49 protein-coding genes, 1 tRNA gene, 2 rRNA genes, 1 pseudogene and 1 riboswitch (1 of these 54 running past the window's edge) are annotated in these 57,671 nt (G+C 42.8%); of the genes and pseudogenes, 17 read left to right on the top strand and 36 right to left on the bottom strand.

Annotated elements, in window-relative coordinates; all coding sequences use genetic code 11:
• From GFB47_RS00265 to GFB47_RS00255, 3 genes are all read right to left on the bottom strand, one after another.
• A 23S ribosomal RNA gene (locus GFB47_RS00265) occupies positions 1-321 on the bottom strand (it extends 2,569 nt beyond the left edge of the window).
• Positions 322-630: 309 nt separating this feature from the next.
• Positions 631-706 (bottom strand) — tRNA-Ala (locus GFB47_RS00260).
• 59 nt (positions 707-765) lie between these two features.
• Positions 766-2,305 (bottom strand): 16S ribosomal RNA (locus GFB47_RS00255).
• The 16S and 23S rRNA genes sit together here with 1 tRNA gene alongside, the layout of an rRNA operon.
• Before the next feature lie 658 nt (positions 2,306-2,963).
• On the opposite strand from GFB47_RS00255, the gene GFB47_RS00250 reads away from it, so the two are divergent.
• Entirely contained in the window at positions 2,964-3,434 is a 471-nt protein-coding gene (locus GFB47_RS00250; RefSeq protein WP_153445585.1) for an RNA recognition motif domain-containing protein, read from the top strand.
• On the opposite strand, the gene murI is transcribed toward GFB47_RS00250, so the two are convergent.
• Both murI and GFB47_RS00240 read right to left on the bottom strand, forming a co-directional pair.
• Complete coding sequence (gene murI, locus GFB47_RS00245) at positions 3,397-4,188, bottom strand: glutamate racemase (protein WP_153445583.1); 792 nt, start codon at positions 4,186-4,188, stop codon at positions 3,397-3,399. The two genes, GFB47_RS00250 and murI, sit on opposite strands and share 38 nt — an antisense overlap.
• 155 nt (positions 4,189-4,343) lie before the next feature.
• Positions 4,344-6,224: a TonB-dependent receptor domain-containing protein gene (locus GFB47_RS00240; protein WP_153445581.1), complete on the bottom strand. Its 1,881-nt coding sequence runs from the start codon at positions 6,222-6,224 to the stop codon at positions 4,344-4,346.
• A 36-nt stretch (positions 6,225-6,260) separates the two neighbouring features.
• Positions 6,261-6,496, bottom strand: a riboswitch (cobalamin riboswitch).
• A 183-nt stretch (positions 6,497-6,679) separates the two neighbouring features.
• Here GFB47_RS00240 and trmA point away from each other — a divergent pair.
• On the top strand, positions 6,680-7,786 hold the full coding sequence (gene trmA, locus GFB47_RS00235) for a tRNA (uridine(54)-C5)-methyltransferase TrmA (protein WP_153445579.1): 1,107 nt from the start codon (positions 6,680-6,682) through the stop codon (positions 7,784-7,786).
• Between the two features lie 260 nt (positions 7,787-8,046).
• Here the strand turns inward: trmA and fabR are convergent, their stop codons facing one another.
• Entirely contained in the window at positions 8,047-8,670 is a 624-nt protein-coding gene (gene fabR, locus GFB47_RS00230; protein ID WP_153445577.1) for an HTH-type transcriptional repressor FabR, read from the bottom strand.
• Between the two features lie 233 nt (positions 8,671-8,903).
• On the opposite strand from fabR, the gene sthA reads away from it, so the two are divergent.
• Complete coding sequence (gene sthA / locus GFB47_RS00225; protein WP_153445575.1) at positions 8,904-10,304, top strand: Si-specific NAD(P)(+) transhydrogenase; 1,401 nt, start codon at positions 8,904-8,906, stop codon at positions 10,302-10,304.
• Between the two features lie 214 nt (positions 10,305-10,518).
• Here sthA and dinF read toward each other — a convergent pair whose 3' ends face one another.
• Positions 10,519-11,868 (bottom strand): MATE family efflux transporter DinF, encoded by a 1,350-nt coding sequence (gene dinF / locus GFB47_RS00220; protein ID WP_153445573.1) that lies wholly within the window; start codon positions 11,866-11,868, stop codon positions 10,519-10,521.
• 371 nt (positions 11,869-12,239) lie between these two features.
• Positions 12,240-12,863, bottom strand: a complete 624-nt coding sequence (gene lexA / locus GFB47_RS00215; protein ID WP_153445571.1) for a transcriptional repressor LexA — start codon at positions 12,861-12,863, stop codon at positions 12,240-12,242.
• A 292-nt stretch (positions 12,864-13,155) separates the two neighbouring features.
• On the opposite strand from lexA, the gene plsB reads away from it, so the two are divergent.
• Entirely contained in the window at positions 13,156-15,591 is a 2,436-nt protein-coding gene (plsB, locus tag GFB47_RS00210; RefSeq protein ID WP_153445569.1) for a glycerol-3-phosphate 1-O-acyltransferase PlsB, read from the top strand.
• Positions 15,592-15,826: 235 nt separating this feature from the next.
• Here plsB and ubiA read toward each other — a convergent pair whose 3' ends face one another.
• The 8 genes from ubiA to ftsY form a co-directional block, all read right to left on the bottom strand.
• Positions 15,827-16,681 carry a 4-hydroxybenzoate octaprenyltransferase gene (ubiA, locus tag GFB47_RS00205; protein WP_153445567.1) on the bottom strand — a complete coding sequence of 285 codons (855 nt, stop codon included), beginning with the start codon at positions 16,679-16,681 and terminating at the stop codon, positions 15,827-15,829.
• Between the two features lie 49 nt (positions 16,682-16,730).
• Positions 16,731-17,273, bottom strand: a complete 543-nt coding sequence (locus tag GFB47_RS00200) for a chorismate lyase (RefSeq protein WP_153445565.1) — start codon at positions 17,271-17,273, stop codon at positions 16,731-16,733.
• 106 nt (positions 17,274-17,379) lie between these two features.
• Positions 17,380-18,207 (bottom strand): rhomboid family intramembrane serine protease GlpG, encoded by an 828-nt coding sequence (gene glpG / locus GFB47_RS00195; protein ID WP_153445563.1) that lies wholly within the window; start codon positions 18,205-18,207, stop codon positions 17,380-17,382.
• 35 nt (positions 18,208-18,242) lie between these two features.
• On the bottom strand, positions 18,243-18,566 hold the full coding sequence (glpE, locus tag GFB47_RS00190; RefSeq protein ID WP_153445561.1) for a thiosulfate sulfurtransferase GlpE: 324 nt from the start codon (positions 18,564-18,566) through the stop codon (positions 18,243-18,245).
• 511 nt (positions 18,567-19,077) lie between these two features.
• Entirely contained in the window at positions 19,078-19,932 is an 855-nt protein-coding gene (gene rpoH, locus GFB47_RS00185) for an RNA polymerase sigma factor RpoH (RefSeq protein WP_153445559.1), read from the bottom strand.
• A 326-nt stretch (positions 19,933-20,258) separates the two neighbouring features.
• Complete coding sequence (gene ftsX, locus GFB47_RS00180; RefSeq protein ID WP_153445557.1) at positions 20,259-21,233, bottom strand: permease-like cell division protein FtsX; 975 nt, start codon at positions 21,231-21,233, stop codon at positions 20,259-20,261.
• Complete coding sequence (ftsE, locus tag GFB47_RS00175; RefSeq protein ID WP_153445556.1) at positions 21,223-21,897, bottom strand: cell division ATP-binding protein FtsE; 675 nt, start codon at positions 21,895-21,897, stop codon at positions 21,223-21,225. Before ftsE ends, ftsX begins: the two co-directional genes overlap by 11 nt.
• A 103-nt stretch (positions 21,898-22,000) precedes the next feature.
• Positions 22,001-23,248: a signal recognition particle-docking protein FtsY gene (gene ftsY, locus GFB47_RS00170; protein ID WP_153445554.1), complete on the bottom strand. Its 1,248-nt coding sequence runs from the start codon at positions 23,246-23,248 to the stop codon at positions 22,001-22,003.
• A gap of 248 nt (positions 23,249-23,496) precedes the next feature.
• Here ftsY and rsmD point away from each other — a divergent pair, with 248 nt between their 5' ends.
• Entirely contained in the window at positions 23,497-24,096 is a 600-nt protein-coding gene (gene rsmD / locus GFB47_RS00165; RefSeq protein ID WP_153445552.1) for a 16S rRNA (guanine(966)-N(2))-methyltransferase RsmD, read from the top strand.
• Positions 24,097-24,099: 3 nt separating this feature from the next.
• Entirely contained in the window at positions 24,100-24,372 is a 273-nt protein-coding gene (locus tag GFB47_RS00160) for a DUF1145 domain-containing protein (protein ID WP_153445550.1), read from the top strand.
• 153 nt (positions 24,373-24,525) lie between these two features.
• On the opposite strand, the gene GFB47_RS00155 is transcribed toward GFB47_RS00160, so the two are convergent.
• The 3 genes from GFB47_RS00155 to GFB47_RS00145 form a co-directional block, all read right to left on the bottom strand.
• Positions 24,526-25,110, bottom strand: a complete 585-nt coding sequence (locus tag GFB47_RS00155) for a YhgN family NAAT transporter (protein WP_153445548.1) — start codon at positions 25,108-25,110, stop codon at positions 24,526-24,528.
• A 94-nt stretch (positions 25,111-25,204) separates the two neighbouring features.
• Entirely contained in the window at positions 25,205-25,810 is a 606-nt protein-coding gene (locus GFB47_RS00150) for a lysoplasmalogenase family protein (RefSeq protein ID WP_178306432.1), read from the bottom strand.
• Positions 25,811-26,657: 847 nt separating this feature from the next.
• A complete protein-coding gene (locus GFB47_RS00145; protein WP_153445545.1) occupies positions 26,658-27,026 on the bottom strand; it encodes a DUF4145 domain-containing protein in 369 nt (122 codons plus the stop codon).
• A gap of 182 nt (positions 27,027-27,208) precedes the next feature.
• On the opposite strand from GFB47_RS00145, the gene GFB47_RS00140 reads away from it, so the two are divergent.
• The 3 genes from GFB47_RS00140 (at position 27,209) to GFB47_RS00130 (ending at position 29,875) form a co-directional block, all read left to right on the top strand.
• Positions 27,209-27,547, top strand: coding sequence for a DUF2500 domain-containing protein (locus GFB47_RS00140; protein ID WP_153445543.1), 339 nt, complete (start codon positions 27,209-27,211; stop codon positions 27,545-27,547).
• Positions 27,548-27,932: 385 nt separating this feature from the next.
• Positions 27,933-28,919: an alpha/beta fold hydrolase gene (locus GFB47_RS00135; RefSeq protein WP_153445541.1), complete on the top strand. Its 987-nt coding sequence runs from the start codon at positions 27,933-27,935 to the stop codon at positions 28,917-28,919.
• 131 nt (positions 28,920-29,050) lie between these two features.
• Positions 29,051-29,875 (top strand): Cof-type HAD-IIB family hydrolase, encoded by an 825-nt coding sequence (locus GFB47_RS00130; RefSeq protein WP_153445539.1) that lies wholly within the window; start codon positions 29,051-29,053, stop codon positions 29,873-29,875.
• Between the two features lie 68 nt (positions 29,876-29,943).
• Here the strand turns inward: GFB47_RS00130 and GFB47_RS00125 are convergent, their stop codons facing one another.
• Positions 29,944-30,396 carry an EVE domain-containing protein gene (locus GFB47_RS00125; protein ID WP_153445537.1) on the bottom strand — a complete coding sequence of 151 codons (453 nt, stop codon included), beginning with the start codon at positions 30,394-30,396 and terminating at the stop codon, positions 29,944-29,946.
• 69 nt (positions 30,397-30,465) lie between these two features.
• On the opposite strand from GFB47_RS00125, the gene GFB47_RS00120 reads away from it, so the two are divergent.
• Complete coding sequence (locus GFB47_RS00120) at positions 30,466-32,022, top strand: COG3650 family protein (RefSeq protein ID WP_153445535.1); 1,557 nt, start codon at positions 30,466-30,468, stop codon at positions 32,020-32,022.
• Positions 32,023-32,115: 93 nt separating this feature from the next.
• Entirely contained in the window at positions 32,116-32,739 is a 624-nt protein-coding gene (locus GFB47_RS00115; protein WP_153445533.1) for a tRNA-uridine aminocarboxypropyltransferase, read from the top strand.
• A gap of 388 nt (positions 32,740-33,127) precedes the next feature.
• Here GFB47_RS00115 and yigB read toward each other — a convergent pair whose 3' ends face one another.
• The 6 genes and pseudogenes from yigB to lptM all read right to left on the bottom strand — a co-directional run.
• Complete coding sequence (gene yigB / locus GFB47_RS00110) at positions 33,128-33,847, bottom strand: 5-amino-6-(5-phospho-D-ribitylamino)uracil phosphatase YigB (protein ID WP_153448089.1); 720 nt, start codon at positions 33,845-33,847, stop codon at positions 33,128-33,130.
• Between the two features lie 37 nt (positions 33,848-33,884).
• Complete coding sequence (gene xerC / locus GFB47_RS00105) at positions 33,885-34,835, bottom strand: tyrosine recombinase XerC (RefSeq protein WP_153445531.1); 951 nt, start codon at positions 34,833-34,835, stop codon at positions 33,885-33,887.
• 1 nt (position 34,836) lies between these two features.
• The gene (locus GFB47_RS00100) at positions 34,837-35,580 is read right to left on the bottom strand and encodes a DUF484 family protein (RefSeq protein WP_225874273.1); all 744 of its coding nucleotides are present in this window, start codon (positions 35,578-35,580) and stop codon (positions 34,837-34,839) included.
• 161 nt (positions 35,581-35,741) lie between these two features.
• A complete protein-coding gene (dapF, locus tag GFB47_RS00095) occupies positions 35,742-36,572 on the bottom strand; it encodes a diaminopimelate epimerase (RefSeq protein WP_153445529.1) in 831 nt (276 codons plus the stop codon).
• Between the two features lie 59 nt (positions 36,573-36,631).
• On the bottom strand, positions 36,632-37,882 hold the full coding sequence (gene lysA, locus GFB47_RS00090) for a diaminopimelate decarboxylase (RefSeq protein ID WP_153445527.1): 1,251 nt from the start codon (positions 37,880-37,882) through the stop codon (positions 36,632-36,634).
• A 195-nt stretch (positions 37,883-38,077) separates the two neighbouring features.
• A pseudogene (gene lptM, locus GFB47_RS16545) lies at positions 38,078-38,176 on the bottom strand (LPS translocon maturation chaperone LptM); the annotation flags it as partial.
• 111 nt (positions 38,177-38,287) lie between these two features.
• Between lptM and cyaY the strand changes: the two are divergent.
• Both cyaY and tusA read left to right on the top strand, forming a co-directional pair.
• Complete coding sequence (gene cyaY, locus GFB47_RS00080) at positions 38,288-38,602, top strand: iron donor protein CyaY (RefSeq protein WP_153445523.1); 315 nt, start codon at positions 38,288-38,290, stop codon at positions 38,600-38,602.
• Between the two features lie 4 nt (positions 38,603-38,606).
• Positions 38,607-38,852, top strand: a complete 246-nt coding sequence (gene tusA / locus GFB47_RS00075) for a sulfurtransferase TusA (protein WP_153445522.1) — start codon at positions 38,607-38,609, stop codon at positions 38,850-38,852.
• An 87-nt stretch (positions 38,853-38,939) separates the two neighbouring features.
• Here tusA and GFB47_RS00070 read toward each other — a convergent pair whose 3' ends face one another.
• Positions 38,940-39,200 (bottom strand): hypothetical protein, encoded by a 261-nt coding sequence (locus tag GFB47_RS00070; RefSeq protein ID WP_153445520.1) that lies wholly within the window; start codon positions 39,198-39,200, stop codon positions 38,940-38,942.
• A 124-nt stretch (positions 39,201-39,324) separates the two neighbouring features.
• Positions 39,325-39,888, bottom strand: a complete 564-nt coding sequence (locus tag GFB47_RS00065) for a manganese efflux pump MntP (RefSeq protein WP_153445518.1) — start codon at positions 39,886-39,888, stop codon at positions 39,325-39,327.
• Positions 39,889-40,147: 259 nt separating this feature from the next.
• On the opposite strand from GFB47_RS00065, the gene glyQ reads away from it, so the two are divergent.
• The 4 genes from glyQ to GFB47_RS00045 all read left to right on the top strand — a co-directional run bounded on the left by glyQ (position 40,148) and on the right by GFB47_RS00045 (position 46,000).
• Positions 40,148-41,077: a glycine--tRNA ligase subunit alpha gene (gene glyQ, locus GFB47_RS00060; protein ID WP_153445516.1), complete on the top strand. Its 930-nt coding sequence runs from the start codon at positions 40,148-40,150 to the stop codon at positions 41,075-41,077.
• Positions 41,078-41,079: 2 nt separating this feature from the next.
• A complete protein-coding gene (gene glyS / locus GFB47_RS00055) occupies positions 41,080-43,146 on the top strand; it encodes a glycine--tRNA ligase subunit beta (protein WP_153445514.1) in 2,067 nt (688 codons plus the stop codon).
• 202 nt (positions 43,147-43,348) lie between these two features.
• The gene (locus GFB47_RS00050; protein ID WP_153445512.1) at positions 43,349-44,602 is read left to right on the top strand and encodes a valine--pyruvate transaminase; all 1,254 of its coding nucleotides are present in this window, start codon (positions 43,349-43,351) and stop codon (positions 44,600-44,602) included.
• 81 nt (positions 44,603-44,683) lie between these two features.
• On the top strand, positions 44,684-46,000 hold the full coding sequence (locus GFB47_RS00045) for a hypothetical protein (RefSeq protein ID WP_153445510.1): 1,317 nt from the start codon (positions 44,684-44,686) through the stop codon (positions 45,998-46,000).
• A gap of 403 nt (positions 46,001-46,403) precedes the next feature.
• Here GFB47_RS00045 and GFB47_RS00040 read toward each other — a convergent pair whose 3' ends face one another.
• From GFB47_RS00040 to dnaA, 8 genes are all read right to left on the bottom strand, one after another.
• Entirely contained in the window at positions 46,404-47,858 is a 1,455-nt protein-coding gene (locus GFB47_RS00040; protein ID WP_153445508.1) for a catalase, read from the bottom strand.
• A gap of 251 nt (positions 47,859-48,109) precedes the next feature.
• The gene (locus GFB47_RS00035) at positions 48,110-48,544 is read right to left on the bottom strand and encodes an Hsp20 family protein (RefSeq protein WP_153445506.1); all 435 of its coding nucleotides are present in this window, start codon (positions 48,542-48,544) and stop codon (positions 48,110-48,112) included.
• 263 nt (positions 48,545-48,807) lie between these two features.
• Entirely contained in the window at positions 48,808-49,539 is a 732-nt protein-coding gene (gene pepE / locus GFB47_RS00030; protein ID WP_153445504.1) for a dipeptidase PepE, read from the bottom strand.
• 102 nt (positions 49,540-49,641) lie between these two features.
• Positions 49,642-51,033, bottom strand: a complete 1,392-nt coding sequence (gene dcuC / locus GFB47_RS00025; protein WP_153445502.1) for a C4-dicarboxylate transporter DcuC — start codon at positions 51,031-51,033, stop codon at positions 49,642-49,644.
• A gap of 301 nt (positions 51,034-51,334) precedes the next feature.
• Entirely contained in the window at positions 51,335-53,755 is a 2,421-nt protein-coding gene (gyrB, locus tag GFB47_RS00020) for a DNA topoisomerase (ATP-hydrolyzing) subunit B (protein ID WP_153445500.1), read from the bottom strand.
• Positions 53,756-53,773: 18 nt separating this feature from the next.
• Complete coding sequence (gene recF / locus GFB47_RS00015) at positions 53,774-54,853, bottom strand: DNA replication/repair protein RecF (protein ID WP_153445498.1); 1,080 nt, start codon at positions 54,851-54,853, stop codon at positions 53,774-53,776.
• Positions 54,854-54,888: 35 nt separating this feature from the next.
• Positions 54,889-55,989 (bottom strand): DNA polymerase III subunit beta, encoded by a 1,101-nt coding sequence (gene dnaN, locus GFB47_RS00010; RefSeq protein WP_153445496.1) that lies wholly within the window; start codon positions 55,987-55,989, stop codon positions 54,889-54,891.
• Positions 55,990-56,031: 42 nt separating this feature from the next.
• Positions 56,032-57,441 (bottom strand): chromosomal replication initiator protein DnaA, encoded by a 1,410-nt coding sequence (dnaA, locus tag GFB47_RS00005; RefSeq protein WP_153445495.1) that lies wholly within the window; start codon positions 57,439-57,441, stop codon positions 56,032-56,034.
• Positions 57,442-57,671 lie beyond the last annotated feature (230 nt).

Here is a 57,671-nt window from a genome sequence, read left to right as displayed (position 1 = left end):
CACCCTGTATCGCGGCACTTTCCAGAGCCTTCACCTGCATCATATAAAGCTTAAGGGCTAATCCAATTTCGCTCGCCGCTACTTTCGGAATCTCGGTTGATTTCTCTTCCTCCGGGTACTTAGATGTTTCAGTTCCCCGGGTTCGCCTTATTAACCTATGTATTCAGTTAATAATACGTGCTTATGCACGTGGGTTTCCCCATTCGGAAATCGTAGACTCAAGTGGCTTTTACTGCCTTATCTACGCTTATCGCAAGTTAATACGTCCTTCATCGCCTCTGACTGCCTAGGCATCCACCGTGTACGCTTATTCACTTAACCATACAACCCAAAAGGGTCTTATGTATGTTCAACTAAATAAGGTTTAGTTTTTTGTTTATTCAAGAGGGTAATCTTGAATAAACGATTTGCCGGACTCAATAGAACAAACCATAAATGGTTTGTAGAATACAAGACACTTGAATGTGTGTTGTTACTCATCACTTGCAAGCAAGTAATAAGATTTGAGAACTTTTATTTTGAACAAATAACCTTGGTTATTTATTCAGTCAGCTTTCCAAATTGTTAAAGAGCAAGTTATATCTTTCGATGTAACCATTTTTAAATACTCTCAAGGAGAATACTTAAAGATGGTGGAGCTATGCGGGATCGAACCGCAGACCTCTTCGCTGCCAGCGAAGCGCTCTCCCAGCTGAGCTATAGCCCCTTAACTTCTATTTAAACCTAATCAATCTGTGTGGGTACTCATCAAAAATAATCTTTTCGTAAGGAGGTGATCCAGCCCCAGGTTCCCCTAGGGCTACCTTGTTACGACTTCACCCCAGTCATGAACCACAAAGTGGTAAGCGTCCTCCCCGAAAGGTTAAACTACCTACTTCTTTTGCAGCCCACTCCCATGGTGTGACGGGCGGTGTGTACAAGGCCCGGGAACGTATTCACCGTGGCATTCTGATCCACGATTACTAGCGATTCCGACTTCATGGAGTCGAGTTGCAGACTCCAATCCGGACTACGACGCACTTTTTGGGATTCGCTCACTATCGCTAGCTTGCTGCCCTCTGTATGCGCCATTGTAGCACGTGTGTAGCCCTACTCGTAAGGGCCATGATGACTTGACGTCGTCCCCACCTTCCTCCGGTTTATCACCGGCAGTCTCCCTGGAGTTCCCGACATTACTCGCTGGCAAACAAGGATAAGGGTTGCGCTCGTTGCGGGACTTAACCCAACATTTCACAACACGAGCTGACGACAGCCATGCAGCACCTGTCTTACAGTTCCCGAAGGCACATCAGCGTCTCCGCCGACTTCTGTAGATGTCAAGAGTAGGTAAGGTTCTTCGCGTTGCATCGAATTAAACCACATGCTCCAGCTTGTGCGGGCCCCCGTCAATTCATTTGAGTTTTAATCTTGCGACCGTACTCCCCAGGCGGTCTACTTAACGCGTTAGCTCCGAAAGCCACGGCTCAAGGCCACAACCTCCAAGTAGACATCGTTTACGGCGTGGACTACCGGGGTATCTAATCCCGTTTGCTCCCCACGCTTTCGCATCTGAGTGTCAGTATCTGTCCAGGGGGCCGCCTTCGCCACTGGTATTCCTTCAGATCTCTACGCATTTCACCGCTACACCTGAAATTCTACCCCCCTCTACAGTACTCTAGTTTGCCAGTTTCAAATGACCTCCGAGGTTGAGCCCCGGGCTTTCACATCTGACTTAACAAACCACCTGCATGCGCTTTACGCCCAGTAATTCCGATTAACGCTCGCACCCTCCGTATTACCGCGGCTGCTGGCACGGAGTTAGCCGGTGCTTCTTCTGTTGCTAACGTCAAGCTACGCAGCTATTAACTACGCAACCTTCCTCACAACTGAAAGTACTTTACAACCCGAAGGCCTTCTTCATACACGCGGCATGGCTGCATCAGGCTTTCGCCCATTGTGCAATATTCCCCACTGCTGCCTCCCGTAGGAGTCTGGGCCGTGTCTCAGTCCCAGTGTGGCTGATCATCCTCTCAGACCAGCTAGGGATCGTCGCCTTGGTGAGCCATTACCTCACCAACTAGCTAATCCCACATAGGCGTATCCTAACGCGCGAGGCCCGAAGGTCCCCCGCTTTGCTCCGAAAAGATTATGCGGTATTAACAGTCGTTTCCAACTGGTATCCCCCACATCAGGGCAACTTCCTATGCATTACTCACCCGTCCGCCGCTCGTCAGCAGATAGCAAGCTATCTCTGTTACCGCTCGACTTGCATGTGTTAGGCCTGCCGCCAGCGTTCAATCTGAGCCATGATCAAACTCTTCAATTTAAGATTTTGATTCCCTTAATTAAAAGGGAGTGACTCAACGAATACTGACTTCAAAACTAATCTTTATCCGAAGATAAAGTGTAATTTTAAAGCTATTACCATTCCAACAGAATGGTAATGAATTGACTGTGCCGAACAATAAATTGTTCAATTTGGTCACTCAGTTCATTGAAATCATTTTTGCTTCGCCTCTTCATTAAAAAAAGACGAGCTTTATTGATTATCATCAACGAGTGCCCACACAGATTGATAGGTTTAAATTGTTAAAGAGCAACTGTTCGTGTGACTTGCGCCTCGTTGAACAGGGCGGCCATTTTAACGATTTGATTGGGCGTGTCAAACACTTTCTTCAATCTTTTTTCGCTAACCTTTTTGAGAAGGTTATGACCTCTGACTCGTTGCGGCCGTTAGGCTGTGTGCACCGTGTCAGTGAGGTCGCATTATAGAGATCACCGTCACATTGGCAAGGGCTTTTTTCAATTTATTGTTCAAGCGGTTACTTTACCAGCGATATGTTTTTTTTTGATTATAATTTAAACATTTGAGCGGTGTCACAGCATTAAATTGGCAATAATTAGCTATTAAACGTAAAATAATTGTGTCTGTCTTTTATACAGACGCATTCACTCTTTCTTTTATCAATATGTAGTATTCAAATATGAACTCAAAAAAATCAATTATTATGGTTATGGCGCTTGCAGTAGTCGGTGCCGTGTTATTTTTCTCTATTAATGTTTCACCTGTTGTTAGTTTTCTAGTTGGTGTTGTTGCAACCACTCTTATTCTTTCTACTTCTGCATCACCTTCAGCACAAGCTAGCTCTTCAGATACTTTGGATAAAGAGGCAACTTCGACTCAAACTCTTTATGTGGGCAACCTTCCATATAAAGCCAATGAATCGAACGTTCGTCAGATTTTTTCAGAATATGGTGATGTACTTGCGGTTCGTCTAATGAAAGACAAAAGAACCGGTAAGCGTCGCGGCTTTGGTTTTGTCGTAGTAGCAGAAGCTGATACCGACAACATTATCAGCAATCTAAATGAAAAAGATTACATGCAGCGTACTTTAAAAGTTCGCGTTGCTAATGATCCTAAGCATCCGGAAGGGGGAATGTCCGAACAGGACTAAACCCAAACTTAGCTAAACCTATATTCAGCGCCACACCTTCCCAAGGTGTGGCGCTGCTGTATATAGCGTATGGAGATAACCGCGAACTGCTATCAACCATATTGGCATCTAACAATCTTTTGACCCTTTCAGCAATTGCCTTACCAGAATCAATCAATGTCACCCCTTTTCCCAATACCAACTGCATTTCTTCTCTTAATAGAGGGAAATGGGTACAACCCAAGACAGCAGTATCAATTTGATTAAGCAGTGGGGTAAGGATCTGCTGCAATTCAACTAGATTAACAGCCGTTCCTCTCAATTTTTCTTCCGCCATCGTAACAAGACGAGTTGAACCAAGCAGTTCCACTTTTGAGTTAGGGGCAAATTCTTTGATGAGGTTATGAGTATAACTACGTACAACCGTGGCAGGCGTGGCAATTAATCCAATTGCTTTTTGGGATATAGCCGCCGCGGGTTTAATCGCAGGAACGACACCAACGACAGGGATCTTTAATTCTTGGCGTAAGCGAGGCAGTACAATGGTGCTGGCGGTGTTGCATGCAATAACAACTAAATCTATCGCATGTTTTTCGACCATTGATCGCATAAATCGGCTGACTCTCTCAATTAAGCGTTGAGGTTCCAACTCTCCGTATGGGTAAGCTTTATTATCAAATAAATAAATATAGTTATGCTGAGGCAGTAAAGTCTGGATTTCTTGATATACAGATAAGCCACCGACACCTGAATCAAAAACTAAAATATTGGCCACACTTATTCCTCTTTTTTAAACTGATAATGCTGTACGTCCCATATCAATCGACGTTGTAATGCGAGTAAAGTATATGGTACGCAAACGAATAGAGGAAACAAAAGCGCCCGAAAGCGCTTTAATTTTATGAATAATACTTCGCTAATGTTTGCTGATTAAAACTGATAAGCAATCGAACCATAATAACTGCGTTCGGGAGAGATATAATTGGCTGCAGTTTCATAATCACTATCCAGTAAATTATCAATCCGAGCGGATAACTTCCATTGCTCGGTAATGTCATAACTTGCCGCGAGATCGACCAAGCTATAAGCATCCAGCTCAGTCCCACCATTATCTTTACGATCACCTTGATACACATAGCTCATATTGACTTGCCAAACTTCGGCTTGATACCCTACCTGCCACTTAAGGTTTTGACGTGCAATCCGTATAGCATCTTCCCCTGTCGCTTTATCTTCTGGCTTTAAGTATTCCAGAGAAACATTATGGCTTAGTAGTCCCGTTTCAAATTGTCCGGTCCATTCAACGCCCGTAATCGTTAAACTGTCGTTAATGCAAGTTGAGTAGGCCGACTGACAAGAAATTCGATTATCAACATCATTATAAAAACCCGCTAAGCGCCAATTTATCCAGCTGTGATCACCTTCTAGCGCGACTTCATAATTGGTTGATTCTTCAGGTTTCAAATCCGGATTAGCGTAGCCTGGATAATAAAGGTCATTAAAAGTAGGCGCTTTAAATCCAGTACCGACATTAGCGGTTAAACGTAATGGATCCACAAATCTCCAGCCAGCACCTAGCTGCCAAGTGGTTTTATCACCAAATTGTTCATTATCATCAAAACGAACACTGCCTTCGGTTTGCAACACTTCTCCATTATGACTCAGCGTTAAGTAACCCGCTTTATTATCACGTGATTTCACTTCGTAGCGCTGATAGTTCCCACCATAACTATTATATAAATCAGAATCACCCACATCATCATTAATATACTCAGCGCCAAAACCAACGCTGTCATAATGGTTAAACTGAAAATTATTACGCCATGATACTTGATTTCGTTTAGTGACAATGGTGCTTGACGGTAAATTATGTTGGCTCTCTGATTGATCTTGGCTATTGGCATAAGACAGATTGGAAGTCAGCTTGCTTCCTACATAAATTACCTGTCCCGCCACATTATAGTTATTGGTTTTATTACGGTCCCAACTCACCCCCCAAGCAGGATCATAATCGTACTCACTACGACCTTGGTGGTAATAACCACTTAATCGAATTAACCAATTATCGTTAAGTTGTGTGCCCATATCCGCAATGACATTGGTATTTTCAAAACCATCTCGATCTGAATCGCCAAATGTTGCCACATCATAACCATCAGCACGTTGATATTGAGTCGTCAAGTTCAACCAAGAATCATCCGTTGGCACAATGGCAGCGTTGGCGGTATAGCTTTGATAGCCATTTGATCCACCGGTGGCCTCAACCTTCCCTTTACTACTTTGTTCCTCACCTCGTGTAATGATATTGATCACCCCAGCGCTAGCGTCAGCACCATAAACTGCCGCCCTTGCACCTCGGATATATTCTATTTTTTCGACGCCGGCTAATGGCAATTGGCTAATATCGCTAAAGCCTAAAGTTGCACTGCCTAAACGCATACCATTAAATAACACCACCACATTACTGCTACCGCGCACATAAATTCGGCTCGGTTGGTTATAACCACCATTAGAACTAAATTGAATACCGGGTAATTGGCGCAGGACTTCTTGCATGGTATTGGCTTGGCTTTTTTCAATATCCGCTTTGGTGATTTCAATAACTGGCGCGACCAAATTGGTAACTAAATCGGTGCGCTTGGTCGCCGTCACTAACATCACATCAGTATGGGGATCCGACATTGGTGCCGCGACATCATTACTGGCTTGAGTTGCATCCGAAGATGTCGATGAAACTGCCTCAGCAGCATATGAAAAAGATAGAGGGGTGCACAACGTCATAATAGACGCCGCTAAAAGTGTTTTTTTCATTATATTGTTAGTCCTAAAACGCGAGAAACATTGCGAGCACTTGCTCCGTTGCTGGCAGGTCTTCGGACTTAAAGCATGATATTACTATCGCCTACTCCTTTCACTTCCCATTCACTTATTACAAGTTAAACAGTGTTTTGGTTATTCCTTAACCTTGAAAGTTTCGTTCTTCTCACCGCTGCGCGTCAGTTCTGGATTTACACCAAATTCCCTTTTCAGCCTCAAAATTCTTTTAAAAAAATGATGAGGTCACCAGCAAGGTCGATCCTAATGCGCCACTATCGGCTTGTCTACACTATTATTGATAGTAACGAATGATTTGTGCCTCATACATTCAAGTAAACCATGATTTTCATTCAATACTGGACATCTATGCTGCGATAGATAAAATCTGCGCTTCCGGTTCGATACCTAAGTAACTTCATTTTCAAAGCACACCACAAAAGGCTCACTTTATGGCAACGGTAAACAGCAGCGCAGATCGCTATGCACAACAATTGACAGGCAAACTGCAGCGTCTCGATGAGATGTTTGGTGAGTTTACGACTCCAGATATTGAAGTGTTTGAATCTCCAGAGCAGCATTATCGTATGCGCGCTGAGTTTCGAGTGTGGCATGAAGGTGAAGACATGTATTACGTCATGTTCAACCAAGAAACGCGTGAAAAATACCGTGTCGATCAATTTCCAACGGCCAGTCGTTTAATTAACGATTTAATGCCACTGCTATTAGAGGCGATGAAACCGAATTACAGTTTGCGCCATAAACTGTTCCAAGTGGATTTTTTATCGACCTTAAGTGGCGAGATCTTAGTGTCGTTGCTCTATCACCGTCAATTAGATGAAAAATGGAAGCAACAAGCACAAGCATTAAAGCAACGCCTGAATGATGAAGGGTTTAAGCTTGATTTGATTGGCCGCGCACGCAAGATGAAAATTGTAATGGATCGCGAATACGTGATCGAAAAACTGCAAGTAAATGGCAAACCTTATATCTACCAACAAGTTGAGAATAGTTTCACCCAACCAAACGGTATTGTGGCGCAAAAGATGTTGGAATGGGCGGTTGATTGCACCCAAGACAGCCAAGGTGATTTACTTGAACTGTACTGCGGAAACGGTAATTTTTCTCTGGCACTGGCACAAAACTTTGAACGTGTACTGGCAACAGAACTGGCCAAGCCATCTGTCGATTCAGCTCAATACAACATCAAAGCCAATAACATTGATAATGTCCAAATCATTCGCATGTCAGCGGAAGATTTTACCGATGCGATGGAAGGCAAACGAGAATTTCGTCGCTTAAAAGATAACGGCATTGATTTAACCAGTTACAACTGCAACACCATCTTTGTTGATCCACCACGCTCAGGTATGGATGAAGGCACATGCAAAATGGTGCAAGGTTATGAGCGTATTATGTATATCTCATGCAATCCAGAAACGCTTAAAGATAACTTAAACATTCTATCTCAAACCCACAACATCACCCGCTTTGCGCTATTTGATCAGTTTCCATTCACTCACCATATGGAAGTAGGCGTGTTTTTAGAGCGTAAGTAATTCTAGAATTCCCAACCAATACTAAAAAGCCGTTGCTGCCAGAATTATTGGTCGCAACGGCTTTTTGTTTGTCTTTTTAGAATGGACTGCAGGGATAGAAACTTAATGCTCAGCTATTATACTAATTCCATAAATTTAATGATCTTTCAAAATTGAGTACAAAGAAAAGTGTCAAAGGCCATAGATGACCTTTTCTCAAGCGACAAAGGACGGATCAGCGTCTTTTCGGCCTATTAAAATTGATCAAATATTAAATGGAATTACTCTGACTGAGTTTGTTCGGTATTCACTTTTCGCGTCATCATTGCTCCTTTGGCGAGCATTCTCAATTGAGTGATCATTCGTTCCGATAGCTGATGACGATCATCGGCATCCAAATCGAGAGCTTCTGCGCCAGAGGTAAATACAATCGTCACCGAGGCCTCTGCTTGAATAGAAGCGCATTCTCTTTCCAAACCCGTTTTAGCTAAATACTCAGCTAATTCAGCGCCAAAGTGATGCACTTCACGCGCCACAGCAGTACGAAATTCGGCCGAAGTTCCTGACCGTTCACGCAATAAAAGGCGAAATACATTGGGATTATGTTCGATAAATTCCATAAAGGTTTGAACTGATGTGCGGATCAAGCTGCCTTCTACCACCACTCGCTGACGAGCTTGGCGCATTAATTGGCGTAATAACAAACCGCCTTCATCCACCATCACCAGACCTAATTCATCCATATCTTTAAAATGACGATAAAAAGAGGTTGGTGCGATACCGGCTTCGCGTGAGACTTCACGTAAACTTAAATTAGAAAAACCTCGATCGGCGCTCAGTTGCCCAAAAGCGGCATCAATCAATGAGCGGCGTGTTTTCTCTTTTTGTTGAGCTCTTATACCCATAGGGATGTCTACTTATCTATTTTAATTATTAATTTTAATCACTTAAACCAAGGTTTTTAATCTACCCAAAGCGACTCAAGCTCTAATATACCGACAATCTGATACCCTGACAAATCATCGCCCAGTTATCTTTGTGATCCCCCCGACTGTCTTTCGTACTATTCATTTACCCTAAAAATGAATAGGTTAATATAGTGATAATATTTTGTTGTGAATAATAACAAGGGTAGATCATGCAGGATTTAACACACTTTGATGCCATCGTCATCGGCAGCGGCCCTGGCGGTGAAGGCGCAGCAATGGGCTTGGCGAAAGCCGGACTCAATGTCGCAATTATCGAAAAAGAAAATAGCGTCGGCGGCGGTTGTACCCACTGGGGAACCATTCCTTCCAAAGCATTGCGCCACGCGGTTAGCCGTATTATTGAATTCAATAGCAACCCTTTATTCTGCAAAAACAACACCAGTTTAACCGCTTCGTTTTCCGATATTTTAAGCCATGCTAAAAGCGTTATCGACAAACAAACTCGCCTACGCCAAGGGTTTTATGACCGCAACGAATGCACCTTATTATTTGGTAAAGCTCGTTTTACTGGGCCAAATTCAATTTCTGTCGCATTATCGGATGGCTCATTAGAACACTACAGCGCAGACAAGTTCGTTATAGCCACAGGCTCTCGCCCCTATCAACCTGACGACATTGATTTTAATCACCCTCGCATTTACAACAGCGACACGGTCTTAAGCCTTAAACACGATCCACGCCATATTATTATTTATGGTGCTGGCGTTATCGGTTGTGAATACGCTTCTATTTTCCGAGGTCTCGGGGTAAAAACCGATCTGATTAATACTCGTGATCGTCTCTTGGCATTCTTAGATAATGAAACCTCCGATGCGTTGTCTTATCACTTTTGGAACAGTGGTGTGGTGATCCGCAATGACGAAACCTATGAAAAAGTCGAAGGCACTCAAGATGGTGTGATCATTCATATGCAATCGGGTAAGAAGATGAAAGCCGATTGTTTCTTATATGCCAATGGCCGAACTGGTAATACCGATAAGCTCGATCTACAAAATATCGGCTTAACCCCAGACTCTCGTGGTCAGCTTTGCGTTAACCGTGATTATCAAACCAGTGTTGATCATGTTTATGCTGTTGGTGATGTGATTGGTTATCCGAGTCTTGCTAGCGCCGCTTATGACCAAGGTCGTTTTGTGGCACAAGCTATTGCCAAAGGAAAATCTGATGGCGTACTAATCGACGATATTCCGACTGGTATTTACACCATTCCAGAAATCAGTTCTGTTGGTAAAACCGAGCAAGAGCTGACCGCGGCCAAAATTCCGTATGAAGTCGGTCGCGCTTCCTTCAAACATTTAGCACGCGCACAAATTGCGGGTAAAGACGTTGGCAGCCTGAAGATTTTATTTCATCGAGAAACCAAAGCAATTTTAGGCATCCATTGTTTTGGCGAACGTGCAGCTGAAATTATCCACATCGGACAAGCGATCATGGAGCAAAAAGGCGAAGCCAATACCATAGAATATTTTGTTAATACCACCTTTAACTACCCAACCATGGCAGAAGCATTCCGTGTGGCGGCACTGAATGGTTTGAATCGATTGTTTTAATTATCTGAATTTTTGATTAAACAACAATAAAAATAAAGGAGCTGATTTAGGCTCCTTTGTTTTTCTAATATCAATGGCTTTAATAACAATCACAGAAATTTAATGAGCGTTCAATATGGATACCGAGAAAAGTGTAAAAGGTCATGGATGACCTTTTCTCAAGTGACCAAGGACGGGACAGCGTCTTTTCGGCGTATTCAAATTGATATCATGTCTAGTTCACTTCAACAAATCGTTCAGACCGCCACTGTTTAATAAAAATAAACGCCAAACCGATGCCGCGCATTCCCATAAAGGTGACCATCGAGAACCATAATGCATGGTTGCCCCAACTGGCACAGCTAAAATACAGTGCAAAGAAACACAGCATTGCTACCAACATACTATTGCGCATCTCTTTGCCTTTGGTCGCGCCAACGAAAATGCCATCCAGTAGAAAGCACCACATAGACACAATCGGCATAATGATCAGCCAAGGTAAGTAAGTATCCGCTTGCAGTTGTACGCTGCTGATATCAGTGATCAGCCGAATTAAATCTTCACCAAAACATAAGAAGACCAAGGTTAATCCTAGGCTGCATACTAAGCCCCAAAATGAAGTACCAATCAATGAATGCAGCAATTGATCGCGATTTTTAGCCCCAACCGCTTTACCAACCATCGCCTCCATTGCATAAGCAAAGCCATCCATGCCATAAGACACCATCATCAAGAAACTCATTAATACCGCATTAGCAGCAACAATATCATCGCCTAATGCAGCGCCTTGGAAAGTCATAAAACTGAATACGGCTTGTAGGCATAACGAACGCAAAAAGATATCACTATTAAGTTTTAGCATTCGTCCCATATTATGAGTCGCTGACGGAAAAAGAGACCATAGCGAAGGAAGCTGTTGTTTTTTCCAAGTTCGGAACACAAAAAATAACCCCAGCGCCAAACCGGTATAGTCAGATAATACCGATGCCCAAGCCGCGCCCGCCACCTTCCAATCAAACACCAAGACAAACAACACATCTAGTGCAATATTGGCAACATTAATGGTGATCACCAGCCACATTGGAGCCTTAGCATTTTGAGTTCCGAGCAGCCAACCTAAAATAACAAAATTAGCTAAAGCGGCTGGCGCACTCCACACCCGAATAGAAAAATACTGCATGCCATAATGCTTCACTTCTTCACTGGCATGACTGAAAGAAAAAATCAGATCGGCGATCGGCGAATGGAGTAATAAAAACACCCCCGCCAATAGCAAAGCGACCAGCATACCTTGCAACCAAACTTGGGCTAATTTTTCTTGGTTTTGCTCACCTTGAGCTTGCGCGGTAAGACCGGTGGTCGCCATACGAAGAAAGCCAAGCAACCAAAAGGTCACACTGATCATAGTGCTGCCTAATGCGACGCCACCTAAATACCAAGATCGATCAAGATGACCAATCACCGCCGCATCGACTAAACCAAGTAATGGAACGGTAATGTTTGACAGCACCATAGGAATAGCGAGCACTAACACCTGCTGATGAATGGAGCGTTGCGACAGAATATGTTGGAGTTGCTTGATCACGAAAAACCCTCTTTTTATGAGTGGCTAGTTTATACCAATCGCGCTATTGATGAAGAATAAATACGGCATATATACCCAAGTGATTTTAAGGTTCCGAATTTAGAGCGTTCGAACAAGAGGCCATTCAAGTGAGATTGGCGAAGGAATGTAATACCAATTCCATTTAAACATTGATCCATTGAATACGCAGAAAATGCGATGAGCAGACGCTGCCACTGGACGAATTAAATAGCGGTGAAGTACAACTAAAACGGCCAAAAAAGAGATGGGATAACGAGGAAATTAGGCGGTTAGGAGACTAAAATCAAGGTGAACAAATTCATCAGTTAACTCTTATGTGAGAAGTTAACTGATGAGAATAATCGTAAGGTTTACATCCAAGTATTATTGCGAATAATCCCGACTGCAATGCCTTCAATCGACAATTGTTGCTGGGTTAAATCCACTTCAATTGGGCTGAATTCTTCATTCTCGGCATGCAACAAAACCGTGGCACCTTTACGCTCGAGACGCTTAACAGTCACATCATCATCGACGCGAGCCACTACGACTTGACCGTCGCGTACATCTTGGGTTTTATGAACCGCAAGCAAATCACCATCCACAATACCAATATCTTTCATACTCATGCCATGCACGCGTAATAAGAAATCTGCTTGTGGTTTAAACATGCTCGGATCAACTTGGTAATGACTCTCGACATGCTCTTGCGCCAAGATCGGTTCACCTGCTGCCACCTGTCCAATCAAGGGCAGACCTTGCTCTTCCAGTAATTCAGCTTCGGTTTGAATAATCCGAATACCACGCGAGGCACCCGGAATAATTTCAATCACATTTTTACGCGCCAAAGCTTTTAAATGCTCTTCAGCAGCATTGGCAGAACGAAACCCAAGCTCACGAGCAATCTCGGCGCGAGTAGGCGGCATTCCTGTGATGTCTATTTTATCTTTAATCAGCTCAAAAATTTGTTGCTGACGAGGGGTTAAGGGTTTCATACTCCACCTGTCTTTTTATACAGTTGACTGTGAGTATATACAGTAATATTTTATAACTCCAGATAAATAATGATTTTTTATTACTCAGTTCACGAGATCTATTTACCCAAAGAGTCGGCCTCTCTCCTACTTAATTTTAGCCACGTTTGATCAACACAAGCCAAATGACACTGAAAAAGGTAGAATAGCCAAACTTAGAGCATAGGTAGCCTTCTTTTGGCTATTTTTAATGCGTATTTACTAGACTTATATCCATGCAAACAGGGTATACATATTTGAGGCTCACACCGCTATGTCTTATGGACACTTGATTTCTCGTTCATTTCTCAAGCTGCCCCTTTCTGTCATGGTGAAAGGTAAAACGATTCCCGCCAAGCCGGTAGAAGAACTGCAACTCGACTTAACCAAGCCGATAGTGTATGTGCTGCCTTTTGATTCTAATATTGACCTTATCTCTTTGCAGACTCAAGCCAAAAAATTAGGTCTTCCTGATCCGCTCAGTCCATTAGTGATTAATGGTAAAGAATATAACCGTTTTGTTTTCCTTACCGCTAAAGGCACGGCGATGGGCACCAAGCCTATTCTGCCAAAAAAATCGGTTTTATTATTTTCTGAGTTATTAGAGCGCCATCAGCATGATGCTGAACTCGATATTCAAATTCTGCCTACTTCAATATTGTGGGGTCGAAAACCAGATAAAGAAGGTCACGAAAAGTCCTACTTACAAGCTATGAGCGCCTGCCAAAAAACCCGCGTATTAGTCTCTTCTGGGCGTGATTGTTTGATCCGTTTTAGCCCAGTAGTTTCTCTGCGCTACATGGCAGACAACCACGGTGTCGACGAAGTGATTGCTCACAAACTCGCGCGCGTGGCTCGTATTCACTTCTCGCGCCAAAAACTCGCCGCTTCAGGCCCAAGCCTGCCACAACGCAAGGTGTTATTTGATCGCTTATTGCAATCACCGGCAATTCAAAAAGCGATTGCCGATGAAGCTCAATCAAAAAACATTTCGCACGAAAAAGCTCAAAAACAAGCCAAAGACATTTTAGATGAAATCGCAGCAGACTTTTCCTATTCTCTGATCAAGGTCGGCGCACGTTTCTTAGGTTGGTTGTGGAACAAGTTGTATCAAGGCTTAAATATCAACAACATGTCGGTGGTGCGCAAGCTGGCACAAGATGGCCATGAGATCATTTATGTCCCTTGCCATCGTAGCCACATGGATTATTTATTACTGTCTTATGTACTGCATAATGAAGGCATGGTCCCGCCACATATTGCCGCGGGTGTGAATTTAAACTTCTTCCCTGCTGGCCCAATATTTCGTCATGGTGGCGCCTTTTTTATACGTCGAACCTTTAAAGGCAACAAGCTGTACTCCACTATTTTCCGTGAATATTTAACTGAGTTATTTACCAAAGGCTATTCGGTTGAATTTTTTTGTGAAGGGGGCCGCTCACGCACCGGTCGTCTATTGCAAGCCAAAACCGGCATGTTAGCCATGACCATTCAAACCATGTTGCGCGGCTTAAACCGCCCAGTGACTTTGGTGCCAGTGTATATTGGTTATGAACATGTGATGGAAGTGGCCACTTACACCAAAGAACTCACTGGCAAGCGCAAAGAAAAAGAAAATGCCGGCATGGTACTCAAAACCATTCGCAAACTGCGTAATTTTGGCCAAGGTTATGTCAACTTCGGTGAGCCAATTAACCTCAATCAATTCTTAAATGAGCAAGTGCCGGGTTGGTCAAGTAAAACGGAGAACGATCAACAGGAATTAGACCAAAAACCACAATGGATGAATCCGGTGGTCAATAAACTCGCCAACAAGATGATGACTCATATTAATGATGCGGCCGCCACTAATGCCCTGACATTATGTGCCACCGCGCTGCTGGCTTCAAACCAACGCGCCCTGTCTCGTCACAAGTTAGAGCGGCAAATTGATTGCTATATCTCACTGTTAACTAAAGTGCCGTACACCGCGACCTCGACCGTGCCCAATGCTACTGCGGCCGAATTAGTCCAACACGCTGAAAAATTAGATAAATTTCAAGTTGAACAAGACAGCAAAGGCGACATCATTTCACTGGATCGTCAGCAATCTATTTTGATGACCTTTTATCGTAATAACATCATTCATCTGTTTGCATTGCCGTCGTTAATTGCTCATTTGATTATTCAAAAAGAGCACATTACCCGCAGCCAATTACAGCATGCGATTGCTTTGATTTACCCATTCTTAAAAGCAGAGTTATTTTTGCATCATACCAAGCAAGAGTTGCAAGATGTGGTCAATAAGTTGGTGGATGAATTAATACGCCAGCAGTTAATTATTGAGTCCGATGGCGAGTTAGCCACCAACACTACTCAAGTGCAAACACTCATTCTACTGTCTCGTACCATTGTTGAAACCCTACAGCGTTATGCTGTGGCGCTGACTCAATTGGTGGCGATCCCTGATATCGACAAAACCACTCTAGAGCAACAGAGCCAAGATATCGCCCAGCGTTTAGGTCGATTACATGGCATCAATGCCCCAGAATTTTTCGATAAAGGCGTGTTTATTTCTTTCTTCCAAACCTTAAAACAGCAAGGTTACATTGAAAACACCAATCCAGATGAGCAACACAAAACTCAAATTTTAGTCGATTTGCTCGGTGAGTTATTGTCGCCAGAAGTCCAACTGACGCTACAAGAAAGTGTGTTACAGAAGAAGAAATAATACACGCTAAGCTGCTATCAATGTGAGCATGACGAAAAGACGCTGTCCCATCCATGGGCGCTTGAGAAAAGACCATCCATGGTCTTTGACACTTTTCTCTATGCTCAATATTGACAGCATCGGTTCGGCTTCATGAGTGTCTCAAATAACAGCATAAAAAATGCCGCGCATATTAATGACAATATGTGCGGCGTTTTTATCGCGGATAGCCTGATTATTTTAATTGATTAATCATTTACAACAAGCTCACTAAGATGCCTGCTGTGATCACCATTCCTACATAGTTATTACTTAAGAATGCTTTAAAACAGCCCTCTCGACTGCGATCTTGGATTAAACGCTGTTGATACACAAACCATGCAGCGGCAACAAGAATTCCCCAATAGTAGCTCTCACCTAACTGCACCCACTTACCCAGCACCATCAGCAGCAATAAGGTCATCAACTGCAATAAACCAATGATTAACTTATCGAAACGACCAAATAAAATTGCGGTCGATTTAATCCCAATCTTTAAATCATCATCCCGATCGACCATCGCATATTGAGTATCGTAAGCAATCGTCCACATCACGTTAACCACAAACAGTAACCACACTTCCATCGGTAAATGTCCAGCTTCTGCTGCCCACGCCATTGGAATAGCCCAGCTAAATGCCAAACCTAAAAATAGTTGCGGTACATGGGTAAAACGTTTCATAAAAGGATAAATAAAGGCTAATACCACCCCAACCAAAGATAACTCTATGGTTAAACGGTTCATGCTTAGCACCAGTAAAAATGAAACGATCACCAATACAAAAAATAAAACGAGGGCTTCTTTCGGGCTGACTAACCCCGATGGGATAGGACGATCTTTGGTGCGCTTAACATGTCCATCGTATTTGCGATCGGCGTAATCATTGATCACGCACCCTGCTGAGCGCATAAAAAACACCCCCAACACAAACACCAACACCACATGCCACTGCGGCACACCACCGCCCGCTAATAGTAGCGCCCATAATGTCGGCCACATTAACAATAGCGATCCAATTGGGCGATTCATACGCGTTAACTGCCAAAAGGCGCGAGCTTTGGTCATATTCATTAATAATTACATCCATTTAAAAACAACGGCACTGACAGCAATATCATGCTCATTTAAGTGAATCCTTTCGATAAATAGGTGATGCAGGTAAAAATAATTCGGTCACTAGCATTGGCTTATCATTCATCCATAATCGCGAACTCCGCGCCGCTAATAAGCCTAAATCGGTTGCTTTGGTTGCTAAGTGTAATCCATTTCGCTTTACTTGCTCGGCTTGAAATACGGTCAAACCTAAAGGCTTTGAACCTTGCTTAGCCAGATCAAACTGAGCATCGCTAAGAGAGGATAGCGGGATCAAGGTACTGCCTAATAACCAAGGTTGTTCATCGGCGGCTAAAATCACTTCTCGTAATAAACAGGCTTCATTACCAAGCATTTCGCGTTGAAAGTCGGTTAATTGACTCGCGTCTATCTGCGTATTTTGGATCACATCGGCACTGAGAGATTGGCAATGTTGAGAAAATAGCCGCGATAATGATCCAAGTTCTAATAACCAACTTGGCTCTAAGCAAGAAGAAAAATCAAATACGTCAGCACTCTGCCAACTAATGTCATTGATAATTTTAAAGTAATCAGCGTAATCTGCTTTCATAATAATTCTACAGCAAGGATATTTAAGTCGAGATCGGCGTTCATTGTAACAATTCACTCAAAGAGAAAATACGATTAGTCGAACAAACACCCGACTAAATCCTCTTTTAAGCTGTTTTTTTAGACTCAATCGCGCCGAGCACGCAACCCGATAACAAACCCGCTAGGTGAGCACTATTCGCGATTGCCATCACTGGCTGAATAAAGCCCAGTACTAACCACACCAGCATAAAAATCACTAAAGGACGAGGAACCGACACGCCCTTCTCAGGTAGACGCCAGCCGACTATCCATAAATAGCCCATCAAAGCGTAAATAACCCCAGAAAGACCACCGAAATTAGCACCCCCGACCCAATATTGCGCCGCACCAGACAATGCCGCCGAAACCAAAAAGATTTGCAGCAACTTACCACTACCGAGCTTTTTCTCGATATCACCGCCAAATTGCCAACACCACAAAAGGTTAAACGCAATATGAGCCACTGAAAAATGCAAAAAGGCATGAGAAACCCAGCGCCATATTTGCCACTCTTGAGATGGACTAGCAGGAAAGTGTAAAGCTTGCAGGATCGGTTGGCCAAAACCTAAAAACTGCAGCGCATAAATAGCGCAACAGATGGCCATAATAGCTAAGGTTAGTGGGCCCGCTTTTGCTTTAACCATCGCCATAATGCTTGGGTTGTCGTAGTTAAACTGTTGAGTACGGCTATCGGCGACTTGCCATGATGCCGCTTGATACTTCCTGTCACTCGGGCTTTTCAGGAACATCGCTAATTCAGCTTCTACTTCAACTTGGTGCTCCACTTCTTTTAACCACAAAGCGAACTGGCCACTGCCTTCAGGCAACATTTGAATGGTGATTTGACGCGATGCCATATAATCAATAAAGGCTTGAGCAATGCGGGGATTATTAATAGTAACCAAACGGATCATGCGACAACCTACTGCTGTTTCAACGGATTGAGAAATTAAGCCATTTTTTCTTGTGGCAGTTCGGCTCGTTGCCAAGCTTCAAAACCACCATCAACACTATACACTTCTTCATAGCCTTGATTCACTAAATATTGCGCCGCACCTTGGCTACTAATGCCGTGATAACACATCACTAAAATCGGTTGATCAAATTCCAACTCTTCTAATAACGCCACCATAGTGTCATTGGTTAAATGTTTCGCCTCACCTGCGTGGGCAAGCGCAAAAGATTGCGGATCGCGAATATCAAATAATACCGCGGCTTGATTGATCATTAACTGCTGGGCTTGCTCAACATTGATTTGTAGAAACTGATCCATTGTTATTGCTTCCTTTTTACAAAATTGGTTCGAAACTGAATCGAATTAGCATTATTACGCCAAACCGATTGATTGGCATAATTTTTCCATCTAATACCGCAAAACTGGGCGACAGTATAACGTATCCCACAGCAAAATTAGACCACGAAAAAGTGGGGATAAGTTTTATTGCTTATTTTATGAGCAGGTGTGGATAAAGCTGTGAATTACGTTGATAACGTGGTTTTAAAAATAAAGATCCACAACATGTAGTGAGGATCCTGATCAAAATGTGGGTAAGCATAAATTTACTCACATTTATCAAACCCGCTATACACTATATATTGTGTATGTTGATCTTAATTGACACATCAGTTCCCCACACCTTTATCCACAGATATAAAATTGATCTTTTCCGCTATCGATCAAGGCTTTTTGCTTGATCTCGACATTTTGATCCACAAAAAAAGCCAAGATCATCCGACCTTGGCTTGTTTGACTTTTTAAGGCTTATTTGGGTCTGTTTACCGTTTTAAAACTCACCCACTGCCGCTTTTAATTTCTTCATCGCATTCTTTTCTAACTGACGAATACGCTCAGCTGAAACGCTGTACGTTTCGGCTAACTCTTGCAGAGTGGATTTTTGATCTTCTAACCAACGAGAACGCACAATATGCTGACTACGCTCATCAAGTGTTGCCATTGCATGACCTAAACGACCCGTCGTATGTTGTTGCCAGTTTTCAGCTTCAACACTGTCGGCAAGATCAGAATGCTTATCTTCTAAATACAATACTGGAGCGGTGTAGGATGAAACCGCATCGTCATCTTCAGACGGTGCTTCAAAGGTAGGATCTTGCGCCGCTAAGCGAGATTCCATTTCACGCACTTCTTTTGGTGACACACCAAGCTCTTTCGCGACCGTTTCAACTTCGCCATTATTAAACCAACCTAAGCGTTTTTTCGACTTACGCAGGTTAAAGAACAATTTGCGCTGAGCTTTAGTGGTTGCCACTTTTACGATGCGCCAGTTACGCAATACATATTCGTGAATTTCCGCTTTGATCCAATGCACAGCAAAAGACACTAAGCGAACACCCACTTCAGGATTAAAACGTTTAGCCGCCTTCATTAAACCAATATTACCTTCTTGGATAAGGTCAGCCAAAGGTAAACCATAACCAGAGTAACCACGAGCAACATGAACAACGAATCTTAGATGTGACAAAATGAGGCCTTTCGCCGCATCAATTTCATCGTGATAATGTAAGCGCTCGGCTAGGTCACGCTCTTCTTCAGCGCTCAGCATTGGGTAGCTGTTAACTGTTCGGATGTAACTATCTAGACTATCTGTGGTGACAAAAGCCATTGGATATGCGTTAGACATTGAATTCCTCGTTTTCTCTCATGAATACAAAACTAGAGATGTGCTTCGATTTAACCCACCTATTCTGGACTGAAATTTAACCAGCTTCAAGGGGGCGACTATTATTCATAGCAAATAACTTGAATGCAAGTGTAACAAACTGGTCAATTTGCACCAAAATCGAAAAATGTGAGTGATCTTGTCAAAGTCAGCGACCTCATCATTAACTTGGTAACCGAAATCAACCAAAAAACCAACAAAATCGGCCGTTGAATTCACAACGGCCGATTTTATCGGATCACAGTCTCTAATACTTTGGACTACTCATTAAGAGCAGAGTTCCATGCTTAAACCGGTTCGATTTCTTTTAAGTGTTTACGCGCCGATAAATTGGCCGCGCCCCAACCCAATATTGAACCGAGCATTAATAACAAGACACTTTCATCCCAACCTAAGCTGATCAAGCTAAAGTGGCTATCATACAATGCCGATAAATTATCCACCGCACCGCTGATCAACAGAGTCACGCCCATGGTTAATACCCAAGCGGTAACGGCGCCAATTAACCCCAACCATAAACCCGTATAAAGGTAAGGTCGGAGAATAAAGCGATCGGTAGCACCAATCAGTTTCATGACTTGAATTTCATCTTTATGAGCTAAGACATTAAAGCGCAGGGTGTTGCCTACAATCAAAAAGACCGACACTAACATTAAGATCGCAAAAGAATACGACACAATATAAGCCAAATCTTTCATGCCATCTAAACGAGAGAACCAATCCTCATCGAGTCGAACATCGGTTACCCCGTTTTCACGTTGTAGCTTTTGCGCCATCGCCTTCACCACGTCGGTATGCTGAGAAGCATTTTTCGGCAAGATCACCAATACTGGTGGCAATGCGGCATCACTCAGTAAAGACATCGCTTGCTCTAAACCAGCAAAATGGCTGAGGTCTTCTAACCCTTGTTGGGAGGAAATATATTGCACCGATTGCACATCTGGCCAGCTTTCTACTTGATCTTTTAACACCATCAAGCGTGCTTCAGGGGTGCCTTCCTTCATATAAACACTCACTTGAGATGCGCTGTTCATATCTTCGGCTAAGGTGGCAATATTTTTACCGGCAGTATAAAAAATGGCGGGCAAAGCCAGTGACATTGCCACCACGGTAATAGTTAAAACTGTCCCCATTGGTCGCTGCATTAAACTGCGAAAAGACGCTTTTGCTTGCTTGATATGGGTACTAAAAAAACCTTCTGACTTTGGTCTGGCTTTATTGATTTTACCTTTATTCATCGCTTTAACCGACTTACTGGCCATAACGCTCGACCTCACTTAAGAAACCTTGATTCAATTCTAAACGACGATATTGTGGGCGGCTATTAACCAGTTCCAGATCATGCGTGGCCAAAATAATAGAGACACCAGCGCGATTAAATTCTTCTAACAGATTTAATACTTGATGTGACAGTGCATGATCAAGGTTACCGGTCGGTTCATCGGCGAGCAATAGACGAGGGCGATTGACCACCGCGCGCGCAATACCTACACGTTGTTGCTCACCACCCGATAGCTGACGCGGTAAACATGGCGCTTTATCTAGCATGCCGATCTTATCTAATGCGGCAGAAACGCGACGTTTGATTTCGCTTTCAGGCGCGCCTTCAATCCGCATTGGTAACGCAACGTTATCAAATACGGTACGATCCATAAGCAATTTATGATCTTGAAAGATAATACCGATATTGCGACGTAAAAAAGGAATATCGCCACTTTTGATACGACTAATATCGTGATCATTAAATAAAATCTTACCGTCACTTGGACGTTCAATCGCACATATCAGCTTAAGCAAAGTACTTTTACCCGCGCCAGAATGGCCACCTAAAAAAGCCATTTCACCTTTATGCAGATGAAAGTTGACCTTTTGCAGCGCTTGATGCCCGCCACGGTACACTTTGCTCACTTGTTGAAATTGGATCATTGATTTTCCTCTGTCACCGATTCGCTTTACTTATTAATTGCTTAGGACAAAACAAATAAAGTTGCGGCAATTCTGCAACTTCATTTAAAACCCGTTCTAGGTATTACTCTTCGCGGCTAAATAATGCTTCAATAAAATCATGCGCATCGAACGGACGTAAATCGTCAATACCTTCACCGACACCAATATAACGAATTGGAATTTTAAATTGATCGGCTAAAGCAAAAATAACCCCACCTTTGGCGGTCCCATCCAATTTGGTTAAATTGATACCCGTTACCGGCGCCACATCGCTGAATAATTTGGCTTGGCTAATGGCATTTTGACCAGTCGCCGCATCTAAAGTTAACATCACTTCATGTGGGGCTGAATCATCAATCTTCTTCATTACGCGAACAATTTTACGTAACTCTTCCATTAAGTTACTCTTATTTTGTAAGCGACCGGCAGTATCGGCGATCACCACATCCACACCACGCGCACGCGCCGCTTCAATCGCATCATAAATAACCGAAGCACTGTCGGCGCCAGTATGTTGAGCAATAACCGGCACATCATTACGCTGCCCCCATACTTGCAACTGCTCCACTGCTGCGGCGCGGAACGTATCGCCTGCCGCCAACATGACCGACTTACCTTGTGATTGGAATTGCTTGGCTAATTTACCAATGGTGGTGGTTTTACCTACGCCATTCACGCCAACCATTAAAATGACATACGGTGTTTTGCTGCTGTCGATTTCGAGTGGTTGTTGAACTTCGGCTAAGATATCGGCCATTTCTTGCTTTAAGATGCCATATAACGCTTCGCCATCTTTCAGATCTTGGCGTGACGCTTTTTCGGTTAGGCTATCAATAATTTTGCTGGTGGTGTTCATGCCAACGTCAGCAATGAGTAATTGTTCTTCTAATTCTTCAAATAAGTCTTCATCGATCTGTTTGCCTTTAAACAGACCAAAGAAACCGGCACCAATATTTTGTTTGGTGCGTTGCAGGCTGCGCTTTAGACGAGCAAAGAAACTTTCCGTCGGCTTGGTTTGCTCTTGGACTCGGTTGACTTCAAGTGCTTGCGCGGCATGAACGTCTGACTCTTGTTGTTCTTCAACGGCAATATTAGCTTCACTATCGGATAACTCAGGTTGGTCGGTGTTTGCTTCACCCTCAGAATCAACATCGCTTATTTGTAGGGCTTCACTGGCGGGATCGCTATTTTCCGAGTCTAATTCTTGCGACTCAGTTTGGTCCGAACTGGCCTCTTGTGATTGTTCTGCTTCAACGGCTGCATTTTTTTGAGCTTCTTCATCGTCAAAACCTAACCATGAAAGTAAACCGCGTTTCTTTTTACCTGTCATTGGGGAATCCTAGCGCTCACTTGAATAAAAGTGATGATATTAATAATGTTGTGACGGAGATAATACCAAACTAATGTCTGATTATCTTTACCCATATTACTTAAAGCGATAGCCGTTTTACTTGATACAACAGCTGATGTTAATTTTGCTATATACTAGCACTTAATCTTTAAGCAAAAAAATTCAACCCCAAAGTTATTGAAGTTACTTCTTCAAATAAGACGGGTTTATCTGTAGTGAGTTCAATAATGGTCAGACGCAACACCCAAAAACCGGCGAATAAAAAATCAACAGGTGGTTTCGTACGGATAATCAGTGGCTTATGGCGAGGCCGAAAGCTACCAGTGTACGATGCTGAAGGTTTACGTCCAACCACCGATCGAGTCAAAGAAACGCTGTTTAACTGGTTAGCGTCTGATATTCCCCAATCCCGTTGTTTGGATCTCTTTGCCGGTTCGGGCGGATTAGGTTTTGAAGCGGCATCACGTCAAGCCGAACATGTCACGATGCTAGAGTTGAATAAATCAGCCAAGCAGCAATTAAGTCAAAATGTGAGTAACTTAAACGCCAACAATATTGAAGTATTACAACAAGACTCACTGTTATTTTTGCAACAATCAGGTACACCTTATGATGTGGTGTTTATTGATCCGCCTTTTCGACAAGATTTATTAGAAAAGACCATCGCATTATTAACCACTAATCATTGGCTAGCCCCTGAAGCGCTGATTTATATCGAAACCGAAAAAGAGCTAACCTTGCCAGCCTTACCGCAAGATTGGCAATTACACCGAGAAAAAACCGCGGGGCAAGTGTGCTACCGCCTTTATCAACGTCAAGCAGAGTAAGCCATGAAAGCGATATTCACTATTTTTGCTAAGCTATTTATGTTGGTGGTTTGGGGAGTATTTATTACTAACTTTATCCAACCTTTCCCTGGTATCACCCACATTGCTTTAAATGTGATGGCCATCTTCACCATTTTTATGCACGGTTTACAAAGCCTGTTATTTTCTGGCAATGCATTAGGCCCAGATGTACAAATGACTCGCTGGGAAAAAATATCGATCTTTATCTTCGGTACGTTTGCCTTAATCGACATTAAAAATAAATATTTTAAATAGGCATAAAAAAACCGCATCCCCTTTCCTGTTCGCTATAACAAGCAAGAAGAATAGATGCGGTTTTTTATCATCTCAATATGTTAAAATATCGCTCTGCCATTGGCTGATAGCAATCAAACGAATTAGATGATCAGATAGTGATTACGATTGATATTAAGCTAAAAACTGCTTCAAACCATCTAAGAACATTTGCGTCGAGACCATCACCAACAACAAGCCCATCAAGCGCTCAATTGCGTTTAAGCCTCTTTCGCCTAATATGCGATTGAAGAAGCCATAAAACATTAAAATTGCCGACGTTGCTAACCAAGCAAGCAATACCGCCAAAGACCAATCCACCATCTTATCCGGGTGTTGACTCGACAACAGCAACAAAGAAGCAATTACTGACGGCCCCGCAATCATAGGCACCGCTAGCGGCACAAAGAAGGGTTCTTCACCAGCAGCAAGTCCGACTACACCACCAGGCTGAGGGAAAATCATTCGGATCGCGATAATAAATAATATCAAACCGCCAGAAATACTTAAGGTTTCTTGTTGTACATGCAAAAAGCCCAAAATGGATTTACCCGCAAACAAGAACAGCAACAACACACCCAATGCCAGCAGCAATTCACGGATCAGAACCTTACGACGACGCTTAGGATCTAAATGTTTTAAGATCGACAGCACCACCGGCAAATTACCCAGTGGATCCATAATTAAAAACAGCATCACCGCTGCCGAGAAGATTTCCATAATATTTCCTAAAACATCAAATCCAATCAATAGATTTAATAGGGGTTATATCCAATCCAAGCACATGGAGTGGATGAGGGTAAAAATACGCACATTAAAAAATAATCGAACTTGTGATTAAGGTTTGAGCGACGAAATATGAGACTAAAAAAACATAGTTAGAATATCGAAACGAAGCCTTAAAGTGATGCACCACCCAGATTAAAGCGGATAAAGCTAAAATCAAGCTACCAATAAATCCGGTTAGATCCGCTAATAAATGATGCGCTTTCCACACTTCACCCGCCGCCCATGATAATTGCCACACAATAATACCGATTGCAGCAGCAGGCACCACAAACCCTTCAAATAAAGGCAACAATAAAAAGAACAGTACTATCGAGAACGCCATCAGTATCACTGGCATCCCCCAACTCACCGCTTCAACTTGGATCCAAAAAATCACGCTATAACAACTAGAAATCAGCGCGAAGCAGATAAACTCCCCTCTTTTAGACTGTTTACCAAAGGCTTCTTTTAACAGCGCAAATAGAGAGACACTTAAACCACATAATAGTGCCAAATAAGCTAATGAATAAGGTGGATGAGTTAATAATACCGATGACATTAACACCATCAAAGAGGCAGGTTTCAGTATTCTCAAGGCGTTATTTGACTCATTCTTAATGGTAATACACATTAAGACGGTCAATACACTCATTGTTAGCCAATAGATCATGCCAGCCCCTGACTTTAGAATCGTGTACTAAGTGTAATGAGACACTTACATAAGGTAAAGATGAAAAGCCATTTCTACCCCACTTCAGCCAATATAAAGGCAAACCTAGCATCCTAGCCACGTTCTAGCCGGCAAGGTAAACAAACCGCTAAAATCATAACTTATAAAAAACCAACAATCAAAACCAATAAAACATACCCATTATTCAATAAATTAATTAATAAACAATTGTTTTTATTAGGTTTAATTATACAAAAATCAAAATTATAACCGTCAATTAATTACTAAGAATCGATCGTGAAGCTGAAAAATAGACAAAATATGAAGATAAAAACCACAGTAAAAAAAGTAAAACCAGAAAAACACTATAAAAACCACCCCGAGAACTACTAGCCTCCAGATTAAGACACTTGAATGAATGAAAAAATAAATCAATAGAAAAAAAAGACTTAAACACCTTAAAAACAACAACTTAAATAAATAAAATATCACATCATAAATGAAACATATCATTCCACGCTGTAATCATATGCCACAGCATAGAAGTAAAAACACAAAACTATGACATTAAACTTATATTTTTGAGCGAAAAACAAATAGATCTAGATCAAACCACTTAATCTTGCTATAGTTGCTCTAAAGGTAACCAATCAAAAGGAAAAAATAAAATGACAACTTCACAAAGACAGGGATTAGTAATGATTGCAGTAATGGTTGGTTTAATGACATTACCAATGATTTCTTAATCAAGCAGACAAAACAAAAAGGACGCCTAATAGCGTCCTTTTGTTTATCTGGCGATCAGTAAATCCGCTTTTCAGCACATAGCTTAAGGCAGATGAGAAGAGATAGAATCCCAATTTAAGTGGTAAAACAATACTGCGCCCAATGTCATCGCCAACATCAAGACAATCGCCACCCCCCAAACAAAACGACCACTTCTTGGGGTGAGTTCTTTTTCACACTCGCGACACATCCGATCAAGTTCCGCCCAATCTGGTACTTTGTAATCGACATCATCTGAGAGTTTTTGAGCAATCTCCGCAATCAGCCGCATTTTTTTAACAACAGCTTGAGGCAAGCGCTGCTCGCAACTGTTAATTAAATCATCTAAACCTTGGCCCTCGGCATAGTACTGATCTCTAAGTAGTTGCTCTAAACGCTGCCTGCGAGAGGTTATTTTTTCGATATCGGACACGGTACCATCCTTATTCCTTAACTGATAGGTTTAGCTTACTGCAAGGGAACCCAACAAAGTAACTATTTCCCCCTAATACTGTGGTTAATAACAACATAGATCACGAATTCAGAACAGAGAGTCACCATTCCCCTTCACAAATAGATACACTAACGCATTAATTTTTATCAGGATACTGTTCGATGCCTCTTACTCTATTATTGTGTTTATTGCTCATTATTGTGTTGGCTTTTATCAGCTACTCCTCGTTTAATAAAAAGCACATACTTGGATTCGATGCCAAAGAACAAAAAGTCAATGTCGTGGTGCTCGATACTCAAATCGTTGAAATCCCAAACACTCAGCCGGGTGAAGAAAATCAAGAATATTGGATTTATGTGCAAAAGCAGCCAATGGGGCCTAAGCGTGAATTCAAAGTCGGCATCCACTACTTCCACGCATTAAGCCCTGGCGATAAAGGGGTTTTAACCTACTGCGGCGACAAATTTCAGCACTTTGCCAAAACAATTAATCGTGATTGAACATTCATGGAATTAAAATCAACATCATGCTAGGGGCTGTTGATCTTTCGTGGTTGTTTTTGCTGCTAATTGTTGGGTTTTTATACAAGGAAGAGGCTTTGTGGTGTAGCTGGCTACACGAAAAGCCGATGACGAAGTAGAAAAGACCAACAAACGCAGCCCGAAGGCTTCGGCTAAAAGCCTTTTACTCTTCGTTAAGTCTCATTTACTTAGAATAACTAGGCTTCAATCGACTTGCCTCGATTAAAAGGCTTTTATCTCGAACAAAATTTAATCACGAAAGATCAACTGCCCCTAGCCAAGCCTTAAAAAAAGCTACGACTCACACCTAATTAATGGCATAGTTTAGGCTTAATCATCGATATGAGTTTAATTCGGAATTATCATGGAACTCCCAAGTGGACAAGCGCCTTCATTTAGCCAGGAAGAAAATTTATTAGCATTTTCTATCAGCACGCTCACGCCTTTTTGGAACACCAAAAAAGAAGGTTATATTGAAGGGCAGGAAGGAAAAAAACTGTATTGGGTATCACTCACTCACCCTGAAAACACCAAAGCAATCGTGGTGGTGAATGGCCGGATTGAAAGTGTGTGTAAATACCAAGAACTCTTCTATGACCTTTCTCAGCAAGGTTATGATATTTATTCTTATGATCATCGCGGCCAAGGATTATCCGATCGCAGTTCGCCAGACCGTCACTTAGGTCATGTTGAAAAATTTGATCATTACATCAAAGATTTACATCATATTTTGCGCCACTTTGATCTCGATGAAAACTATCAAGAGAAGTTTCTCATCGCCCACTCAATGGGCGGTGCGATCAGTACCCGTTACCTACAAACCCATCCTAATCATGGTTTCAAGCGGGTGGTATTAAGCGCTCCAATGGTTGGCATCCACATGCCTTGGTACTTGCGCTCTCTGGCTGTTCCATTGTCAAAGTGGATGGCATCACGCAATCCGATAGGCTATTTACCAGGGAAAAAGGGTTACCATGTCAGCCCATTTTCGGCTAACGATCTGACTCATAGTCCGATCCGTTACCAGTGGTTTCGCGATCTTTATGAACAACAACCAGATATTCAACTTGGTGGTCCCAGTCGTCATTGGGTCAATCAATCACTCAACACCACTCGTTTGTGCCACCAACAAGCAGATAAAATCAATGTGCCGCTATTATTACTGCAAGCCAGTGAAGACATTGTGGTCGACAACACTGCACAAAATAAATTTGTCAATAAAATCAATAAACACCATGAAAATCTCGCCACATTAGTTGAAATGAAAGGTTCAAAGCACGAAGTGTTTTTTGAAATTGATAGCCTGCGTAACCAAGCGCTAAATGAAACGTTAACCTTTTTAAAAGGCTAACATTTTTTAAATAACAGTTACCGGAAAAGAGGAAAGTCAGCTTTACCCTCTTTTTCCTCGTTTAATTGGCGTACACTGCTTACAACCAACGCATTCCTTTTTAATCATATAAAAGCCTATTAAGAGGTCATATGTCCCATTCTTCGCACGTTACTCACCCTTATCATATAGTTGCTTCTGATTTAGATGGCACCCTGTTACTTCCTGATCACACCTTAGGTGATTTCACCAAACAGACGTTAAAAAAACTGCATCAACAAGGTTTTACTTTTATCTTTGCGACCGGTCGTCATCATGTTGACGTGGCAACTTTTCGAGCCAGTGCTGGCATTCCGGCTTATATGATCACCTCAAATGGTGCGCGAGTGCATACACCCGACAATCAATTGTTCTATAGCAAAAATATTGATGGCGATTTGATCCAACCCATCGTCGATATCATCAAACAAGATCCAACCAATAGCATTCATATTTATCGCAGTAACGACTGGCTGACCAATAAAGAAGATTTAAAGCTCAGTAAATATCATGAAGAATCTGGTTTTAATTACGCCTTATTCGATCAAGATAATGCGCCAACGGAGGACATTGCGAAGCTGTTCTTCACCCATCCCGATCATGACCATCTGGCCAAGTATGAAGCCGATCTTAAAGCACAATATGGCGATCGTTTGAGCATTGCTTTCTCGACCCCTTGGTGTTTAGAAATGATGGCGTTGAATGTGTCTAAAGGTCACGCCCTGCAAGCGGTGGCGCAAGCCTTAGGTAAAGAGTTAGAGAACTGCATTGCGTTTGGCGATGGCATGAATGATGCGGAAATGCTACTGGCTGCCCATAAAGGCCTCGTGATGGGTACTGCGCACCAGAAAGTAAAGATTGCATTACCAGACAATGAAGTGATTGGCAGCAGCGTCGATGAAGCGGTGGCGCATTACTTAGAAGATAATTTGTTGTAAATCGGTCAATAGCAGATTCAAACTTAACATCGCTGCTCCTGAAATATAACAGGATGCAGCGATTTTTTTTATTCCTGATTTAAAATCGCCTGCCACTCCAACGCAGAAACAGGCATGATCGATAAACGATTACCGCGTTTAACCAACGGCATTTCCGCCAATTCAGGCATGGCTTTCATCTCGGCTAAACGGATGATGCGCGACAACTTACTCACAAATTCAATATCCACCATTACCCAGCGTGGATTACTGGGATCAGACTTAACATCAAAATAATCACTGTTGGCATCAAATTGAAAATGGTCAGGGTAAGCAGCTCGCGTCACCTTCGCTACCCCCGCCACGCCAATCTGCTTACAAGACGAGTGGTAAATTAGGACTTCATCGCCCACGCTCACTTGATCACGCAACATATTTCTTGCTTGATAATTGCGCACCCCCTCCCAACACGAGACATTTTTCTGCTGCAAGCTATCAATCGAAAAGGTGTCGGGTTCTGTTTTAAATAACCAATATGCCATAATGAACCTTACTCATTGTTTTCAGTCTATATACCCAATATAACGGCATCTACATTAAAGGAAAGTAACATGAAGGCTTTTACCATTCCGCTCACTTTCGTGGTCGTCTCACTGTTAGCCGCTTGTTCTAGCCAAGCTCCAACTGAACCACAAGAGTTAAAACCTCAAACAACTGAACTATCTGTGGTAAAAACCGTCGATGTTCTTCCTTATATGCTATCTGGTGAAATCAGTTTTAAAGATAACGGTTACCAAATTCAACCTTGCAACAGTAGCATTCAATATTGGTTAGAGTTACCCGCTCCAATGCTCGCCCAATTAAACCAAATGCGCGCTGACGGCAATGGGCCTTTTTATGCTGAGTTATTTGGTGAGTTGCAACCAACCCCAACCAAAGGCAACTCTTCTGCTTATGTGGCACGTTTTCTAGTTTCCGATCTTAATCAAATTGCCCCTGAGACTGGTAATAAATGCCAAACCACCAATACAGCGCTACGAGCATTTGGCAACGAGCCCAACTGGAGCCTCGCGATCGCCAAAGGCCAAGTAACCCAAACGAGTATCAACAATAAAAAAACCACCAGCAACGTCAATGATAGCAACATCAGCCCGACGCAACGCCGCTATCAATTTGAAAAAAATGATCTGACACTCAATAAACAAACTTGCCAGGACACCATGAGCGGTGCCTTATACGCTTGGAATGCTGAATTTAATACCAAGGATAAAACCTTGCATGGTTGTGCCACCCTCGCCAACCAAGATAACGCTCAACAATATGTCGCCACTTATCAAAGCCAACCCGATGCTAGCGGCTTAACCACTCAATTAGAATTACAGCCCGATCACACCGCCACTACTCGTTATATTTACAAAAATGGCGATCCAAGCTTAATTGAAACCGGTTATTGGCAACAAGCGAACGGACAACAACTGCATGTAGTGATGACTCAGCATCAAGGTGAAGCGGTGGTATCACAACGATTATTCACCATTAGAGGCTTTCAACTGCACGCCGATAGCGAGCAAATTAATAATCAAATCTACCCAATTGGCATCAATGGACTAAGCCTTGATCGAATGCAATCCGCCGTCACTATGGTCGAGGGCGAGAATAGCAAGACCCAAGGCGCTCTTCCCACATTAACGCCCGCCGCGATTAATGCCAGCACTCAGTTTGATGCCAAGGTTGATAAAGCCATGCGCAACTACTTTGCCATTAACCGTACCGATCCAAGCGGTAACCGTTATATCTGGCTCAAGTATGATTTAAATGGTGATGGAAACGACGAACTGCTCGCCATGATGAATTGGTGTGGCAGCGGCGGTTGTACCATGCTGATTTTTGAAAACCAAAATAATGAATGGCGCTTCAATAGTCGCATTACCTGCGTACGTGATCCAATCACAGTCGCCAATTATCAACATAACGGTTGGCGCGATTTAGTGGTTCCAGTCAGTGGTGGCGGTGCAAAAGCGGCGCAAAAAACCCTAGAGTACACAGGGGTAAGTTACCCAAATAACGCCAGCATGGCCCCTGATTTCAGTACCGATAACGGAGCATCACTGAGCTCGGTGGTATTGTTTGCCGATCAAACTCCTGCCATCAAAGGTGTGAAGATGTAAGGTTTATTTCTTACTGCAACATTAAGGCGAATCACAACATAAAATGCGCACAGTGGTATCATGCCCTCTGCGCATTTTTTAACGAGCACATCTATGTCTCCCTCAGCCAACACACTCTCGACCCCACCATCGGCTTGCCCTCACTGCGGTTTACGCTATCAATGCGTATGCGATCAACAACCGATATTATCGTCACCTCTCAATCTGGCGTTATTAACCCACCCTAATGAACTCACCCGCACCACCAACACCGGCAAGTTGCTACAATGCTTACCCCATTGCCAATGCCATATTTGGGATCGCGTTAATCCACCAGCCGCATTACTTGAGCAAATCAAACAGCAACCGACTTATGTTGTCTTTCCTAGCGAAGAAGCGATCGAGGCTTCAACCCTGCGCACCCAATCGCCGCATCCTAATACTTCACCTTTATTGATAATTTTGGATGGTACTTGGCAAGAAGCAAACAAGATGCTCAACAAAAGCCCTTGGTTAAAGGAATTGCCTAAAATCACTCTGCAACCAAAGCAAGCCTCGCATTACGCCCTACGCCGCAACCAAGCCGCCGGAAACCTATGCACCTGTGAAGTAGGAATTGGATTGTTATCTGAGTTGAATATGAGTTCTGAAGCAGAAATTGCCCAGCTACAAGATTATTTTGAATTGTTTTTAAAGGTATATGAAGAAGATAGAAATCATCGGGTTTATAAGTCTTAACCACCAGCATACAACAACCCTCCCTTGACTGATAATTCAGGTGTTTAACCACAATGTATTTGATAAAGGGAGGGAGCAGATTTGGTTATCGCGGTGATTTCAGCGATCATCTGCCTAAATTTTGCTTGTTTGAGCGCCAGTATTTTTGTGTAAGCCGTCATGGATGACGGCTAGGCTTCTTGAAGGCATGGACGCCCTCTTGAAGCCGATAGCGAAAATGCCAAGCTCAAACAAGATCACAAAATTTCTCGCAGCGGCCTTTTTGCCACCTTTTTTGGCTGTTGAAAAAAGGTTGGTCGCCGAAGGCTAACCGCTGAATTAACATGAAAATAAGCACGAGAAATAAAAAGCTAAATAGCAACGACCCTTCACATTCTGAAGAGAAGCATTACCTCACAAAAAACAACAAATCCTCTACCGAGGTGATCTCCACATCCGGCAGTAATTTGGCATCATTTTGTTGTGTTAACACCTTAGAAAAATCATTAATCCAGCAAGCGCTCATACCCGCGTATTTAGCACCGGCGACATCAGAGACTAAGTTATCTCCCACATGCAGCACATTCTCTGGCGGTAAGTTTAAATGCGCCAGTGCAGTGGTAAACATTTCACCATGTGGTTTTGCCCAACCATCAGGGCCGGCGTTTAACACCAAATCAAAATACTCACCCAAGCCAATATTGGCGGGGTTCACATTACCATTAGTGATCGCGATCAGCGGTAGTTGTTGCTTTAATTTGCTCATCACTTGGTGGGTTAACTCTGGAACATCAATTTGATGACGCCAAACCAAGACTAAATCCATTAACTCTTGTGCAGCGTGAGAAGCTTTTGGATCATCGTAACCCAAATGGATTAATCCCTGCCGGATCTGCTGAAATCGCCATGCGCTAACATCACTTTGTAAGAAAGGGGTTTGCTTGGCAAGGTTGAGTTTAAACGCTCGCCATTGCTTGTGATCCATTTGTTTGCTGATCGGATGATGTTGATGCAACCACTCGGTCGCCCTTTTTTCAACCGACATGATCACCGGATAGTTATCATATAGGGTATCATCGAGATCAAAGGTCATCGCCTTGATGGTAGGAATATTGCGGTAGAAACGCATAGACATTGGATTTCCTTATACAGACAGGGTGACCTGATCAGTCGTCAGATGATTTGATTTTCTTGGCTCTTGGATGGGCTTTATCATACACCTGCGCTAAGTGTTGAAAGTCTAAGCTGGTGTAAATTTGCGTGGTAGATATATTTTCGTGTCCAAGTAGCTCTTGCACCGCGCGGAGGTTACCACTGGATTCAAGTAAATGGGTAGCAAAGGAATGGCGCAGTTTGTGCGGGCTAATATGGCTAGACACCCCTTGTTTAATGCCCCATTCCGCCATGCGCTTTTGCACATTGCGATGAGAAATCCGATTACCACGTTGCGACACAAATAAAGCAGGCTCACCTTCTGCCGCTAATGAAGGACGAATGTGCAACCAACGCTCTAGCCATTCTTTGGCATAACCCGACACCGGCACTTTACGTTCTTTATTGCCTTTACCAATAACACGAATTTCGCCTTGATCCATTTTGCCGTGACTTAAATGCACTTGCTTGGCATCAATCGCCACCAATTCGGCTAAACGCAAACCGCCGCCGTACATTAACTCCATCATGGCGCGATCACGAATCGCTAATGGGTCATCACCTTGCACTTCTAGCAAGATCCCCATTTCATCGACATCAAGATTTTTGGGCAGTGGACGTTGCTTCTTCGGCGCAGACACCCCTTTGGCTGGATTAGCTTGTAGCAGACCAATCACAATCAAGTAATCGAGAAAACTGCGCAATGAAGAAAGACGGGTGGCAATACTGCTGGCTTTTAATCCCTCTCGCTTGGCTTTACTGGCAACTTGCCTGACCCAAGCGGCGTCAATGTCTTGCCAACAAGTTAAGCCCGATTCAGACAGTTGCAATGCAATGGTGGTGAGTTGTTGCTGGTAATTGGCTTTGGTGCGCTCACTCAAGCCTTTTTCATTGATCAGATAATCATAAAATCGCTGCAAGGGTTGAGCAAAGTTCTCAGGGACGACGTCATGCTCAAAATTCATATTAAGACTCGTTGACGCAACTGAGTTTTTCAACTGAGTTTATCTCTGCGTCATCCTCTTGAGTGATTGAGACCACTAAAAAGGCTACCAGCGCACAAAGATGATTGAGAAATAGCGTATCCATTTCAGGTTGGAAGTGGCCACCTTCTTGGCTTGAAAACGCTAATAAGCCTAAGCTCTCTTTACGCACTAAAGGCAAGATCACATAAGAGCCTAATTCAGACAGTTCATCACTCGCGAAGCGATCGCCGCCAAATAAAGCGTGACGATCATTGCGATTTAAGCGGCCCAAATACGCTTGCTTACCATTGAGGTGATTGGTAATAAAGCGTTGATGGGTTTCGGCTTCTAGCGCCCATTTATTGTATTGCTGATCGAGTAAAAATATATGCGATTTTAAGCCGATATTGTTGGCATACCCATCCAATGCGGTGACTAATTGCGATAAAGAGTCACAACGCAATAACTGCTGCTGTAAGTCCATTAACTGATGAAAAGTGCGATCATTTTTAGCTGCCAGTGACATTAACTGGGTAATATCTTCTTCCAACTCTTCAATTTTTTGTCGTTGCCGACGCATTTGGATTTCGACTAATGACACTGCGCCTTGTTGCTGATGCGAAATTGATAAGCGATCTAACAAGCGTCCGCGATCAGCAAAAAAGTCGGGGTGATCTTTTAAGTAATCCGCCACGATTTCAGCGGTTAAGTTATCAGCGGCAATTTTCTGTTCAGTTACGGACACAAGACACTCTTTTTGTTGTAAAAATTATAAGCGGATAATAAAGCGAATTAATCATGAGGATAGAGAAAAGTGCCCAAGATCATCTATGGTCTTTTTAAAGTGCCCATAGATAGGCCAGCGTCTTTGCGGCATCCTCAATGTTAATCGCTATTCACTAGTGGTTAGCAGGTAATTTGACCATCATACACATGTGCCACAGGGCCTGTCATGTGCAATGGATGACCTTCACCTATCCAGAAAATACGCAACTCACCACCGGGTAATTGTACCGTCACTTCGGCATCTAATAAGCCTTGGTCAATCCCAATCGCTACCGCGCCACACGCACCACTACCACAAGCTTGGGTTTCGCCCGCACCACGTTCATAAACCCGTAGTTTCACATTATTACGATCGAGAATTTGCATAAAGCCGGCGTTAACACGTTCAGGGAAGCGTTCGTGGGATTCAAGTAATCGACCTACCGATTCCACATCAAAGCTATCCACATCATCGACAATGGTCACTACATGCGGATTCCCCATGCTGACTGCACCACAAAATAAAGTGTGTTCGCCAGCGCGTAGAATGTAGGTCTTTTCCGCTTGTTTGGCTTTAAACGGGATCTTGCTTGGTTCAAATACCGGCTTACCCATATTAACCGTCACCATATCGTGGCTTTCCACTTTTAAGATCATACGACCTTTTTTGGTGCTGACATTAATACTGTATTTATTGGTTAAGCCTTTCATACGCACGAAACGAGCAAAACAACGGGCACCATTGCCACATTGTTCTACTTCGCTGCCATCGGCATTGAAAATACGATAATGGAAATCGGTTTCTGGATCATAAGGCGCTTCTACCACCAACAATTGATCAAAGCCAACACCAGTATGACGGTCGGCTAAACGACGGATCAGATCAGGGGAAAAGAAGATGTTTTGGGTAACACAATCGACCACCATAAAGTCGTTACCCAAACCGTGCATTTTAGAAAAATGGAAATGCATACTGCCTCATTAAGCGTATAAAAATTTAAAAATAAAACATCACCAATTGGCGATAAAATTTAAGGGAGCAAGCTTTCTAGCTCCCACAGCGATTCCACTTTTTCACGCTGGCGAACCACATGGGCTTGCGAGCCGTCGACAATCACTTCTGCCGCACGACCACGAGTATTGTAGTTAGAAGCCATCACAAAACCATAAGCACCTGCCGAGCGCACCGCTAATAAGTCGCCTTCTTCCAGCACTAATTCGCGATCTTTACCAAGGCAATCACCGGTTTCACAAATCGGGCCAACTAAGTCGTAAGTTAATGCCTCACCTTTACGCGGCGCGACTGGCACAATATTCATCCAAGCTTGATATAAAGAAGGACGGATCAAATCATTCATCGCCGCATCAATCACCGCAAAATTTTTGTGCTCAGTCGGTTTTAGCAATTCAACCTTGGTCAGCAACACCCCAGCATTAGCAGCAATGGCGCGACCCGGTTCAAAAATAAGCTCAAGATGGCTGTGATTTTCTAAGCGAGATAATAATGCTTTGGCGTAATCAGAAGGTTGAGGTGGCAATTCATCACGATACACCACCCCTAAACCGCCACCGACATCCAAATGACGAATATGAATACCTTGCGCGGTTAGCTCATCAATCAAGGCTAACAAGCGATCGATGGCATCAATAAACGGTTCTAATTCGGTTAATTGCGAACCGATATGGCAATCAATACCTTGCACATTAAGATTCGGCAAACTGTTGGCAAATGCATACACTTGTGGCGCGCGATCAAATGCAATACCAAACTTATTATCACGCAAACCTGTCGAAATATACGGGTGCGTATGGGCATCAACATCGGGGTTAATCCGCAGTGAGATTGGCGCAATAACCCCGAGCTCACCTGCCACTTTATTTAAACGCTCAAGTTCAGGCTCTGACTCAACGTTAAAACATTTAATGCCTAACTCTAACGCACGCTTCATTTCAACTGCGGTTTTACCCACACCAGAGAATACGATTTTTTTCGCATCACCACCGGCGGCAATCACACGTTCAAGCTCACCGCCCGACACAATATCAAAACCCGACCCTAAACGAGCCAGCACATTTAACACCCCAATATTGGAATTCGCCTTAACTGCATAACAGACTAAATGCGGGTGCTCTGCCACCGAACAATCAAACGCTTTCCAGTGACGCTCTAATGTCGCGCGCGAATACACATACAACGGCGTGCCATGTTGATTTGCTAACTCAGTAAGAGATACATTTTCAGCCCAAAGCCGACCATCATCCTGATAATTAAAATAATCCAATTTTGTCTTCCTTTACTGTGCCGATTATTCGGGTTGAGATTGTGCTTCTGTTTTCGATGGTTGCGGCTGGGTATCTAAGGTCGATTCCGCGCTACTTGCCGCTGGATCTATCGTCGATGACGCCGCGCTTTGTGCTGGCTCAACAACAACTGAACCATCTTTACCTTTAATTGAAACCGCGCCAGTATTGCTTGGCTCTGGCTGATCTTGAGGTAAATAAAGCGGCCCAGTTTGACCACATCCGGCTAAGGTTGTTACCAGCAAGGCAAACCATGCTAAAGTGTGTTTTTTCATATCGATATCGTGATTAATGATTTAATGCCCTCTATAATCGCATCACATACAAGAAAAGCAATACTAAACGGGCGATATCAGCACCCAGCCTCAATAAAGGATAAACAAAATATGAATGATACTGAATTTCATCAACTGGTCGATATTCAAATGACGGCGATCGAAGAAGCGATTGATGAGTCTGGCGCCGATATTGATTATGAAGTGTCGGGCAATGTGATGACGCTTGAATTTGAAAATCGCAGCCAAATCATTATTAATCGCCAAGAGCCGATGCACGAAATTTGGTTAGCCTCTAAATCCGGTGGCTATCATTTTAAATACGTTGAAAATGAATGGATTTGCTCAAAAACTGGAGTGGAATTATTCGCACTCGTTAAAACCGAATGCGCTAAACACGCCGATGAAGAGATTGAGTGGGTATAACACAATGCCATTTACTGCTGATAACGCGACTAAAATATTAGATGCCCAAGGGCTACGCTGCCCAGAGCCGGTGATGATGGTGCGTAAAAACATTCGCGCACTGCAAGATGGAGAAACCTTGTTGATCACCGCCGACGATCCCTCGACCACGCGGGATATTCCAAGTTTTTGCCGCTTTATGGATCATCAACTGATCGCCGCTCAAACCGAGCAATTGCCGTATCAATTTTTGATCAAGAAAGGCTTGTAAATACGACAGTGCAAAAAACCAATTAAGAGAGTCAATAAGGCTGCTGGATGCATAACGCCGTCATCACCAGTGAGCAGCCTTAACTCATTAATCGCTCTCTTTTTTCTGAGAAAGTTGCTGTTGTAGCTTATCCACACGCTTATTTAATTCGGTAAGCTTTTGATTAAGAGGAATAATGTACAACACTCGAACCCAAGCTTCGACCGTTAACATAGATAAGATGATCGCACCCGCTACCATTGGCAACCACATACTAGTTAGCATCATGCCAATAAAAGTTAACGCTAAGCCAAAAGTAAATAAATAGCTTTGGCTTTTGGGGGTCATTCCTGCATAACGTGTCAACATAAGTCACCTCACCAATACATTCACTCAATCTATACATTGTAAGCTATGATAATGACAAAACCATTAATCGAGTCTTATTTTAGTTCTTTATTATTAAACTCGTTTTTAATCATAAACTTAGCCATCAAACCAACAAAAGCTTAAACGCGATCAATATCAACACAATTCCGCCAGCCAGTTCCGCTTTACTCTCCAACCAAGTGCCACTTTTTCGCCCGATAAACACACCTATAAAACTAAAGATAAAAGTCACGATACCAATAATGGCGCAAGCAACAAACGGATTAACATCCAACAACGGCAAACTAAACCCTGCCGCCATTGCATCAACACTGGTGGCAATCGCGAGCGTTAACATTATGCGATGGGTCACTTGGCAAATATCGTCTTCAATTCCTTCTGAAAACGCTTCATAAATCATTTTAGCGCCAATAAAGAACAATAATATAAACGCAATCCAAGACGCATAACCTTCAATCAAACCTAACACACCATGGCCGCCTAAAAAGCCAATAAACGGCATTAATGCTTGGAATAATCCAAAATAAATGCCAGCTTTAAGCGCTAAATCTAACGGTTTTGTTTGTTCTGATTGGGGTGATTGACTAGCCAATTTTGAGCCTAAACCAATCGACACCGCAAAAGCATCCATACTCAGTGCTAACGCTAATAACATTACATCTAACATTGCTTATCTCACATTCGTTGGGTAATTGAGCGCCTTTATTGTTATTTATTGTGTTTTTCAGGCGTATCTTGCGGTCAAAGCTTATAAGTTAGCGCCTTTTCCTGCAATCACAGATTGAGGCCAATAAGTGAACTCGCTATACTGATTGACTATTTATTAGGGGTTGTTTGTATTTAATGCCACATCGGCTTGAAATACAAATACCCCCTGTACACAAATTGCGATACACATTGCGCGAACAGAGTAGGCAAATAAAGTTATGCAAAAATACGACGTCAAAACCTTTCAAGGAATGATCCTCGCGCTGCAGGATTATTGGGCCCAAGTTGGCTGTACCATTGTTCAACCTTTAGATATGGAAGTAGGTGCGGGTACTTCTCACCCAATGACCTGCCTACGCGCGATCGGGCCTGAGCCAATTGCGGTTGCTTATGTACAACCATCACGTCGCCCTACTGATGGTCGTTACGGTGAAAACCCAAACCGCCTGCAACACTATTATCAGTTTCAAGTGATCATCAAACCATCACCTGACAATATTCAAGAGTTGTACTTAGGTTCACTAGAAACGTTAGGCATTGATACTTTAGTGCACGATATTCGTTTCGTAGAAGATAACTGGGAAAACCCAACTCTTGGTGCTTGGGGTCTTGGTTGGGAAGTATGGCTAAACGGCATGGAAGTGACACAATTTACTTACTTCCAACAAGTCGGTGGCCTTGAGTGTAAACCGGTTACTGGCGAGATCACTTACGGTATCGAACGTTTAGCCATGTACATCCAAGGTGTCGACTCTGTTTACGACTTAGTCTGGACTGATGGCCCGCTAGGTAAAGTGACTTATGGTGATATTTTCCATCAAAACGAAGTTGAGCAATCGACTTACAACTTCGAGCACGCGGATGTTGATTTCCTATTGGGCTTCTTCGATCAGTGTGAAAAAGAATGTCAGGAATTGCTGGCACTTGAAACACCGTTATCTTTACCCGCTTACGAGCGCATTTTAAAAGCGGGTCATGCCTTTAACCTACTCGATGCACGCAAAGCAATTTCTGTTACCGAACGTCAACGTTACATCTTACGTATTCGTAATTTAACTAAAGCAGTCGCCGAAGCTTATTACGCCTCTCGTGAAGCGTTGGGATTCCCAATGTGTAAAAACAATGACTCAAAAAGCGAGGAGAAGTAATCATGGCGAAGAATTTTTTAATTGAGCTCGGTACTGAAGAATTACCACCAACCCAGCTTCGCACCTTAGCAGAAAGCTTTGCCGCTAACTTTGAAGCAGAACTTAAATCAGCGGCTATCGCGCATGCTGGTGTTAAATGGTATGCCTCTCCTCGTCGTTTAGCGTTAAAAGTGACGGATTTAGAAGAAGGTCAACAAGACAAAATCGTTGAAAAACGTGGTCCTGCGATTGCTTCTGCTTTTGACGCCGACGGTAATCCAACCAAAGCTGCTCAAGGTTGGGCGCGTGGTAATGGCATTACAGTTGAGCAAGCCGAGCGTCTAAAAACTGATAAAGGTGAATGGCTACTGCACAGACAGCAAGTGAAAGGCCAACCGGTACAAGCACTGGTGGTAGATATGGCAGCAAAAGCATTATCTAACCTTCCTATCGCCAAGCCAATGCGTTGGGCTGACAAAGACACTCAATTTATTCGTCCAGTGAAAACCCTGACTATCTTGTTAGGTGATGAACTGATCGAAGGTGAAATCTTAGGCGTAGCTTCTGCTCGTACTATTCGCGGCCACCGCTTTATGGGCGAACGTGAATTTACTATCGACAACGCCGATCAATACCCAAGCTTGCTAGAAGAAAAAGGCAAGGTTATGGCCGATTACGAAGCGCGTAAGGCTATTATTCTGCGTGACTCGCAACAAGCCGCCATTGCGGTTGGCGGTACCGCCGATCTTGAAGATGACTTAGTTGAAGAAGTAACATCTTTGGTTGAATGGCCTGTAGTATTAACCGCTAAGTTTGAAGAAGAGTTTTTGAAAGTGCCTTCTGAAGCTTTGGTTTATACCATGAAAGGCGATCAAAAATACTTCCCTGTGTACGACGATAATAAGAAGTTGCTACCTAACTTTATCTTTGTGTCGAACATTGAATCGAAAGATCCACGTCAAGTAATTGAAGGTAATGAGAAAGTGGTTCGCCCACGTTTAGCCGATGCTGAATTCTTCTTCAACACCGACCGTAAGCGTACTTTAGAATCTCATCTTCCAGAGCTTGAAACTGCGATCTTCCAAAAGCAACTTGGTACGATTAAAGATAAAACCGATCGCATTACCGATCTTGCCGGCTTAATTGCTGAAGCGATTGGCGCGGATGTAGCAAAATCAAAACGCGCAGGCTTACTTGCCAAGTGCGACTTGATGACCTCGATGGTATTTGAATTCACCGATACCCAAGGCGTTATGGGCATGCACTATGCTCGCCATGATGGTGAAGATGAAGAAGTCGCAGTGGCGCTAAACGAGCAGTACATGCCTCGCTTTGCCGGTGATGACCTACCAAGCTCCGATGTGGCAGCCGCAGTAGCTATGGCCGATAAACTGGATACTTTAGTTGGTATTTTCGGCATTGGCCAAGCGCCAAAAGGCTCAGATCCATTTGCTCTACGTCGCGCTGCATTAGGTATTTTGCGCATCATCGTTGAGAAAGGTTACCATCTAGATTTAGTCGATTTAATCGCACAAGCTAAATCACTGTTCAAAGTAGACCTAAGCAACCAAAAAGTTGAAGACGACGTTCTTGAATTCATGCTTGGTCGTTTCCGCGCTTGGTATCAAGACGCTGGATTTAGCATTGATATTATTCAAGCGGTATTAGCTCGTCGCCCAACCAAACCGTTAGACTTCGATCAACGCGTAAAAGCCGTTTCTCACTTCCGAGGACTAGACGAAGCCGAAGCACTGGCGGCTGCCAATAAACGTGTTGGTAATATCCTCGCTAAATTCGATGGTGAATTAAGCGCTGAGATCGAGTTAACGCTGCTGCAAGAAGACGCAGAAAAAGCCTTAGCCGAAGAAGTCGAAGTGATGACCGAAGCACTCGAGCCTGCATTCGCCACTGGTGACTACCAACAAGCCCTGAGCAAGTTGGCCGCGCTACGCAAACCAGTTGATGCTTTCTTCGATAATGTGATGGTAATGAGCGATGATGAAGCATTGAAGAAAAACCGCTTAACACTGCTGAACAACCTACGTAACTTGTTCTTGCAGATCGCGGATATTTCTTTGTTGCAGAAATAGAGTGGCAGAATAAATAAGGTTTATTATCAGAAATATACCTTTGAAATAAAAGCCTAAGCGACACTCATTTGATGAGGTTAGCTTAGGTTTTTTTGTGTTTGAAAAATAAAATATATCGCTAATACCAGAAAAATCCCACCTTCTCCATGCTCGATATTTCGTGTATGTTGGGCAGTAGAACACTAATGGATTAGGTTGGGTTATGCAGTATTCAAAGTTTGGTAATAAGTTTAATCGATTCTCTGGTATTACCCAGTTAATGGACGATCTCAATGATGGTTTGCGTACCCCTGGCGCGATCATGCTCGGAGGTGGAAATCCAGCCGCCATTCCAGAAATGGTAGAATACTTCAAGCAAGCCAGCGCCGATATGCTTGCCAGTGGCGAATTAATTAACGCCATGACCAACTATGATGGCCCACAAGGTAAAAACACCTTTACCCAAAGCCTAGCCAAGCTATTAAAAGACACTTACGGTTGGGATATCAGCAGCAAAAATATCAGCCTTACCAACGGCAGCCAAAGCGCATTCTTCTCTATTTTTAATCTATTTGCCGGTAAACATGACTATGGCAGTCATAAAAAAATCTTACTCCCTCTCGCCCCAGAATATATCGGTTATAGCGATGCCGGTATCGATGAAGATATTTTTATTTCTTATCATCCTGAAATCGAAATCCTTGAGAACCGCATGTTCAAATATCATGTTGATTTTGAGCAAGTACATGTCGATGATTCTGTCGCTGCAATTTGCGCCTCACGCCCTACCAATCCGACCGGAAACGTCTTAACCGATGAAGAAGTGTGTAAGCTTGATAAACTGGCCCGCGCCAACAATATTCCATTAATTATCGATAATGCTTACGGCACCCCATTCCCAGACATTATCTTTGAAGATGTTACCCCGTTTTGGAATGACAACACTATTTTGTGCATGAGCTTATCGAAATTAGGCTTACCCGGCGTGCGCTGCGGCATCGTGATCGCCAGTGAAGCCATGACCCAAGCCATGACCAACATCAATGGTATTGTTAACCTCGCGCCGTGCAGCATCGGCCCAGCGATAGCCAATCACATGATTGAACAAGGGGATTTATTACCATTAAGCGAAAATGTGATCAAACCCTTTTACCAGCGCAAAGCCTTACATGCGGTAGAGTTACTGCAAACCGCCATCCCCGATCCTCGCTTTAAAATCCATAAACCCGAAGGGGCGATTTTTTTATGGCTATGGTTTGATCAACTGCCCATCACCAGCATCGAACTCTACCAACGCCTAAAAGCCCGTGGTGTATTGATTGTACCGGGTGAATACTTTTTCTTTGGTCAAGAAGCGAAAGAAGAAAAGTGGGATCACGCCCATCAATGCCTACGCATGAACTACGTGCAAAGTGATGACGACATACAACGAGGTATTGAGATCATTGCCGAGGAAGTGAATAAGGCGTATTCATAATAAATAAAACACTGTCCATTGACATTGTATATTTATTAACCCATAATTAATTCATACCGTGAATTAATTATGGCGACCAATATGAAAAACAAAACGATCATCTCTCTATCACTCTTATTTTCGTTACTTCTTACCGCATGTGGAGGCGGTGGTGATGGAGGCAGTGATGATAGCTCATTATCCTCTCATGAAGCGACATTGGTCGTAACTGACTACCAACAAGTTGCTGATATTGCTAGCGAAACATTATACGAACACGCCCTAATTAATTCATTTTATAAAACCTCATTAGATGGCTGGGATAATGGCTATATATCAGGGACATTTACAGATTGCACATCTGGTTCTGGAGGTTGGAAGCGAGAAGATGTTAATGATGGCAACTCTATAATTAATGTAAAATTTGATAAATGTTACTTAACCTCTCTTAACATGGCTCTTACTTTAGATATGCATGACACTTATGGAGATAATTATGTTTTAACTGCGAACATGTCCACAACAAAAACTAAAGTTTATTACGAAAGCTATGATGCTGAAAACTATTCATCGACATTAAACCACACCGATACTAATAAAACTGTAAAGGTAACAGCTTATGATATGACCTCTAGTGGATATGATTATCCAGATAATGGTCGTCTAGAAATTGAAACCGCAAACCGCCAAGTATGGACTGTAGAAGTATACGAAAGCAAATGGATTATAATCTCACCAGATGGAGATACATATAACTATGATGCAAATAATGGTAATAGTGTAATTAATACCACTGTAGAGATTAATACTCCAACAGAAACAAGTCAATTAAGTGCCGATTATGATGCAGATACCATCGCCCTATATATTAATAACAGCTTAAAAACATCGCTTATTATGGCAACGAAAACCTTTACTACTATTGATTATGGTTATAATGATGGTGATGTGATTTTTTGTAGTGATGGTGGTCACGCTACTTATCAAGCAACTAGTACTTACGACGTATATTCTATCGACACATTCAACTGCAAAGAAAGTATTGGAATAATTAATGGGACCACCTCTTCTTCATCAGAAAAAAACATCACTAAGTGGGATATTTCCATAACCGATACCGATCAACAAGCTTTTATTAAATCATCAAACTTTATAAAAAATACTGATAATTATAACCAACATGATACTTACAGTTTTACCATAACTTATGCTGATAATGAGTTAGATAATAAATGGGCTACGATACAAACTAATGACCTCACTTATATGCAAGGTACAGCCACAACTAACCTACCAATAAGTGGATCAATTATCGTAAATAGTAGTAATTATATTTGGACGGCAACAATAACGGGTTCAGGCTTCGACTTAGAATCACCTTCAGGAACGGTGACTTATCACGATTTAGATATCCTTTAATTCCTAAAAGTACCAAGGGGATAACTCTGCCTAAAATTTGCTTGGTGAAAATACTCTATTGGATACGCCAATCATGGATGATTGGTGAGGCTTCTTGCGCACATGGATGTGCAATTGAAGCCGGTATCGAAATCGAGTGTTGTAACCAAGATGACAAAATTTCTAGCAGCGGCCTTTTTGCCACCTTTTTTGGCTGTTGAAAAAAGGTTGGTCGCCGAAGGCTGTACGATGAACTTACCAGCAAATAAATAATAAAAATAAATCTAGAGCTCGCGATTTGAGATCCTAAAATACGTTCGTACTCATTATCTAAGATGACAAGTTTCTAATAATTGTTAGATCTGAAAAAATAATGCCGAAGCTCTCACTTCGGCATTATTTTATTTACCACAAAAATCTGCGATTAACTCGCGTATTCACTCTCTTCAATGCCTAGTAACTTAGCAATACCGACCGCATAAGCAGGGTCTGCTTTGTAACAATTGCTTAAATGACGTAGTTGGATATGCTTGGCGGCACCACCAATATTACCAGCGGTGTTTTCAAACAAGATCTGTTGCTTCTCTGAGGTCATTAATTGGAATAATGCACGTGGTTGTGAGTAGTAATCATCATCATCTTCGCGGAAATCCCAATGAGCGACGGCGCTATCGAGTCTTAATGGCGGCTCGGAGAAATCGGGTTGCTCTGCCCACTCACCTTGGGAGTTTGGTTCATAACCAATAGTGCCGCCATGGTTGTTATCGACCCGCATTGCGCCATCACGATGATAACTGTGTACAGGGCAACGTGGTGCATTGACTGGGATTGAATGATGATTCACCCCCAAACGGTAACGCTGTGCATCGCCATAAGAGAACAAGCGCCCTTGCAGCATGCGATCGGGCGAGAAGCTGATCCCCGGAACCACACTCGCGGGGTTAAATGCAGATTGCTCGACTTCAGCAAAGAAGTTCTCAGGGTTACGGTTAAGCTCAAACTCCCCCACATCGATCAATGGATAATCTTTATGTGGCCAAATTTTGGTTAAATCAAACGGGTGATAAGACACTTTTTCAGCATCAGCTTCTGGCATGATCTGAACTTGGAATTTCCATTTTGGATAATCGCCATTATCAATGCTATCAAGCAAATCGCGCTGGTGGCTTTCACGGTCTTCACCGATCAGTTTCGCCGCTTCTACTTCGCTTAAGTTTTTGATCCCTTGTTGAGATTTCATGTGGAATTTAACCCAGAAACGCTCATTGTCAGCATTGATAAAACTAAAGGTATGGCTACCAAAACCATGCATGTGACGGTAAGTGGCAGGAATACCACGATCACTCATCACAATTGTCACTTGGTGCAATGCTTCGGGTAATGATGTCCAGAAGTCCCAGTTATTATCGGCGCTACGTAGATTGGTACGCGGATCGCGTTTTACCGCGTGGTTTAAGTCGGGGAATTTAAGTGGATCACGCAAGAAGAAAACCGGCGTATTGTTGCCGACTAAATCCCAGTTACCTTCTTCGGTATAAAATTTTAAAGCAAAACCACGAATATCACGCTCGGCATCGGCTGCGCCACGCTCACCAGCAACGGTAGTAAAGCGAGCAAACAGATCGGTTTTTTTACCAATCTCAGAGAAAATTTTGGCTTTGGTATATTGGCTAATATCGTGGGTAACGGTGAAAGTCCCGTAAGCACCAGAACCTTTAGCGTGCATACGACGCTCAGGGATCACTTCGCGATCAAAATGGGCCAGTTTTTCGAGAAACCATACATCTTGCAGTAATTGAGGGCCGCGCTTTCCGGCAGTCTGGACATTTTGGTTATGCGCCACTGGACACCCAGCCGCAGTGGTTAATTTTTTAGACATATATGCATCCTTTTTTCTGATCTAATTAATCATGAGTATTCCTAACTCGATATCTACAGATTAGACCAGACTGGCTGATATTTATTGATCTAAATCAATCTCAACATTCTAAACACCACTTGTTAACAATTGGTCACAAAATATGTGATATCAATCATTTATAAAAAAAACACCGCTAAATAGTTTTGTTTCAAGCATAAAAAAGGGTGCAATCTGCGCACCCTTTATTCCCGCTTAAAATAGGATAAATATTAGCTTTCAATCAGTTTTTGACCATTTATCGCAATCTTACGCGGCTGCATCGCTTCTGGGATTTCACGTTCGAGATCGACATGTAATAAACCATTTTCCATGGTGGCGCCAATCACTTTAACATAATCCGCTAATTGGAATTTACGCTCAAAATCACGCTCTGCAATACCTTGATAAACGTAGTTTTTATTTTCATCGGCTTGACGTTCACCACGCACGATTAACATATTTTCTTGCTGAGTGATATCAAGCTGCTCATCAGCAAAACCCGCTACCGCCATCGTAATACGATAATGATGTTCGTCTTTTTGCTCGATATTATATGGAGGGTAACCGCCGGAGCTATTCTTGGTGTTGTTCGATTCCATTAGGTTAAATAAACGATCAAAACCAATGGCATTACGGTATAGGGGGGCAAAATCTACATTACGCATAAGACTATCCTTTTATATTAAGCAATAGTGGTAGCTCGCATTTCAATATGAAAAAGCAGCTATTTTTAACTTGCTGTGTTCTCTAACTTACAATGCTTATTGGTAACCCTAACGGCGAAACTCAATAAACGATCTCAAACGACCCTAGTGGCATCGTCTTCATAAATATATATAAGGATACGGACGATCACTTTCAAGCTTTAAAGCAAAAAAAAAGCACTTTCAGATAGAAAGTACTTTTCAGGATTAGAGTAATAGAGGGTTTAGCAGCCTCTTTCCATTAAGAATTGAATATCAGATCCAGCTTCAAAATATTGTGGCTCTTGCTTGTTAGCAAACAACTTCATTGGTTTACCATTAGCCGCAGAGTAAGACAACTTACCATCTTGAATATGCAGTAACGTCCCTTCAGGGATGCCCGCCACCACTTGATGTGGGTTCATTAATAAGTACTCTTCAATACGCTCATCACGAGTTTCACCCATGTGCCCTTCCATTGTTGCTTCAATGTAGTGCGGGTTAATTTGGAATGGTACAAAGTTTAATGAGGTTAAAATCGCTGCGCTGACGATTGGCATATCATTGGTGGTACACATGGTTGGCGCGGCAATGTTGGTACCAGCGCTCCAGCCAATGTAAGGCTTATCTTGTTGTAGTACCGCTTGACGAAGTGGACCCACTAAACCTTTATCATGCAGCATTTTATTTAATACCCAAGTGTTGCCACCGCTCACCAAAATACCATCGGCCTCTTGCAGAGCTTTGACCTGATCATCGGCGCTTTCAATATTGGTGACTTTACAGCCAAATTTACCAAGACCCGCTTGCAGTTGTTCGGTGCGCTCTTGGTAATCACCACGGATCATCGCGTAAGGGATAAATACAAAGTTTTTTGCCCCTGTGCGTTTTACCATAGCTTCAATCCAGTCCAGACCAAACTCAAGTAGTTGAGTATTGCCAGGTAATTTACCATTGCTAAATAGCATGACATCCATAATGACTCCTAAATCTAAATAATGTAATCCCTTTCAAGCTTGAAGTTGCCACACTAGGCAGCCACTTCAATCTCTCTAGGTTTAAAAAATATCAACAAATGGTTAGAAACTCATAATGCTGACCAGAACAGAAATAACAATACCCCCCAACATCGGGATGGCAGTGCGTTTAGCTAAATCGAATGGAGAGACATCCGCTACCCCAGCAATCGCCACCATATTCGGCGCAATGGGTGAAATATTGCGACTCATACCAGCAACAAACTGCATTGGAAGTAGCATCATCACAGGGGCGATCCCCATTTTACCGGCAATCTCAGGTACAAGGTTAGCAAATGAGAAGAAAGCAGCGTTGCCAGACCCCATTAAAATAGCCGATACCATAATGATTAACACCATCACAATCGTCATTAATACTGGGCTAAAACCGGCATGCTCAGCTGCGTTCACAATGGTATTAATAGCACCAATCGATTTTAACCCTTCGGCAAAGGTTTGACCGGCAACGATAAAAGTCACCACGTTGGCAAATTGACGCCCCATTCCATCAAAGAAATATTGAATAGAATCCACGACCGCTTTGGCATTACCACGACGAATAAATTCAAAAATCAACGTGATAAAGAGCGACACAAACATCGCAGTGGTCACATCCATAGTAATAGAGCTGATCACCAATTTACTGAAAGTGAAAATCAATACTAGCGGGATAACCGGAAGAATCGCGTAGATAGCCGGCGCTTTTGGTTTTTTATCTTCTTCAAGATGAAGCGTTTCAGCTTCGGCTTCTGCAAGGTGCATGTGCTCACTGGCAATATGACCATCTTTTACATCCATAGTTTTTTGCACAACCATGTGTAAAACCGCGATCACGGTTAGCGCAGCAAATGCCACTAAGATCTGATAATGCACCACATAATCAACCACGTTGATACCAATAATATCAGCAGCAAAGTTAACGTTACCTTGACCTGGCCCCATTTCAACCGCTACGGCAGTGGCGATCGGCGCACAAGCGGATAAACGGCTTAAACCAACACTGCGCATTAATGGGTAAAGTGTCACCATCAACAATACCCCAAGGCCTGAAGCACTGGTAATAAAGATAGAGAGGAACTCACCGATAATGAAGCACATCGCCATAAATAAATACGGCATGTGTTTAATTTTGGCTAATGGACGAGTTAAGAAAGTAACGAGAGATTCTGAAGCACCAATTTCATGCATATAAATCGCAAAACCTGCGATTGCCATGATTTTTAGTCCCAAACCGGCACTTTGACTCGAAAAAGTATTAGTAATAAATTGGAATATATCGAGCCATTCTGAACCGGTAGATTGTTCGGCAGGAAGTGGCACTGTACCGTGAATTAAAATGGCAGCGATCATTAACACGACACCACCAGCAATAAGAACCGCTTGTGCTTTGTATCCTTTGAGAACACAGGTTGCGACACAAACCGTCACAATTAACGCAATTATAATAGATAACATATAGCTTTTTTCCTTGGCTATATCGTCCTTGAATCCATAAAGAGTTTACTTTGAAATCCGATCAAAGCGGTTATGACACCTGTCAATAACACCAAAACAACAATAGGGAAAAACCTTTATTAAGCTTTTGATATAACACATCAATTAGAAATTTTTTTTCGTAACCTTAGTTCTCTTTTATTAAACCTTTTTTTGTGAACTCGATCCTCGACCTTGTTATTTCTTTATTTATTTCTGACATTAAAAAACCCTCGACATCACTGGCGAGGGTTTTGAGTGTTTATTTAACTAAAGGTATTTTCTATACGTCTAGGTTAGCCACTTTCAATGCGTTATCTTCGATGAACTTACGACGCGGTTCAACTTGATCGCCCATTAAGGTGGTAAACAATTCATCCGATGCGACTGCATCATCAATGGTGACTTGCATCATACGGCGAGTTTCAGGATCCATTGTGGTTTCCCAAAGTTGGTCAGGGTTCATTTCACCAAGACCTTTATAACGCTGTAGTGAAAGACCACGACGAGATTCTTTGATTAACCAGTTAAGCGCTTCCACAAAAGTTGATACGCTTTGAGTACGCTCGCCACGTTTAACGTAAGCACCCTCTTCAATCAAGCCTTCTAAGCTTTCAGAAAGGTCAGCTAAACGGCTGTATTCTTTCGAGTTCAATAAATCTAAAGAAACCACATATTCATGGGTCACACCGTGAGTACGCACCACAAGTTTCGCTAAGCTTACGCCCAACTCTTCGTGCTTTTCAACTTCAAGCGTGTATTGGCTTGCCCCTACTTCTTTGGCATTAAGTTGCTCAACCAGAGTTTGACCCCAAGCTTGAACTTGCGCCGCGTCTTTACTCATTTCAGCGGTAAGACGTGGGGTGTAAATCAACTCTTGGATCATCGCATGTGGATAACGACGACTCATACGTTTGATAAGCTTCATGCCTTCATTGTATTGAAGAACCAAAGCTTCAAGCGGCGCACCCGCCAGCGCTGGAGCATCAGCATTAACGTACAAACCTGCGTTATCAAGTGCTAGGCCGGCTTGGTACATTTCCATTGCATCTTCATCTTTAATGTATTGCTCTTGCTTGCCTTTCTTCACTTTGTAAAGTGGCGGTTGAGCAATGTAGATGTAGCCACGTTCGATAAGCTCTGGCATTTGACGGTAGAAGAAAGTCAAAAGCAAAGTACGAATGTGAGAACCATCGACATCGGCATCGGTCATGATGATGATGTTGTGGTAACGCAATTTATCTGGGTTATATTCATCACGTCCAATACCACAACCTAATGCAGTGATAAGAGTCGCCACTTCTTGTGAAGACAGCATTTTATCAAAACGCGCTTTTTCAACGTTTAGAATTTTACCTTTCAGTGGCAAAATCGCTTGGTTTTTACGGTTACGCCCCTGCTTGGCTGAGCCGCCAGCAGAGTCCCCTTCCACAATGTAGAGTTCAGAAAGAGAAGGATCTTTTTCTTGGCAATCCGCTAGCTTACCTGGCAAACCGGCTAAATCTAACGCGCCTTTACGACGAGTCATATCTCGAGCTTTACGTGCCGCTTCACGAGCACGAGCCGCATCGATAATCTTGCCACAAACAATTTTCGCTTCACCTGGATTTTCAATCAAGAATTCCGATAGTTTTTCACTCATTGCGGATTCAACCGCAGATTTCACTTCAGATGAAACCAACTTGTCTTTGGTTTGGCTTGAGAATTTTGGGTCTGGCACCTTAACGGAAACCACCGCAGTTAGACCTTCACGAGCATCATCGCCCGAGGTCGCCGCTTGCGCTTTCTTGGAGTAGCCTTCTTTGTCCATAAAGTTGTTCAGGGTGCGGGTTAACGCGCCACGGAAACCAGCTAAGTGAGTACCACCATCGCGTTGAGGAATATTATTGGTAAAACAGTACACTCCTTCTTGGAAGCTATCGTTCCATTGCATGGCAACTTCAACCGTAATGCCGTCTTCTTCACGTTCATGGTCAAAATAAAAAATCTTTTGATGCACCGCCGTTTTATTGCGATTTAGATGCTCAACGAAAGCACGGATGCCGCCTTCAAACATGAAGTGATCACTTTTATCTACTTCACGTTCGTCAGTTAACTTGATCGAAACACCTGAGTTTAGGAATGACAATTCACGTAAACGCTTAGCAAGGATATCGTAATGGAATTCGATGTTAGTAAAGGTATCTTCACTTGGCCAGAAACGGATACGAGTGCCTGAATCTTCTGTGCTACCAATCACCGTAAGCGGGGCTGCCGGTACACCATGATTATAAATTTGCTGGAAAATCTCACCTTGACGCTTAATGGTCAATTCGACTTTTTCAGATAAGGCATTAACAACGGAAACACCAACACCGTGCAAACCACCCGATACTTTATACGAGTTATCATCGAATTTACCACCAGCATGAAGTACCGTCATGATAACTTCTGCGGCTGAAACGCCTTCTTCTTCGTGCAATTCGGTTGGAATACCACGGCCATCATCACTAACAGATACTGAATTATCTTCGTGAATGGTGATAATGATATCGGAACAATGACCCGCTAACGCTTCATCAATTGAGTTATCGACGACCTCGAAAACCATATGGTGCAGACCAGTACCGTCATCGGTATCACCGATATACATTCCTGGACGTTTACGTACGGCATCTAGCCCTTTAAGTACTTTAATACTCGATGAATCGTAAGTGTTCGACATGTATTGTTCTCGCCTTAATTATCCTTGCTCTATTTTGCCATGTTCCACATGAAACATCCTGCTATTTTCACTTTGCATTTCAACAATGTGACTTGCAGTAATAGAGCTTATAAAAACCTGTGCCTGCGTCTGCTTTAAATACTGTGCCAGACGTGTGCGACGTTGACTATCTAGTTCTGATGCAAAGTCATCAATTAAATAAATACACTGTTTGTCGGTCGCTTGGCTTAAATGTTGGCCTTGCGCTAATCTCAGCGCACACACCATTAATTTTAACTGTCCGCGTGACAAAATGTCTTCTACCGGTGTAGCGGCAATCTTTAGTTTTAGATCAGCTTTATTGGGGCTACTAAAGGTGTAACCGAGCTGCTGATCACGCTCAAAATTAGTTTGTAAACTATCTGCGAATGGGGTGTCTTTATCCCATCCCCTATAGTACTGAATTTTCACTTCAAATTCAGGTAAAAATACCGCGCAAATTTGTTCGGCAATCGGCTTAAGCTGTGCAATGTAATCGGCGCGCCATTGACTTATTGTTTCGCCTAACTGTGCCAACTCTTGATCCCAATAACTGAGCTCTTGATAGCTGCGCGCAGTCTTTAATAGAGCATTGCGTTGCTTCATTAAACGCTTGAAACGAGCCCATGCTTGATAGAAATGAGGTTGAGTATGAAATACACCCCAATCTATAAAGGCACGACGAAACTTAGGCCCTTCGGTTAACAGTTCAAATCCTTCGGTATGAATTAACTGCAGCGGTAGTGTTTGAGCAAGTTGGGCAATTTTTTGTCCACCTTGACCGCCAATTTTGACTTCGCTGCTGCCATCGCGCTGTTTGTTGATCCCAATTGGCAATTCATAGTCATCGTTATTGATAAAGCGACCATGCACAAACAGTTCACTATTCTCATGTTGGATCACACGACCGGTTAAATTGGTGCGAAATGAACGGCCATGACCTAATAGGTAAATGGCTTCAAGCACGCTGGTCTTACCACTACCATTGGGGCCGATAAGAAAATTAAAGCCTGATGATAGTTCGAGATCACAGGCTTTAATATTGCGAAACTGTTGAATGGCTAAACGCACTAAAGGCATAGATTAACCACTGATTTTACTAAAAATTCGCATCATTAAAGTCGAATTGGCATCACAACGTACATAGCGGTTGTATCATCTACGTTTTCAATCAAAGCACTGGCATTGGCATCACTTAATGACATACGTACCGTTTGGCATTTAAGCGTGTTTAAAATATCCAATACATAGCTTACGTTAAAGCCAATCTCTAGCGGTTCGCCTTGATAATTCACATCGAGGTTTTCTTCCGCTTCTTCTTGCTCTGGATTATTGGCAGTAATGCGCATTTCAGCGCCGGCTAGATTGACTCGCACACCACGGAATTTTTCATTCGATAAAATAGCCGCACGTGAAAATGACTGACGCAAAACATCACAATCGGCTTCTAAGGTTTTGGTGGTTGTTTGCGGCATCACGCGACGATAATCAGGAAAGCGACCATCGACTAACTTAGAAGTAAAAGTAAATTCATTTACATTGGCGCGAATATTGGAGCTACCAATTTGCAGCGTGACATTTTCATCTGGGCGATCAAGTAACTTAATTAATTCCAGTACCCCTTTACGCGGCACGATCACTTGCTGTTGGCTAAACTCACCAACGAGAGCGGTTTCAGATACCGCCATACGGTGACCATCGGTGGCAATTGAACGTAAGGTAGTGCCTTCAATTTCAAACAACATGCCGTTTAAGTAATAACGTACATCTTGGTTGGCCATTGAGAATTGGGTTTTTTCGACTAAACGACGTAATTCATTTTGAGTAATCGTTACTTGCGCGTCACTTTGCCAATCTTCAATATTTGGGAAATCAGTCGCAGGCAGCGTGGTTAAAGTAAAGCGGCTGCGACCCGATTTAAGCAATAAGCGATCGTTTTCATAAGTAATGTCGATACGAGCATCATCGGGCAAGCCGCGACAAATATCTAAAAACTTACGTGAAGGAACGGTGGTGCTACCCGGTTCAAAATGATCGCTTAACGCCAAGCGGCAAACTAGTTCTACTTCCAGATCGGTGGCGGTAATCGATAATTCGCCATTTTCAACTTTAATCAACAAGTTACCAAGAATAGGTAAAGTCGAACGGCCGCCTAAAGCGCCAGAGACTTGTTGTAGTGGTTTTATCAGTTGGCTACGTTCAATGGTGAATTTCATGATCTATTCTAACTCGCAAATGTGATAAACAATGGTGAAAAATTAAGACGATAAAGTACGGATTAAGTTGGAGTAATCTTCTTTTATATCGTGGCTTTCTTCACGCAGTTCTTTAATTTTACGGCACGCATGCAATACCGTTGTATGATCTCGTCCACCAAAGGCATCGCCAATTTCTGGCAAGCTGTGGTTGGTTAACTCTTTTGATAATGCCATCGCCAATTGACGAGGACGCGCGACAGAACGAGAACGACGCTTAGATAATAAGTCAGCCATTTTAATTTTGTAGTATTCCGCCACCGTTTTTTGAATATTGTCGATGGTGACTAACTTTTCTTGCAACGCCAATAAATCTCGCAATGCTTCACGCACAAAATCGATGGTGATTGGACGGCCGGTAAAGTTCGCATTGGCGATCACGCGGTTTAATGCGCCTTCCAATTCACGTACATTCGAACGTAAACGCTTGGCAATAAAGAATGCCACTTCATCGGCTAAGGTAATTTGATGATCTTCGGCTTTTTTCATTAAGATCGCCACGCGAGTTTCTAGCTCTGGCGGTTCGATCGCAACGGTTAATCCCCAACCAAAACGAGATTTCAAGCGATCTTCTACCCCGTTGATCTCTTTTGGATAACGATCGGAAGTTAGGATAATCTGTTGATTACCTTCTAATAATGCGTTGAAGGTATGGAAGAATTCTTCTTGCGAGCGCTCTTTATTGGCGAAAAATTGAATATCATCGATCAATAAGGCATCAAGGCTACGGTAGTAACGTTTAAATTCTTCGATGGCATTATTTTGTAGCGCTTTTACCATATCTTGCACAAAACGCTCAGAGTGCATGTACACCACGCGCGCATCGGGTTTGCTTTCTACAATCGCATTTCCCACCGCGTGCAACAGGTGAGTTTTACCCAAACCTGTTCCGCCATATAAAAAGAGTGGGTTATAAGATACGCCAGGATTATCCGATACCTGTTTGGCAGCCGCTAAACCGAGTTGGTTTGATTTACCCTCAACAAAGTTATGAAACTTATGCTTAGGGTTAACGTTTGATCTGTGATTAACATCTATCACGACTTCACGTTGTCCGGTATCCCACGATTTATTTAATGGGCGGCTTTGCTGAACTTGTGCCGGTCCTGACGATTCAGCTGCCACATCGGCGGCAGTGCGTTTTGGACGCGCCACTGGAGCATGAGTCGGCTTACTGCCCACTTCAAAATGCAAGTTAGGCGTATCAGAGCCACAGAATTCTTTTAGCAAACGATTAATGCTATTGAGGTATTTATCACGAACCCAGTCGAGCACAAAACGGTTCGGTGCAAATAGAGTGAGTGTATTGTCATTAAGTTCTGCTTGAAGTGGACGAACCCACATACTGAACTCAGTGGCGGGAAGCTCTTCTTGAAGTTGTTGCAAGCACTGCAACCATAGCGAAGACGACACGGAAACCTCACACGAAATGAAATGATCTTAAAGGAAGGTAATTCTACATCCCAACTCACAAGATCACCAGTAATAGATCCTGAGATCAGTGAATAAGATCTCAACTTATTCACAGTTTTTGGGCAGTAATGCTTTTTTTATCCCAAAATTAGTGATCAATTGTCAATTGATGAGTTAATAACTGTTAATAACATAAAAGTTATCCCCAATCTGGATCTTTTCGTTATCAA

It is taken from the genome of Vibrio algicola, assembly GCF_009601765.2.
Lineage (GTDB): Bacteria > Pseudomonadota > Gammaproteobacteria > Enterobacterales > Vibrionaceae > Vibrio > Vibrio algicola.
The sequence above is the reverse complement of the archived record's forward strand: the minus strand, read 5'-3'. Positions and strand labels throughout refer to the sequence as shown.

Coding starts and splice junctions, on each gene's coding strand:
- GFB47_RS00250 (WP_153445585.1), top strand. CDS start 2,964: ATGAACTCAAAAAAATCAATTATTATGGTTATGGCGCTTGCAGTAGTC.
- GFB47_RS00240 (WP_153445581.1), bottom strand. CDS start 6,224: ATGAAAAAAACACTTTTAGCGGCGTCTATTATGACGTTGTGCACCCCT.
- trmA (WP_153445579.1), top strand. CDS start 6,680: ATGGCAACGGTAAACAGCAGCGCAGATCGCTATGCACAACAATTGACA.
- fabR (WP_153445577.1), bottom strand. CDS start 8,670: ATGGGTATAAGAGCTCAACAAAAAGAGAAAACACGCCGCTCATTGATT.
- sthA (WP_153445575.1), top strand. CDS start 8,904: ATGCAGGATTTAACACACTTTGATGCCATCGTCATCGGCAGCGGCCCT.
- lexA (WP_153445571.1), bottom strand. CDS start 12,863: ATGAAACCCTTAACCCCTCGTCAGCAACAAATTTTTGAGCTGATTAAA.
- plsB (WP_153445569.1), top strand. CDS start 13,156: ATGTCTTATGGACACTTGATTTCTCGTTCATTTCTCAAGCTGCCCCTT.
- ubiA (WP_153445567.1), bottom strand. CDS start 16,681: ATGAATATGACCAAAGCTCGCGCCTTTTGGCAGTTAACGCGTATGAAT.
- GFB47_RS00200 (WP_153445565.1), bottom strand. CDS start 17,273: ATGAAAGCAGATTACGCTGATTACTTTAAAATTATCAATGACATTAGT.
- glpG (WP_153445563.1), bottom strand. CDS start 18,207: ATGATCCGTTTGGTTACTATTAATAATCCCCGCATTGCTCAAGCCTTT.
- glpE (WP_153445561.1), bottom strand. CDS start 18,566: ATGGATCAGTTTCTACAAATCAATGTTGAGCAAGCCCAGCAGTTAATG.
- rpoH (WP_153445559.1), bottom strand. CDS start 19,932: ATGTCTAACGCATATCCAATGGCTTTTGTCACCACAGATAGTCTAGAT.
- ftsX (WP_153445557.1), bottom strand. CDS start 21,233: ATGGCCAGTAAGTCGGTTAAAGCGATGAATAAAGGTAAAATCAATAAA.
- ftsE (WP_153445556.1), bottom strand. CDS start 21,897: ATGATCCAATTTCAACAAGTGAGCAAAGTGTACCGTGGCGGGCATCAA.
- ftsY (WP_153445554.1), bottom strand. CDS start 23,248: ATGACAGGTAAAAAGAAACGCGGTTTACTTTCATGGTTAGGTTTTGAC.
- rsmD (WP_153445552.1), top strand. CDS start 23,497: ATGGTCAGACGCAACACCCAAAAACCGGCGAATAAAAAATCAACAGGT.
- GFB47_RS00160 (WP_153445550.1), top strand. CDS start 24,100: ATGAAAGCGATATTCACTATTTTTGCTAAGCTATTTATGTTGGTGGTT.
- GFB47_RS00155 (WP_153445548.1), bottom strand. CDS start 25,110: ATGGAAATCTTCTCGGCAGCGGTGATGCTGTTTTTAATTATGGATCCA.
- GFB47_RS00150 (WP_178306432.1), bottom strand. CDS start 25,810: ATGAGTGTATTGACCGTCTTAATGTGTATTACCATTAAGAATGAGTCA.
- GFB47_RS00140 (WP_153445543.1), top strand. CDS start 27,209: ATGCCTCTTACTCTATTATTGTGTTTATTGCTCATTATTGTGTTGGCT.
- GFB47_RS00135 (WP_153445541.1), top strand. CDS start 27,933: ATGGAACTCCCAAGTGGACAAGCGCCTTCATTTAGCCAGGAAGAAAAT.
- GFB47_RS00130 (WP_153445539.1), top strand. CDS start 29,051: ATGTCCCATTCTTCGCACGTTACTCACCCTTATCATATAGTTGCTTCT.
- GFB47_RS00125 (WP_153445537.1), bottom strand. CDS start 30,396: ATGGCATATTGGTTATTTAAAACAGAACCCGACACCTTTTCGATTGAT.
- GFB47_RS00120 (WP_153445535.1), top strand. CDS start 30,466: ATGAAGGCTTTTACCATTCCGCTCACTTTCGTGGTCGTCTCACTGTTA.
- GFB47_RS00115 (WP_153445533.1), top strand. CDS start 32,116: ATGTCTCCCTCAGCCAACACACTCTCGACCCCACCATCGGCTTGCCCT.
- yigB (WP_153448089.1), bottom strand. CDS start 33,847: ATGCGTTTCTACCGCAATATTCCTACCATCAAGGCGATGACCTTTGAT.
- xerC (WP_153445531.1), bottom strand. CDS start 34,835: ATGAATTTTGAGCATGACGTCGTCCCTGAGAACTTTGCTCAACCCTTG.
- dapF (WP_153445529.1), bottom strand. CDS start 36,572: ATGCATTTCCATTTTTCTAAAATGCACGGTTTGGGTAACGACTTTATG.
- cyaY (WP_153445523.1), top strand. CDS start 38,288: ATGAATGATACTGAATTTCATCAACTGGTCGATATTCAAATGACGGCG.
- tusA (WP_153445522.1), top strand. CDS start 38,607: ATGCCATTTACTGCTGATAACGCGACTAAAATATTAGATGCCCAAGGG.
- GFB47_RS00070 (WP_153445520.1), bottom strand. CDS start 39,200: ATGTTGACACGTTATGCAGGAATGACCCCCAAAAGCCAAAGCTATTTA.
- GFB47_RS00065 (WP_153445518.1), bottom strand. CDS start 39,888: ATGTTAGATGTAATGTTATTAGCGTTAGCACTGAGTATGGATGCTTTT.
- glyQ (WP_153445516.1), top strand. CDS start 40,148: ATGCAAAAATACGACGTCAAAACCTTTCAAGGAATGATCCTCGCGCTG.
- glyS (WP_153445514.1), top strand. CDS start 41,080: ATGGCGAAGAATTTTTTAATTGAGCTCGGTACTGAAGAATTACCACCA.
- GFB47_RS00050 (WP_153445512.1), top strand. CDS start 43,349: ATGCAGTATTCAAAGTTTGGTAATAAGTTTAATCGATTCTCTGGTATT.
- GFB47_RS00045 (WP_153445510.1), top strand. CDS start 44,684: ATGAAAAACAAAACGATCATCTCTCTATCACTCTTATTTTCGTTACTT.
- GFB47_RS00040 (WP_153445508.1), bottom strand. CDS start 47,858: ATGTCTAAAAAATTAACCACTGCGGCTGGGTGTCCAGTGGCGCATAAC.
- GFB47_RS00035 (WP_153445506.1), bottom strand. CDS start 48,544: ATGCGTAATGTAGATTTTGCCCCCCTATACCGTAATGCCATTGGTTTT.
- pepE (WP_153445504.1), bottom strand. CDS start 49,539: ATGGATGTCATGCTATTTAGCAATGGTAAATTACCTGGCAATACTCAA.
- dcuC (WP_153445502.1), bottom strand. CDS start 51,033: ATGTTATCTATTATAATTGCGTTAATTGTGACGGTTTGTGTCGCAACC.
- gyrB (WP_153445500.1), bottom strand. CDS start 53,755: ATGTCGAACACTTACGATTCATCGAGTATTAAAGTACTTAAAGGGCTA.
- recF (WP_153445498.1), bottom strand. CDS start 54,853: ATGCCTTTAGTGCGTTTAGCCATTCAACAGTTTCGCAATATTAAAGCC.
- dnaN (WP_153445496.1), bottom strand. CDS start 55,989: ATGAAATTCACCATTGAACGTAGCCAACTGATAAAACCACTACAACAA.